At 63.4% G+C, this 57,054-nt stretch carries 52 protein-coding genes, 1 tRNA gene and 2 riboswitches (1 of these 55 only partly in view); of the genes, 32 read left to right on the top strand and 21 right to left on the bottom strand.

The features are described 5' to 3' along the window. The 8 genes from AC1DXN_RS17430 to AC1DXN_RS17395 form a co-directional block, all read right to left on the bottom strand. Positions 1-167, bottom strand: partial view of a precorrin-3B C(17)-methyltransferase gene (locus AC1DXN_RS17430; protein WP_477277006.1) — the 5' end (the start) only. 598 nt of this gene lie to the left of the window's left edge; only the first 167 of its 765 coding nucleotides appear in the window; its start codon is at positions 165-167; the stop codon falls past the left edge of the window. After that, positions 164-922, bottom strand: a complete 759-nt coding sequence (locus tag AC1DXN_RS17425) for a precorrin-2 C(20)-methyltransferase (protein WP_477277004.1) — start codon at positions 920-922, stop codon at positions 164-166. The genes AC1DXN_RS17430 and AC1DXN_RS17425 overlap by 4 nt, the downstream gene beginning before the upstream one ends. After that, positions 919-1,551 (bottom strand): precorrin-8X methylmutase, encoded by a 633-nt coding sequence (locus AC1DXN_RS17420; RefSeq protein WP_477277002.1) that lies wholly within the window; start codon positions 1,549-1,551, stop codon positions 919-921. The genes AC1DXN_RS17425 and AC1DXN_RS17420 overlap by 4 nt, the downstream gene beginning before the upstream one ends. Positions 1,552-1,553: 2 nt before the next feature. Next, entirely contained in the window at positions 1,554-3,023 is a 1,470-nt protein-coding gene (cobG, locus tag AC1DXN_RS17415) for a precorrin-3B synthase (RefSeq protein WP_477277000.1), read from the bottom strand. Next, positions 3,020-6,589: a cobaltochelatase subunit CobN gene (gene cobN / locus AC1DXN_RS17410; RefSeq protein ID WP_477276998.1), complete on the bottom strand. Its 3,570-nt coding sequence runs from the start codon at positions 6,587-6,589 to the stop codon at positions 3,020-3,022. The genes cobG and cobN overlap by 4 nt, the downstream gene beginning before the upstream one ends. A gap of 18 nt (positions 6,590-6,607) precedes the next feature. Beyond that, on the bottom strand, positions 6,608-7,645 hold the full coding sequence (cobW, locus tag AC1DXN_RS17405) for a cobalamin biosynthesis protein CobW (RefSeq protein ID WP_477276996.1): 1,038 nt from the start codon (positions 7,643-7,645) through the stop codon (positions 6,608-6,610). A 2-nt stretch (positions 7,646-7,647) separates the two neighbouring features. Next, positions 7,648-8,076, bottom strand: a complete 429-nt coding sequence (locus AC1DXN_RS17400) for a DUF1636 family protein (RefSeq protein WP_477276994.1) — start codon at positions 8,074-8,076, stop codon at positions 7,648-7,650. Positions 8,077-8,115: 39 nt separating this feature from the next. Continuing rightward, a riboswitch (cobalamin riboswitch) is annotated at positions 8,116-8,317 on the bottom strand. 29 nt (positions 8,318-8,346) lie between these two features. Next, positions 8,347-9,546, bottom strand: a complete 1,200-nt coding sequence (locus tag AC1DXN_RS17395) for a winged helix-turn-helix domain-containing protein (RefSeq protein ID WP_477276992.1) — start codon at positions 9,544-9,546, stop codon at positions 8,347-8,349. A 332-nt stretch (positions 9,547-9,878) separates the two neighbouring features. Here AC1DXN_RS17395 and AC1DXN_RS17390 point away from each other — a divergent pair, with 332 nt between their 5' ends. The 17 genes from AC1DXN_RS17390 to AC1DXN_RS17310 all read left to right on the top strand — a co-directional run bounded on the left by AC1DXN_RS17390 (position 9,879) and on the right by AC1DXN_RS17310 (position 28,730). Continuing rightward, positions 9,879-10,244: an NADH-quinone oxidoreductase subunit A gene (locus AC1DXN_RS17390; RefSeq protein ID WP_477244883.1), complete on the top strand. Its 366-nt coding sequence runs from the start codon at positions 9,879-9,881 to the stop codon at positions 10,242-10,244. Beyond that, entirely contained in the window at positions 10,235-10,816 is a 582-nt protein-coding gene (locus AC1DXN_RS17385; protein ID WP_027025969.1) for a NuoB/complex I 20 kDa subunit family protein, read from the top strand. The genes AC1DXN_RS17390 and AC1DXN_RS17385 overlap by 10 nt, the downstream gene beginning before the upstream one ends. Positions 10,817-10,821: 5 nt before the next feature. Next, the gene (locus AC1DXN_RS17380; RefSeq protein WP_477276990.1) at positions 10,822-11,427 is read left to right on the top strand and encodes an NADH-quinone oxidoreductase subunit C; all 606 of its coding nucleotides are present in this window, start codon (positions 10,822-10,824) and stop codon (positions 11,425-11,427) included. Positions 11,428-11,436: 9 nt separating this feature from the next. Then, positions 11,437-12,627, top strand: a complete 1,191-nt coding sequence (locus AC1DXN_RS17375) for an NADH-quinone oxidoreductase subunit D (RefSeq protein WP_477276988.1) — start codon at positions 11,437-11,439, stop codon at positions 12,625-12,627. A gap of 438 nt (positions 12,628-13,065) precedes the next feature. Then, positions 13,066-14,373, top strand: a complete 1,308-nt coding sequence (locus tag AC1DXN_RS17370; protein ID WP_477276984.1) for an NADH-quinone oxidoreductase subunit E — start codon at positions 13,066-13,068, stop codon at positions 14,371-14,373. Between the two features lie 10 nt (positions 14,374-14,383). After that, positions 14,384-15,688, top strand: a complete 1,305-nt coding sequence (gene nuoF, locus AC1DXN_RS17365) for an NADH-quinone oxidoreductase subunit NuoF (protein ID WP_477244889.1) — start codon at positions 14,384-14,386, stop codon at positions 15,686-15,688. A gap of 81 nt (positions 15,689-15,769) precedes the next feature. Further along, positions 15,770-16,480, top strand: a complete 711-nt coding sequence (locus AC1DXN_RS17360) for an NADH-ubiquinone dehydrogenase (RefSeq protein WP_477276982.1) — start codon at positions 15,770-15,772, stop codon at positions 16,478-16,480. 115 nt (positions 16,481-16,595) lie between these two features. Then, positions 16,596-18,677 carry an NADH-quinone oxidoreductase subunit NuoG gene (gene nuoG / locus AC1DXN_RS17355; protein ID WP_477276980.1) on the top strand — a complete coding sequence of 694 codons (2,082 nt, stop codon included), beginning with the start codon at positions 16,596-16,598 and terminating at the stop codon, positions 18,675-18,677. Positions 18,678-18,679: 2 nt separating this feature from the next. Further along, entirely contained in the window at positions 18,680-19,723 is a 1,044-nt protein-coding gene (nuoH, locus tag AC1DXN_RS17350) for an NADH-quinone oxidoreductase subunit NuoH (RefSeq protein ID WP_477276978.1), read from the top strand. Next, the gene (gene nuoI / locus AC1DXN_RS17345) at positions 19,723-20,214 is read left to right on the top strand and encodes an NADH-quinone oxidoreductase subunit NuoI (RefSeq protein ID WP_023812382.1); all 492 of its coding nucleotides are present in this window, start codon (positions 19,723-19,725) and stop codon (positions 20,212-20,214) included. The genes nuoH and nuoI overlap by 1 nt, the downstream gene beginning before the upstream one ends. 123 nt (positions 20,215-20,337) lie before the next feature. Continuing rightward, positions 20,338-20,958 (top strand): NADH-quinone oxidoreductase subunit J, encoded by a 621-nt coding sequence (locus AC1DXN_RS17340; protein WP_477276976.1) that lies wholly within the window; start codon positions 20,338-20,340, stop codon positions 20,956-20,958. 1 nt (position 20,959) lies between these two features. Further along, positions 20,960-21,268 (top strand): NADH-quinone oxidoreductase subunit NuoK, encoded by a 309-nt coding sequence (nuoK, locus tag AC1DXN_RS17335; protein ID WP_477244897.1) that lies wholly within the window; start codon positions 20,960-20,962, stop codon positions 21,266-21,268. A gap of 11 nt (positions 21,269-21,279) precedes the next feature. Then, on the top strand, positions 21,280-23,253 hold the full coding sequence (gene nuoL, locus AC1DXN_RS17330) for an NADH-quinone oxidoreductase subunit L (protein WP_477276974.1): 1,974 nt from the start codon (positions 21,280-21,282) through the stop codon (positions 23,251-23,253). Further along, positions 23,253-24,758, top strand: coding sequence for an NADH-quinone oxidoreductase subunit M (locus AC1DXN_RS17325; protein WP_477276972.1), 1,506 nt, complete (start codon positions 23,253-23,255; stop codon positions 24,756-24,758). The genes nuoL and AC1DXN_RS17325 overlap by 1 nt, the downstream gene beginning before the upstream one ends. 19 nt (positions 24,759-24,777) lie before the next feature. Then, positions 24,778-26,214 (top strand): NADH-quinone oxidoreductase subunit NuoN, encoded by a 1,437-nt coding sequence (gene nuoN, locus AC1DXN_RS17320; RefSeq protein WP_477276970.1) that lies wholly within the window; start codon positions 24,778-24,780, stop codon positions 26,212-26,214. A gap of 2 nt (positions 26,215-26,216) precedes the next feature. Continuing rightward, the gene (locus tag AC1DXN_RS17315; protein ID WP_477276968.1) at positions 26,217-27,038 is read left to right on the top strand and encodes a biotin--[acetyl-CoA-carboxylase] ligase; all 822 of its coding nucleotides are present in this window, start codon (positions 26,217-26,219) and stop codon (positions 27,036-27,038) included. A gap of 21 nt (positions 27,039-27,059) precedes the next feature. Further along, positions 27,060-28,730 (top strand): ribonuclease J, encoded by a 1,671-nt coding sequence (locus AC1DXN_RS17310; protein WP_477244907.1) that lies wholly within the window; start codon positions 27,060-27,062, stop codon positions 28,728-28,730. Positions 28,731-28,742: 12 nt separating this feature from the next. Here AC1DXN_RS17310 and AC1DXN_RS17305 read toward each other — a convergent pair whose 3' ends face one another. Continuing rightward, positions 28,743-29,606, bottom strand: a complete 864-nt coding sequence (locus tag AC1DXN_RS17305) for an MBL fold metallo-hydrolase (RefSeq protein ID WP_477276966.1) — start codon at positions 29,604-29,606, stop codon at positions 28,743-28,745. Between the two features lie 127 nt (positions 29,607-29,733). Between AC1DXN_RS17305 and mce the strand changes: the two genes are divergently transcribed. The 6 genes from mce to AC1DXN_RS17275 all read left to right on the top strand — a co-directional run bounded on the left by mce (position 29,734) and on the right by AC1DXN_RS17275 (position 36,086). Continuing rightward, positions 29,734-30,138 (top strand): methylmalonyl-CoA epimerase, encoded by a 405-nt coding sequence (mce, locus tag AC1DXN_RS17300; protein ID WP_477276964.1) that lies wholly within the window; start codon positions 29,734-29,736, stop codon positions 30,136-30,138. Next, a complete protein-coding gene (locus AC1DXN_RS17295; protein ID WP_477276962.1) occupies positions 30,135-30,419 on the top strand; it encodes a DUF1467 family protein in 285 nt (94 codons plus the stop codon). The genes mce and AC1DXN_RS17295 overlap by 4 nt, the downstream gene beginning before the upstream one ends. A gap of 607 nt (positions 30,420-31,026) precedes the next feature. Next, the gene (proS, locus tag AC1DXN_RS17290; RefSeq protein WP_477276961.1) at positions 31,027-32,355 is read left to right on the top strand and encodes a proline--tRNA ligase; all 1,329 of its coding nucleotides are present in this window, start codon (positions 31,027-31,029) and stop codon (positions 32,353-32,355) included. Next, a complete protein-coding gene (locus AC1DXN_RS17285) occupies positions 32,352-33,638 on the top strand; it encodes a lipoprotein-releasing ABC transporter permease subunit (RefSeq protein WP_477276959.1) in 1,287 nt (428 codons plus the stop codon). The genes proS and AC1DXN_RS17285 overlap by 4 nt, the downstream gene beginning before the upstream one ends. Continuing rightward, positions 33,635-34,318, top strand: a complete 684-nt coding sequence (locus AC1DXN_RS17280) for an ABC transporter ATP-binding protein (protein WP_477276957.1) — start codon at positions 33,635-33,637, stop codon at positions 34,316-34,318. The genes AC1DXN_RS17285 and AC1DXN_RS17280 overlap by 4 nt, the downstream gene beginning before the upstream one ends. A 517-nt stretch (positions 34,319-34,835) precedes the next feature. Further along, a complete protein-coding gene (locus tag AC1DXN_RS17275; RefSeq protein ID WP_477276955.1) occupies positions 34,836-36,086 on the top strand; it encodes a site-2 protease family protein in 1,251 nt (416 codons plus the stop codon). A gap of 158 nt (positions 36,087-36,244) precedes the next feature. Here the strand turns inward: AC1DXN_RS17275 and lipB are convergent, their stop codons facing one another. Next, complete coding sequence (gene lipB / locus AC1DXN_RS17270; RefSeq protein ID WP_477244923.1) at positions 36,245-36,988, bottom strand: lipoyl(octanoyl) transferase LipB; 744 nt, start codon at positions 36,986-36,988, stop codon at positions 36,245-36,247. 231 nt (positions 36,989-37,219) lie between these two features. Further along, positions 37,220-37,304: transfer RNA gene (locus AC1DXN_RS17265), tRNA-Leu, on the bottom strand. Positions 37,305-37,663: 359 nt separating this feature from the next. Between AC1DXN_RS17265 and AC1DXN_RS17260 the strand changes: the two genes are divergently transcribed. Then, a complete protein-coding gene (locus AC1DXN_RS17260; RefSeq protein ID WP_477276953.1) occupies positions 37,664-38,590 on the top strand; it encodes a TauD/TfdA dioxygenase family protein in 927 nt (308 codons plus the stop codon). A 72-nt stretch (positions 38,591-38,662) separates the two neighbouring features. Here the strand turns inward: AC1DXN_RS17260 and AC1DXN_RS17255 are convergent, their stop codons facing one another. The 7 genes from AC1DXN_RS17255 to AC1DXN_RS17225 all read right to left on the bottom strand — a co-directional run bounded on the left by AC1DXN_RS17255 (position 38,663) and on the right by AC1DXN_RS17225 (position 47,542). Further along, positions 38,663-41,347: a phosphoenolpyruvate carboxylase gene (locus AC1DXN_RS17255; protein WP_477276951.1), complete on the bottom strand. Its 2,685-nt coding sequence runs from the start codon at positions 41,345-41,347 to the stop codon at positions 38,663-38,665. Positions 41,348-41,413: 66 nt separating this feature from the next. Then, complete coding sequence (locus AC1DXN_RS17250) at positions 41,414-42,382, bottom strand: 2-hydroxyacid dehydrogenase (RefSeq protein WP_477276949.1); 969 nt, start codon at positions 42,380-42,382, stop codon at positions 41,414-41,416. Positions 42,383-42,474: 92 nt separating this feature from the next. Continuing rightward, the gene (sucD, locus tag AC1DXN_RS17245) at positions 42,475-43,374 is read right to left on the bottom strand and encodes a succinate--CoA ligase subunit alpha (RefSeq protein ID WP_477244930.1); all 900 of its coding nucleotides are present in this window, start codon (positions 43,372-43,374) and stop codon (positions 42,475-42,477) included. A 14-nt stretch (positions 43,375-43,388) separates the two neighbouring features. Then, positions 43,389-44,573, bottom strand: a complete 1,185-nt coding sequence (locus tag AC1DXN_RS17240; protein WP_477244931.1) for a malate--CoA ligase subunit beta — start codon at positions 44,571-44,573, stop codon at positions 43,389-43,391. 18 nt (positions 44,574-44,591) lie between these two features. After that, positions 44,592-45,554: an HpcH/HpaI aldolase/citrate lyase family protein gene (locus tag AC1DXN_RS17235; protein ID WP_477276947.1), complete on the bottom strand. Its 963-nt coding sequence runs from the start codon at positions 45,552-45,554 to the stop codon at positions 44,592-44,594. Positions 45,555-45,568: 14 nt separating this feature from the next. Further along, positions 45,569-46,759: an aminotransferase class V-fold PLP-dependent enzyme gene (locus tag AC1DXN_RS17230; protein ID WP_477276945.1), complete on the bottom strand. Its 1,191-nt coding sequence runs from the start codon at positions 46,757-46,759 to the stop codon at positions 45,569-45,571. A 108-nt stretch (positions 46,760-46,867) separates the two neighbouring features. Continuing rightward, a complete protein-coding gene (locus tag AC1DXN_RS17225) occupies positions 46,868-47,542 on the bottom strand; it encodes a LuxR C-terminal-related transcriptional regulator (RefSeq protein WP_477244937.1) in 675 nt (224 codons plus the stop codon). A gap of 274 nt (positions 47,543-47,816) precedes the next feature. Between AC1DXN_RS17225 and mgtE the strand changes: the two genes are divergently transcribed. Further along, positions 47,817-49,235 carry a magnesium transporter gene (mgtE, locus tag AC1DXN_RS17220; protein ID WP_477276944.1) on the top strand — a complete coding sequence of 473 codons (1,419 nt, stop codon included), beginning with the start codon at positions 47,817-47,819 and terminating at the stop codon, positions 49,233-49,235. Between the two features lie 156 nt (positions 49,236-49,391). Then, on the top strand, positions 49,392-49,778 hold the full coding sequence (locus AC1DXN_RS17215; RefSeq protein ID WP_006203215.1) for a MerR family transcriptional regulator: 387 nt from the start codon (positions 49,392-49,394) through the stop codon (positions 49,776-49,778). Positions 49,779-49,799: 21 nt separating this feature from the next. On the opposite strand, the gene AC1DXN_RS17210 is transcribed toward AC1DXN_RS17215, so the two are convergent. Together AC1DXN_RS17210 and AC1DXN_RS17205 are read right to left on the bottom strand one after the other, a co-directional pair. Then, entirely contained in the window at positions 49,800-50,276 is a 477-nt protein-coding gene (locus AC1DXN_RS17210; protein ID WP_477244952.1) for a methyltransferase family protein, read from the bottom strand. Further along, positions 50,273-51,265, bottom strand: a complete 993-nt coding sequence (locus tag AC1DXN_RS17205) for an acetyltransferase domain-containing protein (protein ID WP_477276942.1) — start codon at positions 51,263-51,265, stop codon at positions 50,273-50,275. The genes AC1DXN_RS17210 and AC1DXN_RS17205 overlap by 4 nt, the downstream gene beginning before the upstream one ends. Before the next feature lie 215 nt (positions 51,266-51,480). Here AC1DXN_RS17205 and AC1DXN_RS17200 point away from each other — a divergent pair, with 215 nt between their 5' ends. After that, the gene (locus AC1DXN_RS17200; RefSeq protein WP_477276940.1) at positions 51,481-52,680 is read left to right on the top strand and encodes an MFS transporter; all 1,200 of its coding nucleotides are present in this window, start codon (positions 51,481-51,483) and stop codon (positions 52,678-52,680) included. A 3-nt stretch (positions 52,681-52,683) separates the two neighbouring features. Here AC1DXN_RS17200 and AC1DXN_RS17195 read toward each other — a convergent pair whose 3' ends face one another. Continuing rightward, complete coding sequence (locus tag AC1DXN_RS17195; protein WP_477276938.1) at positions 52,684-53,865, bottom strand: aromatic ring-hydroxylating oxygenase subunit alpha; 1,182 nt, start codon at positions 53,863-53,865, stop codon at positions 52,684-52,686. A 136-nt stretch (positions 53,866-54,001) separates the two neighbouring features. Here AC1DXN_RS17195 and AC1DXN_RS17190 point away from each other — a divergent pair, with 136 nt between their 5' ends. From AC1DXN_RS17190 to cobO, 5 genes are all read left to right on the top strand, one after another. After that, a complete protein-coding gene (locus tag AC1DXN_RS17190; RefSeq protein ID WP_477276936.1) occupies positions 54,002-54,694 on the top strand; it encodes a gamma-glutamylcyclotransferase in 693 nt (230 codons plus the stop codon). 67 nt (positions 54,695-54,761) lie between these two features. Next, positions 54,762-54,958, top strand: a riboswitch (cobalamin riboswitch). A gap of 37 nt (positions 54,959-54,995) precedes the next feature. Further along, the gene (locus AC1DXN_RS17185; protein ID WP_477244961.1) at positions 54,996-55,175 is read left to right on the top strand and encodes a CbtB domain-containing protein; all 180 of its coding nucleotides are present in this window, start codon (positions 54,996-54,998) and stop codon (positions 55,173-55,175) included. Between the two features lie 15 nt (positions 55,176-55,190). Then, the gene (locus tag AC1DXN_RS17180; protein WP_477421613.1) at positions 55,191-55,988 is read left to right on the top strand and encodes a CbtA family protein; all 798 of its coding nucleotides are present in this window, start codon (positions 55,191-55,193) and stop codon (positions 55,986-55,988) included. Positions 55,989-56,035: 47 nt separating this feature from the next. Next, on the top strand, positions 56,036-56,476 hold the full coding sequence (cobU, locus tag AC1DXN_RS17175) for a bifunctional adenosylcobinamide kinase/adenosylcobinamide-phosphate guanylyltransferase (RefSeq protein ID WP_477421611.1): 441 nt from the start codon (positions 56,036-56,038) through the stop codon (positions 56,474-56,476). Then, a partial coding sequence (cobO, locus tag AC1DXN_RS17170) for a cob(I)yrinic acid a,c-diamide adenosyltransferase (protein ID WP_477421609.1) occupies positions 56,477-57,054 on the top strand: 578 nt, incomplete at its 3' end. It abuts the gene before it with no gap.

The following is a 57,054-nucleotide window of genomic DNA, read 5'->3' as shown; positions in this document are numbered from 1 at the left end:
CGATTGTCGGAAGCGACGCGCGTCTGGTCCGGGCGCAGCTCAAGCCGGTCGAGATAGGGCTTGTAGCCGTAGAAGAACTTGGCGTCCGCAACAGCACGGCTGGCTTCCGGCGTGACCTGGTCGGCATTGCCGGGTCCCAGGCCGATGACGGTGAGACGGCCGCTCATGCTTCGCCCCCGGCTACTGGCGGGCGGCCGGACCAGCCAGCCACCAGCACGATGGCGAAGTAGGGCGCCTTGTCGTCCGGCTTGTCGGCAAGCCGCATCGAGACGCTGCCCGGCATGGTGCCGCGCTCGACATAGACCGCGCGGCTCAGCTTGCTGGTCGCTTGCAGCGCGCGCCTGATCTTCGGCAGGTTGCGGCCGACCTTCATGATGACGGCGGCGTCGGTGTCGGCGAGGCGGCGGGTCAGCTCGAACTCGCTCATCGTGCCGGGCAGCACGGTCAGCACGTCGTCGCCCTGGACGATCGGCAGGCCGGTCGCCGACCAGCAGCCGGACATGGCGGTGACGCCGGGAATGACTTCTGTGGGGAAACGGTGCGCCAGCCGGACATGCAGATGCATGTAGGACCCATAGAACAGCGGATCGCCTTCCGAGAGCACCGCGACCATCCTGCCGGCATCGAGGTGCTCGGCGACCTTTTCTGCCGACTCCTCGTAGAAGGCCGTGATCTGCGAGCGGTAGTCGTCGTGATCCTTGTCGATTTCGGTGGTCACGGGATAGAGCAGCGGCAGTTCCGTCATGCCCGGGCGGAATTGCGTTTCGACGATGGCGCGTGCGTTGCTGTTGTTGCCGCGCTTGGCGAAATACGCCACGACATCGGCTTCGGCCAGCGCGCGGGCCGCCTTCAGCGTCAAAAGTTCGGGGTCGCCGGGACCGGTGCCGACGCCGACCAGACGTCCCTTGGGAAGCGCGTTCACAGGCCAGGCCTCGCCAATGAATTGAGCGCGGCGGCAGTCATGGCGCTGCCGCCCAGCCTGCCGCGCACGATGGCATAGGGTACGCCATAGGAGTTCTCGGCCAACGCGTCCTTCGATTCGGCCGCGCCAACGAAACCGACCGGCATGCCGATGATCGCCGCTGGTTTTGGCGCGCCGTCGCGCAGTTTTTCCAGGAGGTAGAACAGGGCCGTCGGTGCATTGCCAATGGCGACGACCGAACCGGCCATGCGCTCGCCCCAGAGGTCGATGGCCGCGGCCGAGCGGGTGTTGCCGATTTTCGCGGCGATGCCGTGCGTGCGCGGGTCACGCAGCGTGCAGATCACCTCGTTGCCGGCCGGCAGGCGGGCGCGGGTGACGCCATGCGAGACCATCTCTGCGTCGCAGAAGATCGGTGCGCCGGCAGCAAGAGCGTCACGCGCGGCGGCGACGAAATCGCTGGAGAAAACGAAGTGCTTCGCGGTCTCGACCTGGCCGCAGGCATGGATCATGCGGATAGCGACGTCGGCCTCGGCCTCGGAAAAGTGCGACAGATCGGCCTCGGCGCGAATGATGGCGAAGGAGCGCTCGTATATCGTCGTGCCGTCATGGATGTAGTCGTAGGCGGCCATGCTCATTCCTGTCGGTAGGCTTCGGTGATGGCGGCCGCGCCAAGCCTTGTCAGGCAAGCGGCGGCTGTTTCGCCGGGAAGTCGTTCGCTGCGGACTCTGGCCGCGACGCGACTGACGCCGCGCGCGGCGTCATAGCCCGGCCTGTAGCCGGCAGGAAGGGCCTTTGCCGTCGCGTTCACGACAAGTCCGGCTCCGTTTTCGCCGCCGACCACGGTCAATGTGGCCAGGCCGGGGTGTGCGCAGCCCTTGGCGCAGCCGGAAATGTGCAGGGTGAGCGAGGAATCGAAGATGTCGCGGTTTTGCGCTGCGATGGTTTCGGCGATGTCGCGGGTTGCGATCCGGCCGGAGGCGCAGGCGGGCGTGCCGGGGCAGGCGGCAATGCGCGTGCGCGGATCGGTGGGAAAGGTGACGAAGCCGAGGGCGGCTGCGGTGGCCTGGAACGGAGGGCAGTCAGATGGCGCTAGGCCGAGGAATAACAGGGCGCGGCCCGGCGCCAGCCGGATTTCGGTGGTGCCGAGGGTGAGGCTGTGCTGGGCGAGGTTGATAAGCTTGTCGGCCGGCATGCTGCCATAGGGGAGGCCGATGCCGAGGGCGATGCCAGAGGTGGCGAGGTCGAAAATACCAATAGGCCGGAGTTCCTTCGCGCCCCCCTCTGTCCTGCCGGACATCTCCCCCACAAGCGGGGAGATTGCCCTGCGATTGCCGGCCTCGCCAATCACCAACGCCGCAGAAGGAGAGCCGGCGCCAAAGCTGCCAATCTCCCCCCTCGTGGGGGAGATGTCCGGCAGGACAGAGGGGGGCGTGACAGAATGCCAGCCTGCCAGAGATATCAATTGCCTCCCCGACAAATCCCTCGCATGCGCCTCGCGGCCCTTTTCGGCAACCATCCGAAGCACCGCAACGGCAATGTCCCGCGCGGCATCTTCATTGACCGTCGCAAGTGGCTTGGCGCTTTGGCTGTCACCTGCAACCGATACGCTCCACTGGACACCGGTGCCGGTCCGTACCGCATTCAGCCGCACATCGGCGGTCACCGCATCCATGGCCAACTGTCCGCCGCCGTCAACGACGACCGAAACCTTGGGACCAAGGCGTGGCGGAAGGCTGGCCTGCTCGGTCGCAGCGCGAATGCGTTCGGCCAGCGGCCGGGGATCGGCAATCTCCTGCGGATCGATGCCCGCCAGCGGACCCGTCTCGACCGGCACACCGGTACGCACCGCGATACCCAGCGCATCAACCTCCGTCGCCAGCCGCGCAGCACCAGCCGCTGTCAGGCCGCGTATCTGCAAACTGCCACGCGCGGTGACTTCCATGATGCCGTTGCCATGCCGCAGGGCGGATTCGGCTAACCCAATCAAAAGCTTCGGCGACAATCCTCCCGCAACCGGGTTGAGCCGCACCAGCAGGCCGTCGCCGGTCTGCATGGGTGCTGACAGAGCAGGGCAGGCGCCACGGCGCGAGAAGGCGTTCATGCCGCCACCCCCAGCGCCTGAGCCTCGGCAATCAAGGCCGCCAGATCGTCATCGATGGAATTGCGCAAGGGATGCCAGAGGCCGCGCCGCCTTGCCGACAGGAAACGTTCGGCGATGACTTTGGCGGCAGCCGGGTTCTCGCGCAGCATGAAGGCGCGAACCTCGGGGTCGCCGAGATAGGCGTCATGCACGGCCTCGATCAGCGCGCCCGATATGGCGTTGGTGGTTTCGGCGAAACCGACGAGACGGTCGACCGTCTCGGCGAATTCCGAGGCGCCGCGCGGGCCGTGGCGCATCTGGCCCGATATGAAGCGCGGATTGACCGCACGAGCACGCACGACGCGCGCCACCGCCTCACTGATCGAGCGCGGCTTCGGCTTTTGCGGATCGGTGGTGTCGAGCACGATGACATCGGCATTCCGGCCCAGCGCCGCAAGAGCGGCCGAAAACCCGCCGATGAAGGCGACATCGGCGGAGCCTTCGAGGATGTCGCGGCCGGGGTCGTCACCAGTATGAACCAGCAAATCGGCCTCGGCGATGCGTCCCTCGAAGGCGCCGGGCGCCGAGACGCCTTCGCCCTCGGCGCCGCCGTAGGCATGCGACGTCGCATCGAGATAGGCGCGGCCGATCTCTTCGCGCGCGCCCCAATCGCCACTTGCCAGAAGATCCTCGACACCGGCGCCGTAAGTGCCGGGCGAGGTGCCGAAAATGCGCGGGCTGATCCTGCCGTCAGCGCGGGTTCTGGCGGCGAGCGGATTTTCCGAATCGTCCTCGTCGCGGGTGGCGACGGCGTTGGCGGCGGCATCGATCAGCGCGATCTGGGTCGGGAACATGTCTCGGAACAGGCCCGAAATACGCCAGGTGACATCGACGCGTGGGCGTCCGAGCGTTGCCGGCGACAGCACTTCGATGCCGGTGATACGGCCGGTCGCCGAATCCCATTGCGGCCGGCAGCCCATCAGCGCCAGGCCTTGCGCGATCTCCTCGCCGCCGGTGCGCAACGAGGCCGAGCCCCAGAGGTCGATGACCAGCGAGCGCGGCCAGTCGCCATGCGATTGCATGTAGCTGCGCACCACTTCTTCCGCCGCCGCCCTGCCCAGATCATAGGCTGTAGGCGTCGGCATGGTGCGCGGGTCCGACGTGAACAGATTGCGGCCGGTGGGCAGCACGTCGCGCCGACCCCGCGCCGGCGCCCCGGCAGGCCCGGCGGCGACATGGCGGCCGTCGAGGGCGGCAAGCAGCGCTGCCTTCTCGGTCGCCGCGCTTTGCTGGCGCAACGGATCGGCCTCGCCCTCGGGCGAGCGGCCATAGATATGCAGGCCGTCCTTGACGGCGAAATCCTTGAGGTCGCAGAGCCAGGCGTCGATGCGGCGCAACGCTTCGTCGGGCGCGTCGCTTTTGGCAACGCCGGCCTCGGAAGCAAGGCCGGTCTTTTGCGCGGTCTCGACAATCAGCTTGGCCAGCCGGTCGCGGCGGCGGCGGTCGAGCCCGTCGGCCTGGGCGTACTCATCGACCAGCCGCTCGAGCCTGTGCTGGTTTTCGTCCAGCCCGGCGCCAGCCAAGGGCGGCGGCAGATGACCAAGGGTGACGGCGGCAATGCGCCGCTTGGCCTGTGCGGCTTCGCCCGGGTTGGAGACGATGAAGGGATAGATGACGGGCAGCGGGCCGGTGACGATCTCGGGAAAGCAGGTTTCGCTGAGCGCTACGGTCTTGCCGGGCAGCCACTCCAGCGTGCCATGGGCGCCGACATGAATGAGGGCATGGATGCCCAGCGACTTCCTCAGCCACAGGCCGAAGGCGATCAGTTCGTGACGTGGCGGCAGTGTCGGGTCGTGGTAATCGGCGCGGCGGTCGGCCGAGCGGCCCCGATCGGGGGCGAGGGCCACGGTGATGTTGCCGAAGGTGGCGGCGCGAAATGGGAAAGCGCTCTTACCCTCCCCCTTGTGGGGAGGGTGGCCCGCAGGGCCGGGTGGGGGTGGTGCGCCGCTACCCCCACCCCGTTTCGCGCCATCCGCTTCGCGAATGTCGCGAACCGACCCTCCCCACAAGGGGGAGGGTGAAGGAGCGCCCCACGCCGCATCTACCGCTGCAATTGCCGCTGTGGGCAGCTCCGTCGAAAAGGTACGATACTCATCCAGCCCCAGCCCGTCGCCACTCCGCTCCAGCATCTGCAGCAACTCGCGCGGCGTTTGCGGAATCCCTTCAACGGCGTAGCCCTGTTGCCTCAGGTCGTGCAGCATGGCGAGCACGCTGGACGGCACGTCGAGGCCGACGGCATAGCCGGTGCGGCCGGGTGCGCTGGGATAGTCGGGGATCAGGATGGCGAGCTTGCGCGTCGCGCGTGGCGCTTGCTGCAGGCGAACAAAAGCTTCGATGCGGTTTGCTACCTGCGCCACGCGGTCGGGCTCTGGTCGGTTGGCCAAGGCGCGGAAGGCCAGTGCCGGGTCGGTCTCGCTCTCGCCCTTGAAGGAAATGGCGCCGGCGAGGATGCGGCCATCAAGCTCCGGCAGCACGACATGCATGGCGAGGTCGGCGGGGGCGAGGCCACGTTGGTTGTTTTGCCAGGTGTCGCGGCGGGTCGTCGCCACGATGACCTGGAAGACGAGCACGCCGGCGCGGTCGAACAGGGTTTCGACGCCGGGCTCGGCGCCGGAGGCGAAGGCGGTGGCGCTGATGATGGCGGCAGGCTTGAGCGTTGCGAGCGCGGTCTCGACGAAGGCGAGTGACGTCGGGTCCTTGAGGCTGGAGACGAAGATGGGGACCGGGGTGATGCCGCGCTGGCGAAGTGCTTCAACAAGCGCGTCGATGGGCGCGACATCGGCGGCCAGCAGCATCGAACGGTAGAAGAGAATGGGCACGACGTTTCCCTCCCCCTCGAGGGGAGGGTGGCCCGCAGGGCCGGGTGGGGTCGGTACGACCGGACGTAGCGTTTCTTTAGGTCGGCGTGCTGCAGAGAGGACCCCACCCCCGGCCTGCGGCCGGACCCTCCCCTCAAGGGGGAGGGGGACTGCACCGCGTTCGGGCTCATAGTAGCCTGCCTTCGGAACTGCGACCGGCTCGGCGACCGCCGTATCTTGCCCAGCCAGCCGCGCCAACCGCTGCACCAGCGCGCTCATATTCGCAGGGCCGCCCTCGCGGAAATAGCCCAGCAATGCATCGAGCTCCTCGCGCGGCAGCGTCGAGGCTTCGATCAGCCTGAGATCTTCGTCGTGGCTTTCGCCCGGCAGCAGCGCCAGTTTGATGCCGCGGGCGCGGGCGGTCGCGGCCAACTGGTCGCAGCCATAGCGCCACCAGTGGTAGCCGCCGAGGATACGGACGAGAATGACCTTGGCGTGTTGGGCGACGCTGTCGACCCACAGATCGACGGACATCGGATGGCGCAGATCGCGCAGTGCCGCGAGCCGCATCGACGGCAGGCGTTCAGCATCTAATTTCCATGCCGCCGCCAGCCCGGCGAGATCGCTGTCGGTGAAGGACAGCGCCACGATATCCGCCGGCGTCTGCCGGAGATCGACAGGCTCGGCGAGATCGTCGAGCGAGGCGGATGTGGTGGTGAGGATGTGCATCGCGGCTCGTGCCTGGGATCAGCCGGCGAGTATACGCTCGATTGCCGGGCGGTTCAGCCCCTTCAGGCCGATGACGACGAGGCGCGAGCGACGGTCATCGGCAGCAGTCCAGGCGCGGTCGTAATAATGGTTGACGCGCGGACCGACTGCCTGCAGCAAGAGCCGCATCGGCTTGCCACCGACATCGACGAAGCCTTTTACGCGCAGCACGTTTTCTTCTTCTGCGGCAGTGGCGACGCGCTTTGCCAGCTCGTCGGGACTGGCGATCGAGGCAATGTCGACAATGAACGTGTCGAAGTCGTCATGTTCGTGGTCGAAGGCGCCGTCATGATGCGACTTGCGGTTTTCGATGTCGTCCTCGACGGCGAGACCGAGGCCGAGCAGCACGGAGGGATCAACCTTGCCATGCGACGTCGGCACGATTCTTACGGCGCGGGCGGAATGTTCGTTGATGATGGCGTTGGCGCGGGCCGAGCCGGCGGCGTCCATCAGGTCGCTCTTCGACAAGATGATCAGGTCGGCGCAGGCGATCTGGTCTTCGAACACTTCCTCGACCGGATCGTCATGGTCCAGCGTCTCGTCCTTGGCGCGCTGCGCCTGAAGGGCGTCCATGTCGTTGGCGACGCGGCCCTCGGCCAGCGCCGGCCCGTCGACCACGGCGATGACGCCGTCGACAGTCACCCGGCTCTTCACTGACGGCCACTGGAAAGCCTGGACCAGCGGCTTGGGCAGCGCGAGGCCGGACGTCTCGATCAGAATGTGGTCGACCCTCGGCGTCAGCGCGAGGATCTGGTCGAGTGCGGGCACAAAATCGTCGGCGACGGTGCAGCAGATGCAGCCATTGGCGAGTTCGACGATGTTTTCCTCGGGGCAGGTGTCGATGCCGCAGCCTTTGAGGATTTCGCCGTCGATGCCGATGTCGCCGAACTCGTTGACGATGATGGCAATGCGTTTGCCGCCGGCGTTTTCCAGGAGATGGCGGACCAGCGTCGTCTTGCCGGCGCCGAGGAAGCCGGTGACGACGGTGCAGGGAACGCGGGAGAGGTTGGCGGTCATGGTTAGTCCTTCAGCATGTCGAGGGGAGGGATGCGGGCAACGAGGCCGCGCTTGAGGGATTCGGGCCGGCCGCGCCACGGAATGAGGCCGTCGGTCGAGGTGGCGAAGAGTTTGGCGCCGGTGACGAGATCGGCGCCGCTGCTCGCGGTCAGATCGCCAAAAACATAGCTCCAGCAGCCGTCGCGCAGGATCGCGGCGCTGAGGCGGCGCTTGCAGTTGCCGAGGCATTCGACGGTTCGGATGCGGATGTTTTCGTCGGAGGCGGCGCGGCGCGTGTCTTCGGCCAGCAGTTCGCCGGCGCGGGGATGGGCGTCGGAGCCGGTCTCGTCGCGACAGGAGGCGCACACGATGACGGTGACGCCGGTCAAGGCATCGCTGTCGCCGGACAAAGCGTCCGCTGTCTCAGCCGAAAAACTGCTGTCGCGTTCCAAATCAGGCTCCTTGCCCGGAAAACCCGCCAGGCGATCGGATACTTTATGTCCTAGACGGCAGGTCTCCTGGCTCGCGGGTCATCGCCTTGGTGCTGCCTTCCCGGTGTTACCCAGTGGTTTTCGGCCCAGGCTCTTCGCTTACAGTTGCGGGGACAGCCGCGGATTTGGGATTTTGTCCCGCACCGCATTCCCTCTTGGCCCCTGCCGTTGCGGGCAGGGGACCGTCTGGATCGGATTTAGGCTTGTGTATGCAGGCGTGTCAACGCACGTCTACGACGCGGCGATGTCGGCAAGCGGCTGTCCGAGGTCGCCTGCAGGCGTCACTTCGATACGTTCGAGACCGAGCCAGCTTTGCATCAGCTTCAACTCCTCGAACAGTTCTGCTGCGGTTTCAGGCGGGGCGCCGGGCTCGGCGTAAGACGCGTGGACGCGCAGCACGCTTGCCGGTCGGTCGGCCTTGAGGTCGACGCGGGCGACGATCCTGTCGCCAAGCAGGAACGGCAGCACGTAATAGCCGTACTGTCGCTTCTCGGCCGGCGTGTAGATCTCGATGCGGTAGTGAAAATCGAACAGCCGCTCACTGCGCGAGCGTTCGAAGACGACCGGATCGAAGGGCGCCAGCAAGGCACGGGCCTCGATTTTTCGCGGCAAGCGTGCGCCTTTGTGAAGGTAAGCCGGCTTGTCCCAGCCCGCGACCCGCACCGGCAGCAACTCGCCTGCTTCAACCAGTTCCTCCAGCCGTCCCTTCATGTCGGCCGGCGACAGGCGGAAATAGTCGCGCAGGTGGCTTGCTGTCGCGATGCCGTGGGCGCGGGCGGAGATGCGCAGCAATTCGCGATGCGCGTCCTCCGGGGCGGGCACCGGCAGATCGAGGATCGCCTGCGGCAGGACGCGCTCCGGCAGGTCGTAGAAGCGTTCGAAGCCGCGTCGGTGCGCCGTGGTGATGCGGCCGGCCCAGAACAGCCATTCGAAGGCATGCTTGGCGTGGCTCCAGCCCCACCAGCCGCCCGAGCCTTTCTGGCCTTCGAGGGCGGAGGCGGCGATCGGGCCGCGCGACACGACCTCTCGATAGATCTCTTCGATATAGGCCGCGTGTTCGCGGCCCCATTTTGCCAGGCCCAGATACATCTCGTCGCCGCGCTCGGCCCGCTGCATGCGCCAGCGCATCAGCGGGTATGTTTCGACCGGCAGGAAGGAGGCTTCGTGGGCCCAATATTCGAAGACCGTGCGCTTGCGCGTCACGGCGGCGTTGTCGAGCAAAGCGAGCGGGTAGGGGCCAAGGCGCGAATAGAGCGGCATATAGTGAGCGCGCACCACGGCGCTGACGGAATCGATCTGCAGCAGCCCGGTGCGGGAAAGCACGCGGGCGAAGTGCCGGCGGTCAGGCGTGCCGGTGGGGCGGGTATCATTGAAACCCTGGGCCGCAAGCGCGATGCGGCGAGCCATGGCAAGCGAGATCTTTTCCTTCATGGGAGACGAGACTCTGATGATTTTCGAGCAAATGGAGCCGGTGATTCCGGGTCATGCTAGCAGGGTTTTGGCGGGATCCATGTCAGGAGAGAAAAGTGGAGTAAAAAGTGAAGGAAATCAAACAGGAGCGGAACGGACCAGTTTCTCTCGAAGTGCCATCCAGCACCGTCTTTTGAATAAGGTTTGACTTGCTTCGCCGAAAGCGCTGCGCTAACCCTCGCCGCGTTGCAGCATAGGCACTTAAAACGGTTCAGCGGTTAAACTGTCACGCTTCCGCATTGAGGTTCGTTGCTGTAATCAGAGTGGATTGGCCGCCAACGGGAAGCTGCTGCATGACCGCACTTTTGAGTTCGTACCTGCCCATCGTCCTGTTCATCGGCGTGGCTCTGGTCGTCGGCCTGGCGCTGCTTGTGGCGCCGTTCCTGGTGGCCTACCGCAGCCCCGACCCGGAAAAGCTTTCCGCCTATGAGTGCGGCTTCAACTCGTTCGACGATGCCCGCATGAAGTTCGACATCCGCTTCTATCTGGTGTCGATCCTGTTCATCATCTTCGATCTGGAAGTGGCGTTCCTGTTTCCGTGGGCGGTGTCGTTCTCGAAGATCGGCATGCTGGGCTTCTGGTCGATGATGGTGTTTTTGGCGGTGCTGACCATCGGCTTTGCCTATGAATGGAAAAAAGGAGCGCTGGAATGGGATTGAGCGACAGTTCCGGCACGCTCGTCGCGCCGAAGCCCAAAGGCCTGATCGATCCCAACACCGGCCGGCCGGTGGGGTCTGACGATCCGTTCTTCCTCGAAATCAACAACGAGCTGGCCGACAAGGGCTTTCTCGTCACCTCGACCGAAGCGCTGATCACCTGGGCGCGCAGCGGTTCGCTGATGTTCATGACCTTCGGCCTCGCCTGCTGCGCAGTCGAGATGATCCACACCTCGATGCCGCGCTACGACTCGGAGCGGTTCGGGGTTGCGCCGCGCGCGTCGCCGCGCCAGTCCGACATCATGATCGTCGCCGGCACGCTGACCAACAAAATGGCGCCTGCGCTGCGCAAGGTCTACGACCAGATGCCGGAGCCGCGCTACGTCATCTCGATGGGCTCCTGCGCCAATGGCGGCGGCTACTATCACTATTCCTATTCGGTGGTGCGCGGCTGCGACCGCGTCGTGCCGGTCGACATCTACGTGCCCGGCTGCCCGCCAAGCGCGGAAGCGCTGCTTTACGGCATTCTTCTCCTGCAGAAGAAGATCCGCCGCACCGGCACGATCGAACGGTAAGCCCAATGAGTGCATCCCTGAGCGAACTGTCGATCTATCTGACTGAAAAGCTGACCGGCCGGATCGGCGAAGCGGTGTTTGCCTATGGCGAACTCACTGTTGCTGTCGAGCCGGGCGATCTGATCGAGGTGGTGACCTTCCTGCGCGACGATCCGCGCTGCCAGTTCATCTCGATCATCGATGTCTGCGGCGCCGACTATCCGTCGCGGGCCAAGCGCTTCGATGTCGTCTATCACCTCCTGTCGCCGAAGCAGAATGTGCGCATCCGCTTGAAAGTTCAGGCCGACGAGGAAACCTTGGTGCCGTCGCTCACCGGCGTTTTCCCCGGCGCCGACTGGTTCGAGCGCGAGACCTACGATCTCTACGGCGTTTTGTTCTCCGGCCATCCCGATTTGCGCCGCATCCTGACCGACTACGGTTTCGAGGGCCATCCGCTGCGCAAGGATTTCCCGCTGACCGGTTTTGTCGAGGTGCGCTACGACGACGAGGCCAAGCGCGTCATCTACGAGCCGGTGGAATTGAAGCAGGAATTCCGTAATTTCGATTTTCTCTCGCCATGGGAAGGGACGGACTACGTCCTGCCGGGCGATGAAAAAGCCAAGACGAATTGAGACGCCAGCATGGCTGAAACCTCCGTCCGCAATTTTAACATCAACTTTGGACCTCAACACCCTGCGGCGCATGGTGTTTTGCGCTTGGTTCTCGAGTTGGACGGCGAAGTCGTCGATCGCGTCGATCCGCATATCGGGCTGTTGCATCGCGGCACCGAAAAGCTGATCGAGCACAAGACCTATTTGCAGGCGGTGCCCTATCTCGACCGGCTCGACTATTGCGCGCCGATGAACCAGGAGCATGCCTTTGCGCTGGCCACCGAGCGTCTGCTCGGCATCGACGTGCCGAAGCGCGGCCAGCTGATCCGCGTGCTCTACTGCGAAATCGGCCGCATCATGTCGCACATCCTCAATGTGACGACGCAGGCGCTGGACATCGGTGCGCTGACGCCGCCGCTGTGGGGTTTCGTCGAACGCGAAAAGCTGATGGTGTTTTATGAGCGGGCCTCGGGTTCGCGCATGCATGCGGCCTATTTCCGGCCAGGCGGCGTGCATCAGGACCTGCCGCAAAAGCTGGTCGAGGACATCGGCAAGTGGATCGACCCGTTCCTGAAGTCGCTTGACGATCTCGACGCGCTGCTGACCAGCAACCGCATCTTCAAGCAGCGCAATGTCGATATCGGCACGGTGTCGCTGGCCGATGCCTGGGCCTGGGGTTTTTCCGGCGTCATGGTGCGCGGCTCTGGCGCTGCCTGGGATCTGCGCAAGTCGCAGCCCTATGAATGCTATTCGGAGATGGATTTCGACATCCCGATCGGCAAGAACGGCGACTGCTACGACCGCTATCTGGTGCGCATGGAAGAGATGCGCCAGTCGGCGAAGATTATGCGCCAGTGCGTCGACCTTTTGCTCGGCAAGGAACTCACCGGCCCGGTGTCGAACCTCGACGGCAAGGTGGTGCCGCCGAAGCGCCAGGCGATGAAGCGCTCGATGGAAGCGCTGATCCATCACTTCAAGCTCTACACCGAGGGCTACCGGGTGCCGGCGGGCGAGGTCTATGCAGCCGTCGAGGCGCCGAAAGGCGAATTCGGCGTTTACCTGGTCTCCGACGGCTCCAACAAGCCCTATCGCTGCAAGTTGCGCGCGCCCGGTTTCGCGCATTTGCAAGCCATGGACTTTCTGTGCCGCGGCCACATGCTGGCCGACGTCACCGCCGTTCTCGGTTCCCTCGACATCGTTTTTGGTGAGGTGGATCGGTGATGATGGGAGCTGCCCGGCCATCCAAAGCGTTTCTAGCGGCGGTTTGCCTTGCCGCTTCCGCTGAAGCGTCCCTTGCTGGATCCGACGATGGTCTGTCGTCGGCCGACCTTCTTAAGGAGGGGTTCAAGCTGGTAGCGGAAGGCGATCTGCTCGCAGTGCGCGAATTCGGTGGCGATGTGCTTCTGGATTCCGGAATTTTTGTACTCGGTCCACCGCGCGGTCAACCCTGTAGCAAGAGCGAGAGAACCTTTGTCGCAGAGGTACCGAGCTTGGCTCGGCCCCGTGATTGTGGACGAGTAACTTGGTGGAATGACCGTTACGACGAGTACGTCCGCCTGAAGCGTGGAAATGAAGAGTTCGTATGTGTGGTTGGGCGATCCGAGGATTGCTATCGCGCCTACATCTCTACCCAGTAGAAACACAAGAAGCGAAATCGCAATGTCAGTCCGCCGTCTCGCAGAAGCCAGCGTCCAGCCAGCCTCCTTCGCCTTCAACCGGGCGAACGCGGCAGCGGCCAAGCAATGGATCAAGAAATACCCCAAGGGCCGCGAGCAATCCGCGATCATCCCCTTGCTGATGCTGGCGCAGGACCAGGAAGGCTGGGTGACCAAGGCGGCGATCGAGACGATCTCCGATATGCTCGGCATGCCCTATATCCGAGGGCTCGAAGTCGCGACCTTTTACACGCAGTACCAGCTGAACCCGGTCGGCACCCGTGCCCATATCCAGGTCTGCGGCACCACGCCTTGCATGCTGCGCGGTTCGGAAGCGCTGATGGATGTGTGCCGGTCGAAAATCCATCACGACCAGTTCCACACCAACGACAAGGGTACGCTGTCGTGGGAAGAGGTCGAGTGCCTCGGCGCCTGCGTCAACGCACCGATGGTGATGATCTTCAAGGACACCTTTGAAGACCTGACGCCGGAACGTCTTGCCGAAATCATCGACCTCTACGGCGCCGGCAAGGGCGCGCAGGTCCAGCCAGGACCGCAGAACGGCCGCACCACGTCGGAGCCGATCACCGGTCTGACGACGCTGACGAGCGAAAAGGCGATCCTCAAGACGACCCGCGACAAGGAAGACAGGGCAGCAACCAAGGCCGCCCAGGATGCAGCATCGACTGCCTCGGCTCCAACCGCGCAGGCCGCCGCCGCGCCGGCTGCCAAGGTGTCACAGGCGCCGGCTTCCCCCGTTGCGCCGTCGAAGGCCGGCAAACCGAAGACGGACGCGCTCGAAACCAGCCCGGCGCTGAAATCGCCTTCACCGGTCAAGGTCGCACCCGAAGTGGAAAAGGCGGCGAGCGTTTCGGCGCCATTGCATTCGGCCGCCAATGCCAACAAGGCTGCGACGGAAGTCGAGGGCGTCTCGAAACAGCGCAGTGGCCCCAAGAACAAAGCGGAGCCGGTGACGGCCTTCAAAGCGCCGGAAGTCAAGATTCCAGCCGCCAAGGCCAAACCGTCGCTCGAGGACAAGAACCGTCCGGCCGGCATCGAGAAGCCGGCGCTGGTCGACGACCTCAAGCTGATCTCGGGCGTCGGCCCGAAGATCGAGGGTACCCTGCATACGCTTGGCATTTTCACCTATGCGCAGGTCGCTTCCTGGAAGAAGGCAGAGCGCGAGTGGGTGGACGGCTATCTCGCTTTCCACGGCCGTATCGAGCGCGACGACTGGGTCAAGCAGGCCAAGGCGCTCGCCAAGGGTGGGGTCGCCGAATACATCCGCGTCTTCGGCAAGAAGCCGGTCTGAGGGACGAACAATGCTGGCTGACAGAGACCGCATCTTCAACAACATCTACGGCCGCTTCGACAAGTCGCTGGCCGGCGCGATGGCGCGCGGCGCCTGGGACAACACCCCCGGCCTGATCGCCAAGGGGCGCGAGTGGATCGTCAACGAGATGAAGGCCTCTGGCTTGCGCGGCCGTGGCGGCGCCGGTTTCCCGACCGGGCTGAAATGGTCGTTCATGCCCAAGCAGAGCGACGGCCGGCCAAGCTATCTCGTCGTCAACGCCGATGAATCCGAACCCGGCACCTGCAAGGACCGCGACATATTGCGCCACGACCCGCATACGCTGGTCGAGGGCTGCCTGATCGCCGGCTTCGCCATGGGCGCGATCGCCGCCTACATCTATGTGCGCGGCGAATTCATCCGCGAGCGCGAGGCGCTGCAGCGCGCCATCGACGAGGCCTATGCGGCCAAGCTGATCGGCAAGAACAACACCTCCGGCTATGACTTTGATATCTATATGCATCACGGCGCCGGCGCCTATATCTGCGGCGAGGAAACGGCGCTGCTCGAAAGCCTGGAAGGCAAGAAGGGCCAGCCGCGGCTGAAGCCGCCATTCCCGGCCAATGTCGGCCTCTATGGCTGCCCGACGACGGTCAACAATGTCGAATCGATCGCCGTGGCGCCGACCATTCTGCGCCGTGGGGCGTCGTGGTTCTCGTCCTTCGGCCGGCCCAACAATGTCGGCACCAAGCTGTTCTGCATCTCCGGTCACGTCAACAATCCGTGCACGGTCGAAGAGGCGATGTCGATCCCGTTCCGCGAACTGATCGAGACTCATTGCGGCGGCATCCGTGGCGGCTGGGACAATCTGCTGGCGGTCATTCCGGGTGGCGCTTCGGTGCCGCTGGTGCCTGCCGAGCAGATTATCGATGCGCCGATGGATTTCGACGCGTTGCGCGACCTGAAGTCGGGCCTTGGCACGGCGGCCGTCATCGTCATGGACAAGTCGACGGATGTCGTGAAGGCGATTGCGCGGCTTTCCTACTTCTACAAGCACGAGAGCTGCGGCCAGTGCACGCCATGCCGCGAAGGCACCGGCTGGATGTGGCGGGTGATGGAGCGGCTGGTGCGCGGCGAGGCGCAGAAGCGCGAGATCGACATGCTGCTCGACGTCACCAAGCAGGTCGAAGGCCACACGATCTGCGCGCTGGGCGACGCGGCGGCATGGCCGATCCAGGGCCTGATGCGGCATTTCCGCGGCGAGGTGGAGCGGCGCATCGACGAGTTTTCACGCAACGCGCATCGGGCCGAACCGGTGATGGTGGCGGCGGAATAGTCGAAGAATTTGAAATGCGGGCGAAAGCCCGAAACTGACATACCGGGGCGGGGCACACGAAGAAACGACCAGGAGATATTGATGGCGCCGTATTCGATACCCTACCCGTTGATGCCCGACATGGACCAGTTCGAGAAGATGAATCAGGATCTGACGAGGATGATGCCGAAAGAGATGGCCAGCGCCGTCAACCTTTTGGCGCACCCTGTCGCGGGTGCCGCCGCAATGTCGGCGCTCGGCATTGGGCTGGCCAACCACGCCTTCGGTGTCTGGATGGGCGCGCTTTCAGGTGCCGCCGAGGCGTCGCAGCGGCTTCTCCAGCCGATCGTCGACGATTTCGAGGCAAGAAGCGAACGCTTTTCAGAAGCCACGACAAGCTCTTCCACCAAGGCGCGCGCGACGACCAAAACCTTGATCGCCGAGGCGCAGACCTTCGCCCAAGATGTGACCGATATTGCCGCGCGCACGGTCAATGAGACGCCGGCCGCGATCGATACGAGCGCCGTTGTCGGCAAAGCGGCGAACGGGTTGATGCCTGAGGATTTCAGGCAGCCCAAAGCCATGGACCGTCCGGCAAAGCCGTCGGATCTCAAGGCGATATCGGGCATCGGGCCGAAGCTCGAAAAGGTGCTGAACGGCCTCGGCGTCTGGACATTTGCCCAGGTCGCAGCCTGGGCTCCGGAAGAGATCGCCTGGGTCGAGGATTATTTGTCGCTCAACGGCCGCATCGGCCGCGACGAGTGGGCCCGTCAGGCGGCGGCACTTGTGCTGGCCGCCAAGGCCAAGAAGTAGGGGCGGGGCAAATTGAAGATAGAAACGCTGAGATCGCCGGCATGATGGTGAATGGCATCAGGTTGAGCGATCTTTTTCAGGCAGATGAGACGGCGAAAACCGCCGGGGGCAATTGATGGCAAAGCTCAAGGTCGACGGGAAAGAGATCACTGTACCCGACCACTACACGCTGCTGCAGGCGGCCGAGGACGCTGGCGCGGAAGTGCCGCGCTTCTGCTTCCACGAGCGGCTGTCGATCGCCGGCAATTGCCGCATGTGCCTGATCGAGGTGAAGGGCGGGCCGCCCAAGCCGCAGGCCTCCTGCGCCATGGGCGTGCGCGATTTGCGCCCCGGTCCGAATGGCGAGCCGCCGGAAATCTTCACCAACACGCCGATGGTCAAGAAGGCCCGTGAAGGCGTGATGGAATTCCTGCTGATCAACCATCCGCTGGATTGCCCCATCTGCGACCAGGGTGGCGAATGCGACCTGCAGGACCAGGCGATGGCCTTCGGCGTCGATTCCTCGCGCTATCACGAGAATAAGCGCGCGGTTGAGGACAAATATATCGGACCGCTGGTCAAGACGGTGATGAACCGCTGCATCCATTGCACGCGCTGCGTCCGCTTCACCACGGAAGTTGCCGGCATTTCCGAGCTCGGCCTGATCGGCCGCGGCGAGGATGCCGAGATCACCACCTATCTCGAAAGCGCGATGACCTCGGAATTGCAGGGCAATGTCATCGACCTTTGCCCGGTCGGTGCGCTGACCTCGAAGCCGTTTGCCTTCCAGGCGCGACCATGGGAGCTGACCAAGACCGAATCCATCGACGTGATGGACGCCGTCGGTTCGGCGATCCGCGTCGATAGCAGAGGCCGCGAAGTGATGCGCATCCTGCCGCGTGTCAACGAGGCGGTGAACGAGGAGTGGATTTCCGACAAGACCCGTTTCATCTGGGACGGACTGCGCACGCAGCGCCTTGACCGCCCCTATGTGCGCAAGGACGGCAAGCTCGTGCCGACAGGCTGGGCCGAGGCTTTTTCGGCGATCAAGGATGCGGTGTCGAAGGCGGCGCCTGAGAAGATCGGCGCCATTTCCGGCGACCTCGCGGCGGTCGAGGAAATCTACGCGCTGAAACTGTTGATGGCCGCGCTCGGCTCGAAAAACACCGACTGCCGCCAGGATGGCGCAGCGCTCGATCCGTCGCTTGGCCGGGCCAGCTACATCTTCAACCCGACCATCGAAGGCATCGAGCAGGCCGACGCGGTGCTGATCATCGGCGCCAATCCGCGCTTCGAGGCCTCCGTGCTCAACACCCGCATCCGCAAGCGCTGGCGCATCGGCAATCTGCCGGTCGGTGTCATCGGCGAGATCGGCGACACGCGCTACGACTACGAACAGCTGGGCGCCGGGCCGGAATCGTTGAAGGATTTGGCTGACGGCAATGGCAAGTTCTTCCAGGTGCTGAAGAAGGCGACGCATCCGCTGATCATCGTCGGCCAGGGCGCGCTGGCGCGCCCGGATGGCGCGGCGGTGCTTGGCCAGGCGGCCAGGCTCGCCGCCGCCGTCAACGCGGCCCGCGCCGACTGGAACGGCTTTGCCGTGCTGCACAATGCGGCCGGGCGCGTCGGCGGCCTCGATCTCGGCTTCGTGCCGGGCGAGGGCGGCAAGAACGTCGCCGGCATGCTAGGCGGGATGGATGTGCTGTTCCTGCTCGGCGCCGACGAGATCGACATGGCCAAGACCGGCGGCGCTTTCGTCGTCTATGTCGGCACGCATGGCGATCAGGGTGCACACCGCGCCAACGTCATCCTGCCGGGTGCTGCCTACACTGAGAAGTCGGGCACCTATGTCAACACCGAGGGACGCGTGCAGCAGACCAACCGCGCCGGCTTCGCGCCGGGCGATGCGCGCGAGGACTGGGCGATCTTGAGGGCGCTGTCGGATGTGCTGGGCAAGAAGCTGCCCTTCGATTCGCTGCCGCAGCTGCGCGCCAAGCTCTATGGCGACTACCCGCATCTCGCCCGCATCGACCAGGTCGCCGCCGGCAACGCTGACGACATCGCCAAGGTGGCGAAGCTCGGCGGGCGGCTGAACAAGGGTACCTTCACTTCGCCGGTCAAGGATTTCTACCTGACCAACCCGATCGCGCGGGCCTCGGCCGTCATGGCGGAATGCTCGGCGCTGGCGAAAAACGGCTTCAGGCAGGCAGCGGAGTAGACATGGACACCTTCTTCTCCATCTACGTGCTGCCGGCGCTGATCATCCTGTTGAAGTCGGTCGTGCTGATCGTCGTGCTGTTGATCGCGGTCGCCTATCTGCTTTATGCCGACCGCAAGATCTGGGCGGCGGTGCAGCTGCGCCGCGGTCCCAACGTCGTCGGCCCCTGGGGCACGCTGCAGGCCTTCGCCGACCTGCTGAAGTTCGTCTTCAAGGAGCCGGTGATTCCGTCCGGCGCCAACAAGGGCGTTTTTCTGCTGGCGCCATTGGTTTCCGCGGTGCTGGCGATCTCGGCCTGGGCGGTCATCCCGGTCAATGAAGGCTGGGCCATCGCCAACGTCAATGTCGGCATCCTCTATGTCTTCGCCATCTCCTCGCTTGAGGTCTATGGCGTGATCATGGGCGGCTGGGCATCCAATTCGAAATATCCGTTCCTCGGCGCGTTGCGCTCGGCCGCACAGATGGTGTCCTACGAGGTCTCGATCGGCTTCGTCATCGTCACCGTGCTGCTTTGCGTCGGGTCGCTCAACCTGTCGGACATCGTGCTGTCGCAGCAGGATGGGCTGGGCACGAAGCTTGGCCTGCCTAACACCTTCCTCGACTGGCACTGGCTGTCGCTGTTTCCGATGTTCGTCATCTTCTTCATCTCGGCGCTGGCCGAGACGAACCGCCCGCCCTTCGACCTTGTCGAGGCCGAATCGGAACTGGTCGCCGGCCACATGGTCGAATATTCGTCGACGCCGTTCCTGCTGTTCTTCCTCGGCGAATATGTCGCCGTGGTGCTGATGTGCGCGCTGGCCACCATCCTGTTCCTCGGCGGCTGGCTGCCACCCTTCGACTTCGCGCCCTTCACCTGGGTGCCGGGGCTGATCTGGTTCGTGCTCAAGGTCTGCCTGATGTTCTTCATGTTCTCGATGGTGAAGGCGTTCGTGCCGCGCTACCGCTACGACCAGCTTATGCGGCTCGGCTGGAAAGTCTTCCTGCCGATTTCGCTGGCGATGGTGGTGATCGTCGCCGCCTTCCTCAAGCTTACGGGGTTTGCGTGATGTCCGCTCTTTCCCAGGCCGCCAAATCGCTGCTGCTGCAGGATTTCGTCAGCGCTTTCTTCCTGTCGATGCGCCAGTTCTTCGCGCCGAAGGAGACGATCAACTATCCGCACGAGAAGGGGCCGACCAGCCCGCGCTTCCGTGGTGAGCACGCGCTGCGCCGCTATCCCAATGGTGAGGAACGCTGCATCGCCTGCAAATTGTGCGAGGCGATCTGCCCGGCGCAGGCCATCACGATCGAGGCCGGCCCGCGCCGCAATGATGGCACGCGGCGCACCGTGCGCTACGACATCGACATGGTGAAGTGCATCTATTGCGGCTTCTGCCAGGAAGCCTGCCCGGTCGACGCCATCGTCGAGGGGCCGAATTTCGAATTCGCGACGGAGACGCGCGAGGAGCTCTACTACGACAAGGACAAGCTTTTGGCGAATGGCGACCGGTGGGAGCGCGAACTGGCGCGCAACATCTCGCTGGACTCGCCCTATCGCTGACATTTGACGCATGGACGGGGCGAGGGGCCTCGTCTAAGGAAACACGCAACTTGCCGACCGGAGGCGGTCGCAAAAATCAAACAGGACGAGCGTCCTGTTTGGACAGGAACCCGGGGGAACCCCATGCTGAGTGGACTAGAGGCGGCCTTTTTCTACCTCTTCGCCTTTGTCGCGGTGGCGTCGGCGTTCATGGTCATTTCGTCGCGCAACCCCGTGCATTCGGTGCTGTTCCTGATCCTGACCTTCTTCAATGCCGCCGGCCTGTTCATGCTGACCGGCGCCGAGTTCCTGGCGATGATCCTGCTCGTCGTCTATGTCGGCGCGGTGATGGTGCTGTTCCTGTTCGTCGTCATGATGCTCGACGTCGATTTCGCCGAGATGAAGGAAGGCGCCCTGCAATATGCGCCGATCGGCGCGCTGGTCGGGCTGATCCTGGCGACGGAGCTGATCGTCGTGCTCGGCGGCTATACATTCGCGCCGCAGCTGGCGTCGACAGTGTCAAAACCGATCCCCGATCTTGCCGCACGGACAAACACGGCAGCACTCGGCGACATCCTCTATACCGACTATCTCTACTACTTCCAGATTTCGGGCCTCGTGCTGCTGGTCGCCATGATCGGCGCCATCGTTCTGACGCTGCGCCACAAGCCGGGCGTCAAGCGGCAGTCGATCGCGGCCCAGGTCGGCCGCACGCCGGCGACCGGCATGGAAATCCGCAAGGTCAAGACAGGCGAGGGGCTCTGAGATGGTCGTCGGCATCGCACATTATCTGACCGTATCGGCGATCCTGTTCACGCTCGGCGTGTTCGGCATCTTCCTCAACCGCAAGAACATCATCGTCATCCTGATGTCGATCGAGCTGATCCTGCTCGCCGTCAACATCAATTTCGTCGCCTTCTCGGCGGCACTCGGCGATCTTGTCGGACAGGTGTTCGCGCTGTTCGTGCTGACGGTCGCGGCGGCTGAAGCCGCGATCGGTCTTGCCATTCTCGTCGTCTTCTTCCGCAACCGCGGCTCGATCGCGGTCGAAGACGTGAACATGATGAAGGGTTGACGGGAACCACCATGTATCAGGCCATCGTCTTCCTTCCACTGCTCGGCTTCCTGATCGTCGGCCTGTTCGGCTCGTCGCTTGGCGCCAAGGCGTCGGAATACATTACCTCCGGCTTCCTGGTGATATCAGCCGTGCTGTCGTGGGTCGCCTTCTTCGACGTCGGCTTCGGTGACGGTGAAGTGTTCACCGTGCCGGTGATGCGCTGGATCCAGTCCGGCGGGCTCGAAGCGTCGTGGGCGCTCAGGATCGACACGCTGACGGTGGTCATGCTGGTGGTGGTCAACACGGTGTCGGCGCTGGTCCACATCTATTCGATCGGCTACATGCACCACGACCCGAACCGGCCGCGCTTCTTCGCCTATCTGTCGCTGTTCACCTTTGCCATGCTGATGCTGGTGACGGCCGACAATCTGGTGCAGATGTTCTTCGGCTGGGAAGGCGTCGGTCTCGCCTCCTATCTGCTGATCGGCTTCTGGTACAAGAAGCCGTCGGCCAATGCCGCCGCGATCAAGGCCTTCGTCGTAAACCGCGTCGGCGACTTCGGCTTCGCACTCGGCATTTTCGGCGTCTTTGTGCTGTTCGGCTCGGTCAATCTCGGTACCATTTTTGCCAATGCGGCGACGTTCATCCCCGCCGAAGGCGCCCCGCAAGGGGCCGCCGTGCTGACCTTCCTCGGTTATGCGCTGGACAAGCAGTCTGCGATGACCATCGTCTGCCTGCTCTTGTTCATGGGCGCCATGGGCAAGTCGGCGCAGGTGCCGCTGCACACCTGGCTGCCGGACGCCATGGAAGGCCCGACGCCGGTCTCGGCACTCATCCATGCCGCCACCATGGTCACGGCCGGCGTGTTCATGCTGGCGCGGCTATCGCCGCTGTTCGAACTGTCGCATTCGGCGCTGACGGTGGTCACCTTCATCGGCGCCTTCACCGCCTTTTTCGCGGCGACTGTCGGCCTCGTCCAGAACGACATCAAGCGCGTCATCGCCTATTCGACCTGTTCGCAGCTCGGCTACATGTTCGTGGCGCTCGGCCTTGGCGCCTATGGCGCGGCGATCTTCCATCTGTTCACGCATGCCTTCTTCAAGGCGCTGCTGTTCCTCGGCTCCGGCTCGGTCATCCACGCCGTCTCCGACGAGCAGGACATGCGCAAGATGGGCGGCCTCAAGGCGCTCATTCCGAAGACCTACTGGATGATGGTGATCGGCACGCTGGCGCTGACCGGCGTCGGTATCCCGGTGACGGTCATCGGCACTGCCGGCTTCTTCTCCAAGGATGCCATCATCGAGGCTGCCTTTGCCGGGCACAATTCGGTCGCCGGCCTCGCTTTCATCCTGCTGGTCATCGCCGCCTGCTTCACCTCGTTCTACTCCTGGCGGCTGATCTTCATGACCTTCCACGGCGAGCCGCGGGCGAGCCACGAGGTCATGCACCATGTCCATGAATCGCCGCCGGTGATGCTGGTGCCGCTGTTCATCCTGGCCGCAGGCGCGCTGTTTGCCGGCGTGATCTTCCATGGCGCCTTCATAGGCGAGGGCTATGCCGAGTTCTGGAAGGCATCGCTGTTCACGCTGCCGGACAACCACATCCTGCACGAGATCCATGAATTGCCGCTGTGGGTGGAACTGGCGCCGTTCATCGCCATGCTGATCGGCTTTGCGATGGCCTGGAAATTCTACATTCGCTCGCCGGAATTGCCCCGGAGCGTCGCCGCCAACCATCGCCTGCTCTACGCCTTCCTGCTCAACAAATGGTATTTCGACGAGCTCTACGACGTCCTGTTCGTGCGGCCGGCAAAAGCGTTTGGCCACTTCCTATGGAAGACCGGCGACGGAACGATCATTGACGGCCTCGGCCCGGATGGCGTTTCAGCGCGCGTCGTCGATGTCACCAACCGTGTCGTCAAGCTGCAGACCGGCTACCTCTATCACTATGCCTTCGCCATGCTGATTGGCGTTGCCGCACTCGTCACCTGGATGATGCTCTGATGACCGCCTGGCCAATCCTCTCGCTGGTCACCTTCCTGCCGCTGGTTGGTGTGCTGCTCATCCTGCTGATCAACGATGACAGCCCGAATGCGCGCCGCAACATCCGGGCCATCGCGCTGTGGACGACGAGCATCACCTTCGTGATCTCGCTGTTCATCTGGACCGGTTTCGACAATTCGCAGGCCGGCTTCCAGTTCGTCGAGAAGTTTGCGTGGCTGGATTCAGGCATCTCCTACCACATGGGCGTCGACGGCATCTCGATGCTGTTCGTCATCCTGACCACCTTCCTGATGCCGCTCTGCATCCTGGCGTCGTGGGAATCGATCGAGAAGCGGGTCAAGGCCTACATGATCGCCTTCCTGCTGCTCGAAACGCTGATGATCGGCGTGTTCTGCGCGCTCGACATCGTGCTGTTTTACGTCTTCTTCGAAGCCGGCCTGATCCCGATGTTCATCATCATCGGCGTCTGGGGCGGCAAGCGGCGCGTCTACGCCTCGTTCAAGTTCTTCCTCTACACGCTGGCCGGCTCGGTGCTGATGCTGCTCGCCATCATGGCGATGTTCTACCAGTCCGGCACCACCGACATCCCGACGCTGTTGACGCACCAATTCCCGGCCAGCATGCAGACCTGGCTGTGGCTGGCCTTCTTCGCCTCCTTCGCGGTGAAGATGCCGATGTGGCCGGTGCATACCTGGCTGCCGGACGCCCACGTCGAGGCGCCGACCGCAGGTTCGGTGATCCTGGCCGCCATCCTGCTGAAGATGGGTGGGTACGGCTTCCTGCGCTTCTCACTGCCGATGTTCCCGCTGGCGTCCGAGATGTTCGCGCCGCTGGTCTTCACGCTCTCCGTCGTCGCCATCATCTACACCTCGCTGGTGGCGCTGATGCAGGAGGACATGAAGAAGCTGATTGCCTATTCGTCGGTCGCCCATATGGGCTTCGTCACCATGGGTATCTTCGCCATGAACCAGGAAGGCGTGCAGGGCGCGATCTTCCAGATGCTGTCGCACGGCCTCGTCTCCGGCGCGCTGTTCCTGTGCGTCGGCGTCATCTACGACCGCATGCACACACGCGAGATCGACGCCTATGGCGGGCTGGTCAACAACATGCCGAAATACGCTACCGTGTTCATGGTCTTCACCATGGCCAATGTCGGCCTGCCCGGCACCAGCGGCTTCGTCGGCGAGTTCCTGACCATGCTCGGCGTGTTCCGGGTCAACACCTGGGTGGCGTTCTTCGCCGCCACCGGCGTCATCCTGTCGGCGGCCTACGCGCTCTGGCTCTATCGCCGGGTGATCTTCGGTGCGCTGACCAAGGAAAGCCTCAAGGGCCTGCTTGACCTGTCGACGCGCGAGAAAGTGATCATCTATCCGCTGGTCGTGCTGGTCATCTTCTTCGGCGTCTACCCGGCGCCGGTCTTCGACGCGACGGCCGAATCGGTCAAGACGCTCGTCACCAATGTCACCGCATCCGTCGGCTCCGCGCAGACCGCGGCGGCGAATTAACCCAAGGGTTTTGCGAACCATGACGCCAGACCTTCTCTCCAGCCTGTCGCTCTCGACGCCAGAGCTGATCCTCGCCATCGGCGCCCTGGCGCTGTTGATGGTGGGCGCCTATTCTCGCGCAAACACCACCACGACGGTGACCGCTCTTGCCGTCGTCATACTGGTGGTCGCCTGCGCCTGGATGGTGTTTTCCACCGGGCAGGGCAGTGCCTATGGCAACGCCTTCGTCCAGGACTCCTTCGCCCGCTTCATGAAGGTGCTGTCGCTGGTCGGCTCGGCGGTGACGCTGGTTATGTCGATACGCTTCGCCAAGGCGGAGCATTTCGACAAGTTCGAATATCCGGTGCTGATCCTGCTCTCAACGCTCGGCATGTTGCTGATGATCTCGGCCAACAGCATGATCGGGCTCTATCTCGGCCTCGAACTGCAATCGCTGGCAATCTACGTGCTGGCGGCGATCAATCGCGACAATCTGCGCTCGACCGAGGCCGGCCTGAAGTACTTCGTCCTCGGCGCGCTGTCGTCGGGCATGCTGCTCTACGGCATCAGCCTCGTCTACGGCTACACCGGCAACACCGGCTTCCAGGAGATCGCCACGGCGCTTGGCAGCGGCGAGCGCCAGCTTGGCCTCGTCTTCGGCCTGGTCTTCGTGCTGGCCGGCCTTGCCTTCAAGATCTCGGCCGTGCCGTTCCACATGTGGACGCCCGACGTTTATGAGGGCGCGCCGACGCCGGTGACGGCTTTCCTGGCGGCGGCGCCGAAGATGGCGGCGATGGCGCTCCTGGTGCGTGTCACCATGGGCGCGTTCAAGCCGATCGCGTCCGACTGGCAGCAGATCATCGTCTTCATCTCGATCGCCTCGATGGCGCTCGGCGCTTTCGCCGCGATCGGCCAGACCAACATCAAGCGACTGATGGCCTATTCCTCGATCGGCCATATGGGCTATGCGCTGGTCGGCCTTGCCGCCAACAGCCAGGCCGGCGTGCGCGGCGTCGCCATCTACATGCTGATTTATCTGGTGATGACGCTCGGCACCTTCGCCTTCATCCTCGCCATGCGGCGCAAGGAAGGCAATGTCGAACAGATCAGCGATCTTGCCGGCCTGTCCTCGACCAATCCTGTCATGGCGACGATCCTCACCATCCTGATGTTCTCGCTGGCCGGCATTCCGCCGCTCGCCGGCTTCTGGGGGAAGTGGTACGTGTTCCTCGCCGCCATCAACGCCAATCTCTACGCGCTGGCGATCATCGGCGTGCTGGCCTCGGTGGTGGGCGCCTACTACTATCTGCGCATCATCAAGATCATGTGGTTCGATGAACCGGTCGGCGGCTTCGTGCCGATGGCCACCGAATTGCGTGTCGTGCTCGGCGTCTGTGGCGCCTTCGTGCTGTTCTATGTGCTGATCGGCGGGCCGATCGGCACCTATGCCGAAGCCGCCGCCAAGACCTTCTTCTGACGGTGACGTTCAGGCTGGCTCCAACCTCTGAGACGGAAGGGTTCCGGCTCGAATCCCATGAGACGGTCGGCTCCACCAATGCGCTGGCGCTGGAGCACGCGCGCAAGGGCGACCCGGGCAAACTCTGGGTCGTTTCCAAAAAACAGGAAAGCGGACGGGGCCGGCGCGGCCGGGTGTGGGCGACGCCCGAAGGCAATCTGGCGGCGACGCTGCTGGTCATCACGACCGGAGAGCTGCGGCTTGCCGCGACGCTCGGCTTCGTTGCCGGACTGGCGCTGGCCGACGCGCTCGACGCCGTGGTGCCGAACGGCAAGGTCGCCATAGGCCTCGACGGCGCAAGCCAGGGCAAGAACCGGTTCGAGCTGAAATGGCCGAACGACGTGCTGGCCTCTGGCGCCAAGCTGGCCGGTATCCTGCTGGAATCGGCAATCCTCGACGGTGGCCGTTTCGCGGTGGCGGTCGGCATCGGTGTCAATGTGGTGGCTTATCCCGAGGATTTGCCTTATCCGGCGACATCATTGCGCGCGTTGGGCGCGACATGCGATGCGGAAACGCTGTTTCTGGCGCTGTCGGATGCCTGGAGCGACAATGCGCGGCTGTGGAACGACGGGCGCGGATTGTCCGCCGTCAGGCAGCGCTGGCTCGCACGCGCGGCGGGACTTGGCGGCGAGGTTGCTGTCAGGATTGACGGTAATGTGGTGCGCGGTACTTTCGAGACCATTGACGAGGACTGCCGTTTCGTGATCCGCGACGATGAAGGTTCGGTTTTGACGATCGCCGCCGGCGATGTGCATTTCGGCGCGGTTGCGTCCGCCAGGGTTTGACCCGGCAGGAAAGGGAAGATCATGGCGAAAGCTGACAACGCCGAACTCGTGTTCGTGCCGCTGGGTGGTGTCGGCGAGATCGGCATGAACTTCGCCCTCTATGGCTATGGGCCAGCCAGCGCGCGCGAATGGATCATCATCGATGTCGGCGTCACCTTTCCCGACGCCTCGCATCCGGGCGTCGACTTGATCCTGCCCGACACGCGCTTCATCGAGGAGAACCTCGCCAATCTGCGCGGCATCATCATCACCCATGCCCATGAAGATCATTATGGCGCGCTGCTCGACCTCTGGCCGAGGCTGAAGGCGCCGGTGTGGATGACGCCGTTCAGCGCAGGCTTGCTGGAGGCCAAGCGGCAGGGCGAGCAAGGCGCGCCGAAAATCCCGCTGACGATCTACCGGGCCGGCGAAAAATTCACCGTCGGTCCCTTCGAGATCGAAGCCATCCCGGTCGCGCACTCGATCCCCGAACCGATGTCGCTGGCCATCACCTCGCCGGCCGGCACCGTCATCCATACGGGCGACTGGAAGATCGATCCGGAGCCGACGATCGGCCCGAAGACCGACGAGGCACGCTTCCGCTGGTATGGCGACAAGGGCGTGCTGGCGCTGATCTGCGATTCGACCAATGCGCTGCGCGAAGGCGAGTCGCCTTCGGAAGTGGCGGTGGGCGAGGGGCTCAAGGGCGTCATCCAGAGCGCCAAGGGCCGTGTCGCCGTCACCACGTTTTCCTCCAATGTCGGACGCATCGTTTCGATCGCAAGGGCGGCGCGCGATGCCGGCCGCCAGTGCCTGGTGCTCGGCCGCTCGCTGAAGCGCGTCATCGATGTGGCGGGCGAGCTCGGCTACATGGACGGGCTGCCTGAGTTCATCGCCGAGGAGGATTTTGGCTTCATCCCGCGCGAAAACCTGGTCATCATCTGCACCGGCAGCCAGGGCGAGCCGCTTGCTGCACTGGCCAAGCTGTCACGCGACGAGATGAAATCGGTGTCGTTTACAGCCGGCGACACGGTGGTGTTCTCCTCGCGCACCATTCCCGGCAACGAGAAGGCGATCCTCGAGATCAAGAACCGCCTCATCGATCTCGGCATCAAGATCATCGAGGATGGCGACGCGCTGGTGCATGTTTCCGGCCATCCGCGGCGCAACGAATTGCGCAAGATGTATGAATGGGTGCGGCCGCAGATCGGCGTTCCCGTGCATGGCGAGGCGGCGCATCTGGTGGCGCAGGGATCGCTGATGTCGACGTCCGGCATCGGCCAGGTGGCGCAGGTGCGCGACGGCGATATGCTCAGGCTTGCTCCCGGTGCTGCCACCATCATCGACCAGGTGCCGTTTGGCCGCATCTACAAGGACGGCAGGCTGATCGGCTCGGACCAGGCGATGGGCATTCGCGACCGGCGCAAGCTGTCTTTTGCCGGTCATGTCGCGGTCAATGTCGTGCTCGACGACAAGTATGAGCTTGCCGGCGATCCCGATCTGGTCGCCATCGGTGTGGCCGAGGCCGATGCCAGCGGCGAGAACCTCGAAGATTTGATGATCGACGCGGCGGTTGGCGCGGTTGACTCGATTCCCCGCCAGCGCCGGAAGGACCTCGACCTCGTGCAGGAGGCGGTGCGCCGCGCCGTGCGCGGTGCCGCCAACGAAGCCTGGGGCAAGAAGCCTCTGGTGACGGTTTTCGTCACCAGATAGAGGCGGGAATATCTAGAAATTCAGCTGATAGCTGGCGGGAAGCCAGCGAAAGCTCCCGTCCACCCGTTCGATGCGCCCGAGACCTGGAAACGGCATGTGATAGCCGGCAACGAGCAGCCGGTGGTCGGCGGCCATTGTCAGCAGACGCTTGCGGGTTTCGACGGCCTGCCCCTTCTCGTCATCGAGATCGGCCTGCCATTCGGGGTGCTGGATCGACACGACGGAGTGCAGGAAGGCGTCCGACCAGACGAGCAATTGCTGGCCGTCGCTTTCGACGTGGAAGGCCAGCAGCCCTGGAGAATGACCGGCGGCATCGATGGCGGTGATGCCCGGCACGATTTCATCTCCCGGCGCCACGAATGTCGCCCGGTCGGCAAGAGGGGTGCAGACGCGCCGGAACAGGTCGCGGTTGCTCAATCTGGCTTCGCGCACCGCATCCGCCTCGGTCCAGAAGACGAATTCGGCGGCGCCAAATACATAGCGCGCCCGGCTGAAAACGGCTTTGCCATTGTTCACAAGGCCGCCGATGTGGTCCGGGTGGCCATGGGTGATGATCACCACGTCAATGTCGTTCGGGCCGAGCCCAAGGTCTTGCAGACATTCCAGGAGCGAGCTGTCCGCGTCTCCGCATCCTGTATCAAACAGGATTTTTTCGGAACCGGTGTCGATTAGTGTCGGGATGAAACAGTGCTCGTATCGATCGCGATCGATAAAGTTCGAGACTGCAAGTTCCTGCACCGCGCCTGGCGACTGTCCAGATGCAAAAGCCGACGCAAGGTTGTCGCGAACATCGACGGCATCGAGCACTGTGGCGACCTTGAATGAGCCAAGATCGAAGCTGAAGACGCGTGGGCGTGCGGTATCGGGCATCGCCATTTGTACTTCGCTGTTGTCGATTGGAACAGGCCGGCGGTTCATCGGAGTGCGACCTTGCGCGCCTCGGGAGAGGCTATTGATATCGGCCGATTTGACGTAAGACGCCAGCATCGAAGCTGGAGGTTTCATGCTGGGACGCCTGAACCACGTCGCGCTTGCCGTACCGGATCTGGCCGCGGCGATCGCTGCCTATCGCGATACGCTGGGCGCCAAGGTGACCGCGCCGCAGGCATTGCCCGAGCATGGCGTCACCGTGGTGTTCGTCGATGTCGGCAACACCAAGATCGAATTGCTGGAGCCGCTGGGCGAGGGCTCGCCGATCGCGGCCTTCCTGGAGAAGAACCCGTCGGGCGGCATGCATCATGTTTGCTACGAGGTCGAAGACATTCTTGCCGCGCGCGATCATCTCAAAGCAAGCGGCGGCCGCGTCCTTGGCGACGGCAATCCCAGGATTGGCGCGCACGGCAAGCCGGTGCTGTTCCTGCATCCCAAGGACTTTTTCGGCACATTGGTCGAGCTGGAGCAGGCATGAGCTGGATTTCGTTTGCGGCGCTGTTCTTCATCACATGGTGGCTGGTGCTGTTTATCGTGCTGCCGTTCAGCGTGCACACGCAGGACGACGATCACGACGTGACGCTGGGTACCGTTCCCAGCGCACCGCGCGGGTCACATATGTTGCGCGCCGTGATCCGCACGACGATCGCCACGATGATCCTGATGGGCATTTTCTACGGCTTGACGCGGGGGCTTGGTCTCAGCCTCGACCAGATCCCGCACATCATACCGGAGTTCAACCAGACACCTGCGCAATAGGGCCTGGTTCGTCCCGATGGAATCGGGGCCTACACAGGCTGACGCAAGGTCATGTGGTTTGGTAATCTTTGGCGCTAAGCAGGTGATTGCACAAAAAAAATGCAAGGCACAAGGCCTTGCAATTTAAACGCGTCCGATCTGTTTCCGGTTTCCGGCGGCAGCGAGTAACCGCGCCTAGATCGCATCCTCCCAAGACTTTGACCGCGTAGGAGAGCAGATTTTTCTCTACCCTCTCGGTTATCGGGGCACACTAGCCTAAGGCGGATGAAATTGTCACGCAGAATTTTGCCCGGAAACAGGCATTCTCGTGCTGCAGTGCACAATAGTACGGCAGGCTTTGCTTGTGAATCGATCAACAGGCCGGATGCGGCATTGTTGCCGGCCGAATCGCCGCCCGTCCCTGGATGTGCAAAGGACGCTCCAGCACTGTGAAGCCAAGCATCGTGCCGGTCCAAACCGAAGGTCAGCAAAGTAAAATCGATTTTTCCGATTTCGGGCCGATGCGGCAGGTCGGGTTTCCAATCCGTCACGAAATAGCTATGAAGCCGGGGCAAGCAGCCAGTGCGCGCCGATTCCGGTGCGGCTATCCTCACTCACGGACCAGTCCATGCGTTTGTCGCGCTATTTCCTGCCTATCCTCAAAGAAAATCCGCGCGAGGCCGAAATTGTCTCGCATCGGCTGATGCTGCGCGCCGGCATGATCCGCCAGCAAGGGCAAGGCAGCTTTTCCTGGCTGCCATTGGGCAAGCGGGTGCTGGACAAGGTCTGCCGGATCATTCGCGAGGAACAGGACCGCGCCGGTGCGCTGGAGATCCTGATGCCGACCATCCAGTCGGCCGAGCTGTGGCGCGAAAGCGGCCGCTATGACGACTACGGCAAGGAGATGCTGCGCATCAAGGACCGGCAGGACCGCGACATGCTCTACGGCCCGACCAATGAAGAGATGGTCACCGAGATTTTCCGTTCCTATGTCCGGTCCTACAAGGATCTGCCGCTCAACCTCTACCACATCCAATGGAAATTCCGCGACGAGGTGCGGCCGCGTTTTGGCGTCATGCGTTCGCGCGAGTTCCTGATGAAGGACGCCTATTCCTTCGACCTCGATTATGAAGGCGCCAAGGCGGCGTATAATCGCATGTTCGTGTCCTATCTCAGGACCTTCACGCGCATGGGACTGCAGGCGATCCCGATGCGCGCCGATACCGGACCGATCGGCGGCGACCTCAGCCACGAATTCATCATCCTGGCCGATACCGGCGAGAGCCAGGTTTTCTGCCATCGCGATTATCTTTCGCTTGCCGTGCCCGGAGCGAGCACCGACTTCGCCAACGACGCCGAGATCGCCGACATCGTCAAGATTTGGACGACACCTTACGCAGCCACCGATGAGATGCATGACGAAGCGGCGTGGGAAAAGGTGGCGACAAGCGACAAGGTTTCGGCGCGTGGCATCGAGGTCGGCCATATCTTTCACTTCGGCGACAAATATTCCAAGCCGATGGGCGCCAAGGTGACCGGGCCTGACGGCAAGGACAGTTTTGTCTCGATGGGCTCCTACGGCATCGGACCGTCGCGGCTGGTCGCGGCGATCATCGAAGCCAGCCATGACGACAACGGCATCATCTGGCCGGAATCGGTAGCGCCGTTCGATGTCGGCCTGATCAACATGAAGGCCGGCGATGCCGACTGCGACCGCGTTTGCGGCGAACTCTATGCGGCACTCTCCGCCGCCGGCAAGGATGTGCTCTACGACGACACCGACCAGCGGCCGGGCGGCAAGTTCGCCACCGCCGACCTGATCGGCCTGCCGTGGCAGGTCATCGTCGGACCGCGCGGTGTCGCCGCCGGCGAGATCGAGATCAAGAACCGCCGGACCGGTGAGCGCGAAACGTTGCCGATCGCGGACGTCAGGAAACGCTTCGGGATTGCCGCATGAGCGAAGCGGCAGCAGCCAAGCGCACGGTCGCCGGCCCATTCTCCATGTTCGAGCGCATGGTCGCGTGGCGCTATTTGCGCTCGCGGCGCAAGGAGACGGTGATCTCGGTCATCGCATCGATCTCCTTCCTCGGAATCATGCTGGGCGTCGCCACGCTGATCGTCGTCATGGCTGTGATGAACGGGTTTCGCGCTGAGCTTTTGACGCGCATCCTCGGCGTCAACGGCCATCTGATCGTGCAGCCGCTCGATTCGCCGCTGGAGGACTATGCGCAGGTTGCCAGCCGCATCAACGGCGTGGCAGGCGTCAAATACGCCATTCCGCTGATCGACGGGCAGGTGCTGGCGCAAGGCAATGTCGGCGGCGGCACCGGCGCGCTGGTGCGCGGCATACGCGGTGATGATCTCGGCAAGATCGCCATCGTCGCCAACAACATCAGGCAGGGCTCGATCGCCGGCTTCGACACCGGCGAGGGCGTTGCCATCGGCAAGCGCATGGCCGAGAATCTCGGCCTGGTGCTCGGCGACACCATCACGTTGATCTCGCCGGATGGCGACGTAACACCAATCGGCACGACACCGCGGATGAAGGGCTACCCGATCACGGCGATCTTCGAGGTTGGCATGTCGGAATATGACACGTCGATCGTCTACATGCCGTTTTCCGAAGCGCAGCTCTATTTCAATATGGACGGCCGGGCGCAGACGATCGAGATCTATGTCGACAATCCAGACAATGTCGACGCGCTGAAACCGAAGGTCGAAGAGGCGGCGCAGCGACCGATCGACATGGTCGACTGGCGCCAGCGCAACGAGACATTCTTCTCCGCCCTGCAGGTGGAGCGCAACGTCATGTTCATGATCCTGACGCTGATCGTGCTGGTGGCGGCGCTCAACATCATCTCCGGCCTGATCATGCTGGTGAAGGACAAGGGCCACGACATCGCCATCCTGCGCACCATGGGCGCGTCGCGCGGCGCCATCCTGCGTATCTTCCTGATGACGGGGGCGGCGATCGGCGTCACCGGAACGCTGGCCGGCGTCCTGCTTGGCGTTCTCATCTGCTTCAACATCGAATCCATCCGCCAGTTCTTCTCCTGGATGACCGGCAAGGTGCTGTTCAATCCGGAGCTCTATTTCCTCAGCCAGTTGCCGGCGAAAATGGATCCGCGCGAAACGACTTACGTCGTGCTGATGGCGCTCGGGCTTTCCTTCCTGGCAACGGTGTTTCCGGCATGGCGGGCCGCCCGCCTCGATCCGGTCGAAGCCTTGAGGTACGAATGATGGCCGAGGCCATTATCGAATTGAAGAGCGTCGAGCGGCACTATGTGCAAGGGCCGCGCAAGCTCACCATCTTGAACGGCGCCGATTTTTCGCTGAAGCGCGGCGAGATGGTGGCGCTGGTGGCGCCGTCGGGCACCGGCAAGTCGACGCTGCTGCACACTGCCGGTCTGCTGGAGCGGCCCGATGCCGGTGACGTGATTTTGGCCGGGCGCGCCTGCGGCCGGCTTTCCGACGAGGAACGCACGGCGATCCGCCGCAACGATGTCGGCTTCGTCTATCAGTTCCATCATCTGCTGCCGGAGTTCTCGGCGCTGGAAAACATCATGATGCCGCAGCTGATCAAAGGGCTGACGCGCAAGGAAGCCGCCGAGCGGGCGGCGCAGCTGCTTGACTATATGCAGATCGGCAAGCGCGCGTCGCACCGTCCGTCCGAACTGTCCGGTGGCGAACAGCAGCGCGTCGCCATTGCGCGCGCCGTCGCCAATGCGCCGCTGGTACTGCTGGCCGACGAGCCGACCGGCAACCTCGACCCGGTCACCGCCTCCTATGTCTTCGAAGCGCTGGAGGCGTTGGTCAGGCAGTCGGGCCTGGCGGCACTGATCGCCACCCACAATCACGAGCTCGCATCGCGCATGGATCGGCGCGTGACGTTGCACGATGGCAAGGTCGTCCCCCTTTAGGTGTATTGATATTCAGGTGAGGCCGGCCTGCAAACGGCGGATACCTGCGCTTCCGGTGCTCACGTACTAAAGTACGCTCCGCTCCGGTTCTCGGCATTCACCCGTTTTCGGCTCGGCCTGACCTGAACCTCAACACACCTAAGCGCGCATCGCCATGAGATGGTTCCCAGCGTCGATCGCTGGGCATTGGACCCGTCAACCTTTCCTTAACCCTGAGAAATTGATCGCCGTCGATTCCGGAGATGTCCGGGATTGCGGTCGTTGACATTCGAACAAAATTAGAACAAAATATGAACATAGCAACAACAGGAGAGAGTTATGGCCGATCTGGTTCAGGACGTCGTTTCGCTGGTGTGCATGAGTGCGTTTCTCGTTTCCATGGCGATGTGGATCGGCGCCATGTGAGGATCTGCGGTTTCGCCGCAGTGTTTTGAGGCGGGCAGGAGGGCGTTGTGTCGTTAAGCTTTTCTTGCCGCCATGACGCTAGGGTGCCTCTGCAAGACAGGGAGCAACGCCGGTGTCGCCGATCGTGACGGCCATCCTCGTGGCCAGCAATCTCGGGCTGATCTTTCTGCTGATGACCGCGCCGCTCGGTCTGCGCACGATCAGGCTCAGCCGGCTGGTGTCGGCGGACCGGCAGCGTCTCTGGCAGGCGCTGTGGCCGCTTGGCAGCGATGCCGGCTGGTCGGGCGAGATCCTTTCCGCCGAGGCGCTCGACGACCAGGGCGTGGCGCGCATCATGCTGTCCTGGGAAGGCCGAGACGGCCAGCCGATCGAGCGCATGTCGCGGTTCGAAGATGTTGTCGAAGGCTGCCGTTTTTCGATGCGCGTCATCGAGGATACCGCGCTCGATGCTTCGTTCTGGAAGGATTTTTGCGAGACAACCGAACTCGTCTCGGAAGGCAGTAGCACGCGGGTGAGTCTCAGCCAGACCGATCGCTATCGTGGCATCGCCTTCCTGGTTTTCCGCTACTTCGCCATGCGCCGCGAACTCGGCAAGCTTGAGATCTGGGCCAGGACCGGACAATACCGTAAAGGTGGTTGGTTCGAGCACCCGCTCAGCCAGGTCGGCTTTGCCGTTCTTTCGGCATTCCTGCTGTGGCCGTTCTTCGGGCTCAACCTTGGCGGCCTGGCGCTGGCGTCGATCCTGACCTCGGTAGTGGCCCTGCATGAGCTTGGCCACATGGCAGCCTTCCGGCTGGCGGGGCATCACCAGGCGCGGATGATCTTCATCCCGCTGCTCGGCGGCATCGCCATTGGCGGGCGGCCCTATGACAGCCGTTTCGAAGTGGCCTTCGTGGCGCTGATGGGCGCCGGCTTCTCCGCTTTCCTGGTGCCGTTGCTGATCGCCGCGAGCGTGTTTGCCGGCAGCGAGGGGCATCGGCTCGCCGCTGGATTGCTGGCGACGCTTGCCGGCTGCGCTGCCCTGTTCAACATCGCCAATCTGGTGCCGGTGTGGAAGTTCGATGGCGGCCAGGTGCTGCGCCAAATCTGCCCCGGACCGATCGCGCTGGCGCTGGCCTCGTTTTCCCTGCTCTCAGCCTTGCTGGCGCTTGGTTGGCTGGCAGGTTTTTCCCAAGGCTTTCTGCTGGTGGCGGGCGCTGTCTTTTCGATCCTCAGCCTGCTGACCATGGGTAGCGCGGTAAAACCGCGCCACGAGCTGAAGCCGATCCGCACCTTCGACCGTTTCGCCATGGCCGGTGCACTGCTGGCAGTGTTCGCCATTCACGGCTACGGCCTGCTGTGGGCCTCAGCGCGCCTCCTCTAGGCTGTGCCGATATTCAGGTGAGGCCGGCCTGCAAATGGCAGCTTCCTGCGCATCCGGTGCTCATGTACCCAAAAGTACGCTCCGCTCCGATTCTCGGTATCAGCCATTTTCGACTCGGCCTGACCTGAATCTCGACACATCCTAACCCGGATAAGAATTTACCCAGCCTTGCGGGTTGCCTCGACCGGCGGAGTTGCAGCCGGACCGAACACATCCTCAAAGGCGGACTTCAGCGCCAAGTCGAGGTCGGCCATGGTCACGGGCAGGCCGAGGTCGACAAGGCTGGTGACGCCGTGATCCGAAACACCGCATGGCACGATGCCGCTGAAATGGCCGAGATCCGGCTCGACATTGATGGCAATGCCGTGGAAGCTCACCCAGCGCCTGAGCCTGATGCCGATGGCGGCGATCTTGTCCTCGGCCGGCGATCCGTCGGGCAGGGAAGGGCGATTTGGCCGCACAACCCAGACGCCGACACGATCCTCACGGCGCTCGCCGCGCACATTGAAGGCGGCGAGCGTGCCGATGATCCATTGTTCGAGTGCCGCTACGAAAGCGCGGACGTCCTCGCGCCGCCGCTTGAGGTCGAGCATTACATAGGCGACCCGCTGGCCCGGCCCATGATAGGTGTATTCACCGCCGCGCCCGGCAGCAAACACCGGGAAACGGTCGGGCTCGATCAGGTCCTCGACGTGGGCGCTTGTGCCGGCCGTGTAAAGCGGCGGATGCTCGACCAGCCAGACCATCTCGCCGGCAGCGCCGGTTCTGATCGCATCGGCGCGCGCCTCCATCACCGCGAGCGCTTCGGGGTAGGTGGTCAAGCCGGGCTCGATCCGCCATTCGACCGGCGCGGAACCGGGCAAGGGCAGGAACGACGTGGCGATCTGGCTGCGTTCTGGCATGGCGTATCTCTTGCTGTCCCTCATATGGCGGCAATCGATCAAAACGTCCAGTTCCGGGCGTGGTCCAGGCCTTTGCAGACTTCTCAAACAGGGTGAGAAGCCGTTTCAGGATAGATGAGCTGCGCTGATACGATAATGCATCGCTCGCCGGGATGATGCCTGTTGCGGGCTCTGGATAGCGGCGGTCTCGATCGCCTTGTCGCTAAAAAACGACAGAGCGAGAGCGGCTTTTGGTGCGGTCGAGAAGACTCGAACTTCCACGGGTTGCCCCACAGCGACCTCAACGCTGCGCGTCTACCAATTCCGCCACGACCGCACGTGGTAGGAGCCGGAACGAACCGGCTCGCGGCGTGTAGCAAATCGTTTCCAGCGAAACAAGGGCGCGGCGCGCAATAATCGCCGGCGATTTGGCATAAGGCTTCCCATAGGCCTCCCTGGCAAAGCCGGCACGATTTGGCGCCTGCCATTGCCGGCGCGCTCCATGCCGCCGATAGCTCCAAGAAGGCGCTTGAGCAGATGGCATTTTTCTCCCAGCTGCAGATCTTTGAAATACTCTTTCTATGGAATTTGTAGAATTATGTTTGGATAGGATCTCGGTACTGGTCGCTAAGTTCTGACGGGGCCTTCGCTTCCTCGGCAAAGTTGCGCCAGCGATTTTAGAGAATGGAGGTTCCCATGACCAAACTCGTAGAGCAGATCATTCCGGAAGCCGATGTTGTGCCGCTGACGGGGCGTGTCGGCGCGGAGATCAGGAACATAAGGCTGTCCGGCGACCTGCCGCAGCAGACAGTGGCGGCTATCAACCAGATCCTGCTGCGGCACAAGGTGGTGTTCTTCCGCGATCAGGCGCATCTCGACGATGTTGGGCAGGAGCGCTTCGCCCATCGTCTCGGCGACCTCGTGCCGCATCCGACCCAAGGTCCCATCAAGGGAACGGCGTCCATTCTCGAACTCGATTCAAGCCGTGGCGGCGGTCGTGCCGATCAGTGGCATACCGACGTCACCTTCGTCGACGCCTATCCGAAATTCTCCGTTCTGCGCGGCGTCGTCATACCGCCGGCCGGCGGCGACACCATCTGGTCGAACACTGCCGCGGCCTACCAGGACCTGCCCGCGCCGCTGAAGCTGCTGGCGGACAATCTCTGGGCGGTTCACAGCAACGCCTACGATTACGCCGCGGTCCGGCCGCGAGCGAGCGCTGCGGAAAAGAAGCATTTCGAGGAGGTCTTCACCTCGACAGTCTACGAGACCGAGCATCCCGTCGTCCGCGTCCATCCCGAAACCGGTGAGCGCACGCTGCTGCTCGGCAATTTCGTGCAGCGGCTGGTCGGTCTTTCCAGAGGCGATTCGGCGCGGCTCTACGAGGTGTTCCAGTCCTATGTCACCTCACCGGAGAACACCGTCCGCTGGCGCTGGAAAGCCGGCGATGTGGCGATCTGGGACAACCGGGCGACCCAGCATTACGCGGTCAACGACTATGGCGATCAGCACCGGGTCGTTCGTCGCGCCACAGTCGACGGCGACGTTCCGGTCAGCGTCGACGGTCGCCGCAGCGTCACCCGCACCAAGGTTGCAAAACCCGCGACCGACAAGGCCGCCTGAGGCGAGGTCGAAGCTCCGGCGATGTGGCTGACTAGCTATAGGCGATGATGGGGTAGCTCGGCAAAAACCGGCCTATCCCGTCCACCCAAGGCCAGCCGAGATGCAATTGATCGATACGAGCAGGGCGTCGGTCGACCGTTTTTGATCCACTGTCCCGGTATTGGCGCGAACTTCACGCAGCAGATCGACCTGCAGCCGGTGAATGTCGTCCATCTGCCGCCGCAGATTGTCGAAACGCCGCTTGAACATCGGAAAGCGCGCGGAAAGATCGCCTCCCGTGAGGTCGCCGATCAGGCGTCGCGTCAGCTCGTATTCGGCGGCGATGCGGGCGTAGATTCTTGCCGCGGCATCGCTGTCGGACACCAGGCCAGCGTAAAGCCGCGCGATCTCCATGTCGGACTGGTAAAGCGTCTTCTCGGCCTCGTCGACGATCAGGCGGAAGAAGCGCGAGTGCTCAAACATGCGGGCCAGAAGTTCGCGCCCGGCCTCGCCGCGCACCGTGACGAAAGAGCTGAGCGCGCTGCCGATACCATACCAGCCGGTCAACAGGTGACGGTTCTGGCTCCAGGCGAACACCCAGGGAATGGCGCGCAGGTCGGCAATGCCGCTGGCGCCGAAACGGCGATCCGGCCTTGAGCCCATTTTCAGCAGCGCCAGTTCCGCGACCGGGCTCGCCTGGTTGAAATAGTCAAGGAAGCCGGGCTCAGCCATCAACCTGGCATAGGATGCCTGCGACATGCCTGCCAGCGCTTCCAGCGCTTCGTCGAACTCCGGCGTTTCCTTCGGCTCGACATCACGGGCGGTTCCGACACTGTGGGCCAGTACGCCGGCGGCGAGAACCTCGAGCTGGTGGAGGCCGGTGCCGCGATTGGCGAATTTCGACGATACGACCTCGCCTTGCTCCGTCACCCGCATGGACCCGGTGACAGTACCTTGCGGCTGTGCCGCGATCGCCCGGCCGGTCGGCGCGCCGCCGCGGCTGACCGAGCCGCCGCGACCGTGAAAGAAACTGATCCTGACCTTATGCTTGCGCCCCACGGCAGCGAGGCGCTTTTGCGCTTTTGCCAGTTCCCAATTGGACGCCAGGAAACCGCCGTCCTTGTTGGAATCCGAATAGCCAAGCATGATTTCCTGGCGCGCGCGGAAATCTCGCACCGTCCGCCGCGCCAGCGAAATGCCGAGCAGTTCATTCAGGATGGCAGGGGCGGCCTGAAGATCGGCAATCGTCTCGAACAAGGGCACGATCCGCAGCCTGATTGTGCCGCCGCCACCGGGCGCGGTTGAAAGTCCGCAATATTGTGCCAGCAGATAGACCGCGAGCAGGTCGTCGACCGAGCGGGTCATGCTGAGAACGAACGAGCCGACGGCGTCGGCATCCGAAGTGGAGATGTGCTTGGCGATGACCGAGAATGTCGAAAGCAGTTCACCCGCTTCAGGCGAGAGCCGGCCTGCGTCGATCTCCAGCCGCTCACCCTGGCTGAGGCCTAAGCGAATACGCGCCGACCATTGCGGCGTGCCGGCCGCGACCTGATCGGCGGGATCTGTCAGCGCAAACAGTTCGGCCAGCACCCGGTTGACGACTGTGGAGTTCTGCCTGACGTCGAGCGAGACGGTGCGGAAGCCGAAGCTTGCGACTTGCCACAGCAGAGGCTGGACAAAGCGCCTGGCTACAGCGCGCCCTCCGATCGCGTCGAGAACACAAGACAGCCCGTTCAGATCGGCACAAAATGCCTCCGCCGAGAGGTACGCCGCCGCACCGCCGCCTCGCGTGGCCTCCAGCCGGGCATACAGGGCCGAGGCGAACTGGCGAAGCGGTTCGTCAGGGTTGCGGGCGGCGATCACCTGCGCCTCTCCGCTTCTATCAAGCGCCGTCTGCAGCACCGGCGTGAAGCTGGCCGGCAGGTCGATGACGTTCGAACTGGCGCTGAGCACCGTCACCAGCCGCTGCACCTGCGTCAGATACCAGCCTATGGCGGTGTTGCGGTATTCGGCCATGGCATGGTTGGTGACCGCAGCCGTTACATTTGGATTGCCATCGCGGTCGCCACCGATCCACGAGGCATAGCGCATGAAGGGAGGAATTCTGATCAGCTTTCCCGGATAATGACGCTCGAAGGCGCCTTCAAGCTTGCCATAGAGCTGCGGCGTTGCCTCGAAGATGACCTCGCGAAAGAAATGCAGGCCCCAGGCGATTTCGCGTTCGACCGTCGGGCGTTCCAGTCGCAGTTCGCCCGTCATCCATAGAAGTTCGATCTCGCTTTTCAGATCGGCGACCAACAGGTCGCGTTCGCGCGGCGCCCAGCGCGGCTGGTCGAGTTCGGTCAGCTTGCGATAGATACGGCGGTGGATCTCCAGCACCGTGACGCGTTTGGCCTCCGTGGGATGCGCGGTCATGGTCGGGCCGACGCAAAGCTCATCGAGCGCCGCCTGGACTTCGTCCGCTGACTGACCGTTCGCTGCCATCTGCGCGATCACGCTGGCGAAGGACCCGGGCACTTCGTCGACACCCGCGCCTTGTTCGAGTTCGCGACGCGCGCGCATGGCAAGCAACTCGTCGGCAATCGCCAGCAACTGGAACCATACGCCGCTCGCCTGAAGCGCCGGGATGCGCTGCTCCGCGGCAAGCGAGACAAGCGACCTACGTCCGCTCAGAACGGCGGCGATCTCGGGCTCACGCGCGCTTGCGACGTGAAGCAGCAGGCGCAACAAAAGGCTGCGCTCGTCCTCACGAAAGTTGATGCGTCTGCTCTGTTCCAAAGCCGCTTCCTCGTCCGCATCGATTGCAATTGCAGCCGCGCCCTGGAGCGAGACCGGCGCCGGCTGTCAGGCGACCCGGTCGGGGACCGGACGACCCTCGAAGAAGGCGGTCAGGTTCTCCACCACCTTCATGCCCATCGCCACCCGCGTTTCCGCGGTCGCACTGCCGAGATGCGGCAAAAGCACGACGTTCTCCAACTGCTTCAGCGCCTCCGGAACGGCCGGCTCGTCGGCAAAGACGTCGAGACCTGCGCCGGCGATCTCGCGCCTTTGCAGCGCACCGATCAGGGCATCCTGATCGACGACGTCGCCGCGCGCCGTGTTGATGAGGAACGCGCCGCCTTTCATCAATCGCAGGCTGCGAGCATCGATGAGATGGCGGTTTTCCGCGCCGCCCGGACAGTGCAGCGATACGAAGTCGGATGCTGTCAGCAGCCCTTCCAGAGTCTGCATCTGCACTGCGCCCATGGCGCGCGTCTCGTCATCGTCGACCGGCGACCGGTTGAAGAACACGATCTTCATGCCAAAGCCGAAATGCGCGCGCTTGGCTGTCGCTTTGCCGATGCGCCCCATGCCGACAATGCCCAAGGTCTTGCCCGACACCTTGGCGCCGGCCATGTGGGTCGGCGACCAGCCACGCCACTGTCCGGCCCGCAGTTGCCGCTCGCCCTCACCGGTCCGGCGCGCGACAGCCAAGATCAGGCTGAGGGCGAGGTCGGCGGTGCAATCGGTCAGCACACCCGGCGTGTTGGTCACCACGATGTCGCGGTCGCGCGCCGCCGCGACATCGATATGGCTGAAGCCAACGCCGAAATTGGCGATGATCCGGGTGCGGGCGTCGCTCTCGGGAAACACCTGGGAAGGCAAGCGGTCGCTGACCGTTGCCAGGATCGCGTCAAAATCCGCGAAGGCCGATGTCATTGCGGCAGGGCTCAGCGGCGTATCGTCGGCGTTGAGCGTCGTGTCGAAGCGCTCGGCAAGGATCGCTTCGACGGGGGCCGGCCATCTGCGGGTGACAATCAAACGCGGTTTCATCTGATATCCTGCCAATCGGATGACGGCGATGCTTGCGCCGACCCGAAACTGATTTCACATCTTGCCGTATGCGGCGTTCGCCGGTCGGCTGCTCACGCCGCCTTCTTCGCTTGTGCCAGCGTGTCGGCAACGACTTCGCCGAAGGACGACGGAGTCGGCACGATGACGACGCCGGCCTCTTTCAGGATTTCGACCTTCTCCTGCGCCGACTCGCCGAAGGCCGAGATGATCGCGCCGGCATGGCCCATGCGGCGGCCTTTCGGCGCGGACAATCCGGCGATGTAGGCGATCAGGGGCTTGCGCATATTGTCGCGCGCCCACAGTGCCGCCTCGGCTTCCTGCGGTCCGCCGATCTCGCCGATCATGACCACGGCGTCGGTGTCGTCGTCCTGCTCGAACAGCTTCAGTATGTCCTTGAAGGACGAACCGTTGATCGGATCGCCACCGATGCCGACACTGGTGGAAACGCCGATGCCGAGTGCCTTCATCTGCGACGCCGCCTCGTAGCCGAGCGTGCCCGAACGCCCGACAATGCCGACGCGGCCTGGCAGGTAGATGCTGCCGGGCATGATGCCCATGAGGGCCTGTCCGGGCGTGATCATGCCGGCGCAGTTCGGCCCGATCAGCCGCATGCGATCCTCGAAGCGGTAGCGGCGCATGTAGCGCTTGACCTGCATCATGTCCTGCGAAGGGATGCCGTCGGTGATGCAGATGCAGAGCTTGATGCCGGCATCCGCTGCTTCCATGATCGAGTCGGCGGCAAAGGGCGGCGGCACGAAGACGATGCTGGCTTCTGCACGGGTTTCGCGCACCGCGCCCTTGACGGTGTTGAAGACCGGCAGGCCGAGATGCGTCTGCCCGCCCTTGCCGGGCGTCACGCCGCCGACAAGCTTGGTGCCATAGCGCTTCATGTCCTCGGCATGGAAGCTGCCGATCTTGCCGGTGAAGCCCTGGACGATGACGCGAGTGCTGCGGTTGAGCAGGATTGCCATTTTTTCGACCTCCCTCAGGCTGCTTTTTTCTTGGTGGCCGCGCGCCAGGCGGCGACGGCTTTTTCGGCGGCTTCGGCCAGCGTGTCGGCGACGATCACCGCCTCGCCGGAATCGGCCAGGATGCGACGTCCTTCCTCGACCTTGGTGCCGGCGAGTCGCACCACCAATGGCACGTTGACGCCGACTTCGCGGATCGCCTTCACGACACCCTCGGCGACCCAGTCGCAGCGATTGATGCCGGCGAAGATGTTGACCAGGATGGTCTCGACATTCTTGTCGCCAAGCACAGCGCGGAACGATTTCGCAACCCGCTCGGGCGAGGCGCCGCCGCCGATGTCGAGGAAGTTGGCGGGCTCGCCGCCGGCGATCTTGATCATGTCCATCGTCGCCATGGCGAGGCCGGCGCCATTGATGATGCAGCCGATATTGCCGTCGAGGCCGACATAGGAGAGGCCACGGTCGCTGGCGAAGGTTTCGCGCGCGTCTTCCTGGCTCTTGTCGCGCAACTCGGAGATTTCGGGCCGGCGAAACAGCGCGTTCTCGTCGAACGACATCTTGGCGTCGAGCGCGACGAGGTTGCCGTCGCGGGTCACCACCAGCGGATTGATCTCCAGCATCGAGGCATCGTAGTCGCGGAACACCTGGTAGCAGCCGAGGATGGTTTCGGTCGCCTTGCCGATCAGGTTCTGGTCGAGGCCGAGCCCGAACGCGATCTCGCGCGCCTGAAACCGCTGCATGCCGACACCGGGATCGACCGTGGTGCGGATGATGGAATCCGGAGCCCTTTCGACGATGTCCTCGATCTCGATGCCGCCGGCAGCCGAGGCCACGATCATCACGCGCTCCTCCTTCCGGTCGAGCACGAAGCCGACATAGAGTTCCTGGGCGATGTCGACGGCTTCCTCGAGGTAGAGCCGTGAAATGAGCTTGCCGCGCGGACCGGTCTGCTGCGTCACCAGCTTGCGACCGAGCATGGCCTCGGCGGCTTCCGCGATCTCCTCGTCATTGGCGCACAGCTTGATGCCGCCGGCCTTGCCGCGCGCGCCGGAGTGAACCTGCGCCTTGACTACCCATTTGCCGCCGCCGATTTCGCGGGCGCGGTAGGTCGCCTGCTCCGGGCTGTAGGCGAGGCCGCCACGCGGGATGTGGACCCCGTGGCGGGCGAGCAGTTCCTTGGCCTGATATTCGTGAATGTCCATTCTATCCTCCCCGGATCATCAATGCGCGGCAGCGCGCGGTTGACCGGCGCGTTCGATTGCCTCGTTCACCACCAACACGTTGCGCGCCATGCGTTCCGACGCCGCGTCGATCATCTTGCCGTCAAGCGCCGCGGCTCCCTTGCCCTGCGCCTCAGCCTCTTTGAGCACTTCGAGGATGCGCCTGGCGCGCGTCACTTCCTTTTCCGGCGGCGAGAAGACCTCGTTGGCAAGCGCGATCTGCGAGGGATGGATGGCCCACTTGCCTTCGATGCCAAGAGCTGCCGCGCGCCTGGCGCCGGCGATGTAGCCTTCCGGATCGGAGAAATCGCCGAACGGTCCGTCGATGGCGCGCAGGCCGTAGGCCCGGCAGGCGACGGTCATCCGTGACAGGGCGAAATGCCACTGGTCGCCGGGGTAATCGGGATTGAGGCCGCCAATGTTGACGGTGCGCGCCTTGTTGCTGGCGGCATAGTCGGCGACGCCGAAATGCATCGCTTCCAGCCGCCCCGGAAACGCTGCGATCGCCTCGACATTGGCCATGCCGAGCGCGGTCTCGATCAGCGCTTCCAGCCCGACACGGGTCTTGAAACCCTTGGCCATCTCGATCTGGTTGACCATCGCCTCGACCATATAGAGATCGGCCGGGACGCCGACTTTCGGCACCAGGATCGTGTCGAGCCGGTCGCCGGCCTGTTCCATCACGTCGACCACGTCGCGATACATGTAATGCGTGTCGAGCCCGTTGATACGCACCGAGACGGTCTTGCCCTTGGCGTGCCAGTCGATGTCGTTGAGCGCCTGGATGATGTTCTTGCGCGCCCGCTCCTTGTCGGGCGGGGCGACCGCGTCCTCGATGTCGAGAAAGATGAAGTCGGCGGCGCTGTTCGCCGCCTTGTCGATCATCTCCGGGCTTGAGCCTGGCACGGCCAGTTCGCTGCGCTGCAGCCGGAGTTTCCTGAGGTGGTTGATTGTGTGGCTCATGGTGCGCTCCGGGATCAGGCGGCTTCGGCGATGGCGGACCGCGGCGAACGACGGAAATGCGCGATCGCTGCGCCGACGCCGGAACCCGGCGCCAGCTTGACGCCGCAGTCGAGCAGTGCCAGTTCGGCGGCGGAAAGCGAGGCCAGCACCATCACCTCGTTCAGCCAGCCGAGATGGCCGATGCGGAAAACCTTGCCGAACACCTTGTTGAGGCCGCCACCGAGCGAGGTCTGATAGGTCTGGTAGGCGCGCTTGACGACATCGCCGCTGTCGATGCCCTCCGGCACCAGGATGGCGCTGACCGTGTCTGAATGCCATTTCGGCGCTTTTGCGCAGAGTTTCAGCCCCCAGGCATCGACCGCCTTGCGCACGCCTTCGGCGAGGCGATGGTGACGGGCGAAGATGTTGTCCAGCCCTTCCTCGGCGATGAGGTCGAGCGAGGCGCGCAGGCCGCGCAGCAGCTGCGTCGCCGGCGTGTAGGGGAAGTAGCCGGCGTCGTTGGCGCGGATCATGTCCTCGAAGGAGAAGAAGCAGCGCCGGTGGGTCGCCGTCCTCGAGGCGACGAGCGCCTTCTTGCTGACGGAGAGGAAACCGAGGCCGGCGGGCAGCATGAAACCCTTTTGCGAGCCGCTGACCGCACAGTCGACACCCCATTCCTCCTGCCGGAAATCGATCGAGCCGATCGACGAGACGCCGTCGACGAAAAGCAGGGCAGGGTGGCTTGCGTCATCGAGTATGGCGCGGCAGCCGGCGACGTCGCTGGTGACGCCGGTCGCGGTCTCGTTCTGCGTGCAGAACACCGCCTTGATGCGATGCGCCTTGTCCGCCTTCAGCCTCTCGGCATAGAGTTCGAGTGGAACACCTGTTCCCCACTCGCAGTCGATCGCATCGACTTCGAAGCCGAGACGCTCGGCCATGTCGATCCACAGATGCGAGAACTGGCCAAAGCGCGACATCAGCACCCTGTCGCCGGGGCTGAGCACGTTGGTCATCGCTGCTTCCCAGGCGCCGGTGCCAGAGGAGGGGTAGATGAAGACGCGGCCGGTCTCGTTCTTGAAGACCTTCTTGATGTCCTCGAACAGCGGCAGGGTGAAATCGGGGAATGACCCGGCGCGCATGTCCTCCATCGGCAGGTTCATCGCCTGCCGGACCCGCTCCGGAATGTTGGTGGGTCCTGGAATGAAAAGATGGGTGAACCCGGCCATATGCGATCTCCTCCGATGCCTAGGGATTGTGGAGGAAGTGTCGTTTGGACGGCGTGTCGCAACAACACCTTGCCGGGTAAGTATTCGCGGCGCGCGGGTAGGTTCGTCCTACCCGGTCGGCCTACCCGAAAGGGGACGCCGCTTCTCGCTTGAATAGAGCGCGACCGCCATCGCCCGGTTGCGAACGGCAAGCTTGTCGTAGAGATTTTTCAGGTGGTACTTCACCGTATTCTCGGAGATGCCGGTGCGGGTCGCGATCTGAAGGTTGGTCCAACCGTCGGAAAGCACCGCCAGCAGTTCCCGTTCCCGAACCGTGAGCTGCGCCAACGGCGTGTCGTTGACCTTGTTGATGTCGATGTAAGGGATGCAGATGCGGCCATGCGCGACCGCCAGGATCGTCTCGAAAATGATCGGCGGGTCGTCGAACTGAAAACAGTAGCCATGCGCGCCGAGTCGCACGCACTGCTTCAGGATGCCGATATCGTGGTCGTTGGAAAAGACCGTGATGCGCACATTGAGCTTGCGGCTCTGGATCTCGGCAAGGACATCGGCGCCGTCCATGTCGGCGAGTTTCCAGCCGATGACGGCGACGTCGAATTCGCCTGCCATTGCCAGTTCGAGGAAATGCCTGCCGCTTTGCACGCAGGCCAAAAGCTCGAAGCGCCCGTCGCATTCCAGCATTTCGCGCATCGCCGACACAACGAGCGGATTGCGCTCGGCGACGACGACGCGAACGCGTTGTCCTGCGATTGTCTCGTTCGTTCTCTGTGACTTTACGGTCAAGGGCTTCCGGTTATCTTGGCCACATTACGGGCACAGGCGGATGCGGTGGTTTTCCAGCGCTTACACAACGGCAATTCTGCCCTATCCGCGAATGGGTGCTCTTTCCCCAGCGACATGCGCTGTCGCGCTGCCTGAAGCCCGGGCAGCACCATGTCTTGATGAAGGGACCCTCGTCCCGTCTGCGAGGCAGGGCGCATTTCGTTTGATATTCCCGTGCGTTGCGCGCTAGACCTGACAGGCACCTTTTCCGGGATTCCGATGGCGGGAGGCGCTGGTGGAACGCCAGGGCGAACAGACGACCGGCGCCAGAGCCGCTGAAGACAGCCACGCCGATATCTATGGCGAGGACGGCGTCATTCTGTCGTCATTCCTGGCGCAGATCGGTGCGGCGATCGCCGATCGCGACACGCTGACGCTGAAGCGTGAAGTCGACGACCTGCACCAGTCGGAACTGGGCGACCTGCTCGAAGCGCTTCACCCCGAACAGCGCCGCGTGCTGGTCGAACTCCTGGGCGCCGACTTCGACTTTTCCTCGCTGACCGAGGTCGACGAGGCGATCCGCATGGAGATCGTCGACAATCTGCCCAATGCGCAGATTGCGCAGGCGGTGCAGGAGCTCGATTCCGACGACGCGGTCTACATTCTCGAAGATCTCGAAAAGGAAGACCAGGACGAGATCCTGTCGCAACTGCCGTTCACCGAGCGGATCAGGCTGCGCCGCTCGCTGGACTATCCCGAAGAGACTGCCGGCCGCCGCATGCAGACAGAGTTCGTCGCCGTGCCACCGTTCTGGACCATCGGCCAGACCATCGACTACATGCGCGAGGACAAGAACCTTCCGGACCGCTTCAGCCAGATCTTTGTCATCGACCCGAGCTTCAAGCTGCTTGGCGCCATCGATCTCGACCAGATCCTGCGCACCAAGCGCTCGGTGAAGGTCGAAGAGGTGATGCATGAGACAAGGCACGCCATTCCGGCCACGATGGACCAGGAAGACGCAGCGCGCGATTTCGAACAATACGATCTTCTCTCCGCCGCTGTCGTCGACGAGAACGAGCGGCTGGTCGGTGTGCTGACCATCGACGACATGGTCGACGTCATCCAGCAGGAGGCCGAAGAGGACCTTTTGCGCATGGGCGGCGTCGGCGACGAAGAGCTGTCGGACAGCATAGTCTCGACCTCGCGTTCGCGTGTGCCCTGGCTGCTTATCAATCTTCTGACGGCGTTCCTGGCGGCGTCGGTGATCAGCCTGTTCGACCATACGATCGAGCACATCGTGGCGCTTGCCGTGCTGATGCCGATCGTGGCGGGGATGGGCGGCAATGCCGGCTCGCAGACCATGACTGTCACCGTGCGGGCGCTGGCGACCAAGGATCTCGACATCTACAATGCCGGCCGCATCATCCGCCGCGAGATGGGGGTGGGCTTCATCAACGGCATCATCTTCGCCATCCTGATCGGCATCGCGGCGGCGGCGTGGTTCTGGGATCCGAACCTCGGCGGCATCATTGCGGCGGCGATGATCATCAACATGTTCGTGGCCGCCCTTGCCGGCATCCTGATCCCGCTGCTGCTCGACCGCTTCAAGATCGACCCGGCGGTGGCTTCGGCGGTTTTCGTTACCACGGTCACCGACGTCGTCGGCTTCTTTGCCTTTCTGGGGCTTGCCACATGGTGGTTCGCCGTGCCCTGAGGGCCACGGTGATATGCCCTCAATTGACTTTTACGTAAATGCCGTGCGAGGCTTGCGCGGGGCGCCTTGTCGATTCCGGCATGGCATGGGTTTGGTTCGGGACAAAAGGGCGACGCCGCTTGGCGATCGCCCGGGATTCCGGCATCTGGAGTGACAATGCGGGAATACTACTCGATCACCGAACTGACGCGCGAATTCGACGTGTCGACGCGGACGCTGCGCTTTTACGAGGATGAAGGGCTGGTGCAACCGGTGCGGCGCGGCCGCACGAGGCTGTTTCGCCCCTCGGACCGGCATCTCATCCGCCAGATCATGCGGGGAAAACGGCTCGGCTTCTCGATCAACGAAATCCGCGAAATCATCCAGATGTACAAGGAGCCGCCCGGCGAGGTCGGTCAACTCAAGCTGATGATCAAGCGCATCGAGGAAAAGCGCGAAGATCTCAGGCAGAAGCGACGCGACCTCGAGGAGACGCTTGCCGAACTCGACCAGGCCGAGGAATCCTGCGTCGAGCGATTGGTGGAGCTCGGCGTCAACACGTAGCCGACCTGTGTGAGCCGGCGCCTAAATCCAGCGCCGCACCCTTTTGGCGTAGTCGCGATATTTCTTGCCGAATTTGGCGGCCAGCACCTTTTCCTCGCCCTCGATCGCGAGTTTTTGCGTTGCGAAGGCCGCGATCAGGGCCAGCGGCAGAAACCATGCGATGCCCGAGACGAAGGCGACGCCGATCAACAGCAGCGTGTTGGCCAGATACATCGGGTTGCGCGTGATGCCGAAAGGGCCTGACGTTACCAGATGGTCCGGCACGGCGTTCGGGTTGAACGTCGTCTTGGCCCGTATCATGCTGCGGATCGCGGTGAACCAGAGTGCGGCGACGCCGAACAGCGCCACCCAGCCGGCGGCGAAAAGCAGGTCGCCCGCAATGTCGCCGATCCATGGCAGCGGGTAGAGCAGGCCGAGCGCGATGCTGATGGCGATGGCCGCGACATAGATCAGCGGCGGCCATGGAATGAGCCCGGGTTTCGGCTGACTGTCGGTCATTGCTGCCCTCCCTCCATCATCGAGCTCTCGGTCTTGGCGGTGCAAGTGCCGGCGAGATCGCCAAGATGCGCCTTGAACTCCGGGGTCTGGTCGCCATTGTAGAGCCGATCGAATGTTGCCTCGCCTTGCAGCGTATCCAGCATGCACACACAATAGCTGGTGCAGAACTCCGTGTCGCGCTGCTGCTGGCAGGATACCTGGCACTCTTTCAGGAAGACCACTTCCCTTGTCTCCACCGGCGCCGGCATGATCTGCGAGAACAGCCAGACACAGCCAAACAGCAGCGGCTGATGGATCAGGTAGAAAGCCAGGCTGTGACGGCCGATGAAGATCAGCGGGTTGGCCCATCGTCCGGGCGTGAGCGTCGCCAACCGCGCCAGCACGCCGGCGTTGGAAGCGAGCTTTGTAGCGGCGATGCCGACAAGAACCGCGCCGAACCATGGCAAGACGGGTACGTAGTCGTTGGAGCGCGGGTTGATCGCCGACAGACCAACCCACCACAAAGCAGGGTGGTCGAAGGCTTCGGATCTGAAGTAGATCGGCGCGGCGATCACCACCGCCGCGACGAGCAACGTCAGCAATGACGGCAGACGCAGGAACAAAAGGCCGAGCAGGCTGGCCACCGCGATCTCGTGCAAGATGCCGAAGAAGATGAAGCTGTCCGGCGTGACGAACCAGGTGACTGCCGATATGGCGATCGCCGCCACGGTGACCATGGCGAGACGCTTCCAAAAACCGTTCCAGCGGATCTGCCGACCATGGGCGAGAAACAGGCTGACACCGACCAGGAACAGGAAGGTCGAGGCGATGCAGCGCGCGTAGATCTTCCACCAGCCGAAGGCGGTCAGGCCGGGATCGGTGTAGTGGAAGTTCTCCAGATCCCAGGTGAAATGATAGCTGGCCATGGCGATGAGCGCGATGCCGCGCACGATGTCGATGGCGACAATGCGTTTCGGTTGATCCGGGGCTGGCGGCGTATGGATGCTCATGGTCTCGTAATTCTGATTCAGCTGACCTCAGACGACTAGCACGGTTGCACCGGACAAAAGAAGGCAGGGAAGACACCGCATCAGGGCTTGCTTTAGGCCAGCATCGGAAAGCCTTTGGCCGGCTTCGCTTTTTGCCGTGAACGGGTCGGTTTCCTGTTACCGACACCAGGAACGCCACGCCAGATTGGCCGCGCGAGTCTGCTTTGGGGAAAGCAATGTCCACCCATGTGCGCCATCCGATCTGGCTTCCGGCCTTGCGGCCGGCGGATGCACGCACTTTTGCCTCGCTCTACGCGGTCGAGTCCTTCGCGCGCGCCACAGTATCGAGCGTCATCCCGATCCAGGCCTATGAGATCCTGCACAACGAGCAGATCGTCTCGATCCTCTACACCGTCGTGGCCCTGCTCGGCCTGTCGGTGACGCTGTTCATGCCGATGCTGATCCGCCGCTTTGCCCGGCGCTGGGTCTACACGGCCGGCGCCTGCCTGCTGGCCATCGGCTCGCTGTTCTTCGTCACCCACACGCTGGCCGGGCAATTGGTGGGCATGCTGTGCCGGGTCATGGGCGCCAGCGCGCTGTCGATCACGCTCAACCTCTACATCATGGACCACATCCGCAAGACCGACTTCATGCAGGCGGAATCGCTGCGCATGGCGTGGTCGATGTTTGCCTGGACCGGTGGGCCGACGCTCGGCATCTTTCTCTATACGCGCTTCGGCATCTATGCCGCGCATGGCGCGGTTGCCGTTTTTGCCATGATCCTGCTGGCGCTGTTCTGGACCTACAGGCTGGGCGACAATCCATCGATCCGCCCGGGCAAGACACGGCCGGCCAATCCGCTGGCCAATATCGGCCGCTTCGTCGCGCAGCCAAGGCTGAGGCTGGCATGGCTGATCGCCTTCGGCCGCTCCTGCTTCTGGACGACGTTCTTCGTCTATGGGCCGCTGTTCATGGTGATCACCGGGGAAGGCAAACTCGCCGGCGGCCTGCTGGTTTCGGCCGGCAACGCACTTCTGTTCATGGCCATCTTCTGGGGCAAGGCGGGAAAGCGGTTCGGCGGCCGGCGCACCATGACATTCGCTTATTTCGCGATGTCGGCGATGCTGTTGGCTGCGGGTGCGGTCGGCGAAACCGTGCCGTTGCTCACCGGCGCCTTCCTGCTTTGCGGCGCGTTCTTCACCATCGCGCTCGATGCGTTGGGCTCGACCGCCTTCATGCGCTCGGTGCGCTCCTATGAGAGGGCGCAGATGGCGGCGGTCTATCGCACCTATCTCGACTTTTCCGAGCTGACGCCACCGCTGGTCTATTCGGTGGTGCTGGCCTTCTTCGGGCTGGGCTCGGTGTTCGCGACGCTTGGCCTGCTGGCGGCGTTCTGCGGTTTTGTCACCTGGCGCTATCTGCCGAAATCGCTTTGATTTTCAGGACTTGGGCGAAAGCGTTGCATGTTGGTCGCGCACCCAGTTGTGGAAACGGTGCAGATCGTACTCCTCCGGCATCAGCACGCCGGCCTGGTGGCGCAGCGAGCGCAGGCCCTTCTGGTTAACCTCGCAGATCGCAGCGTCTTCCTCCAGCACCTGCCGGCCAAAGGCGACGATGTTGTCGATATCGGCCTGGGGCGCCGCCAGTGCCTCGGGCGAAAAAAGCCATTCGGCGGTGAGTTCGGTCTGTTCGGGGCCAAGCGGCACCAGCCGCACGGTCCTGACATAGTCGACATGGCCGACGATGAACATCGACGGCAGTGACGTGGCGTAGGTCTGGCCGGCGGCGCGCTCGGCCGGCGTCAGCCCGGAAAACACCGGTCCATGCGCCCTTCCGTCGCGCGACCATGTCTCGGCACCGGCGCGCAAGCCGCCGGAAAATTCCGGCGCGTCATTGTCGGCATGGCGATCCCAGTCCGGGTCGTCATGGCGACCCATCAGGCCACGGCCATAGATCGGCACCAGCCGCGACAGGTCCTTGTGGACGCCGGGGCAGTGCAGGCACTCGTTGAAGTTCTCCCAAAAGATCTTCCAGTTGCAGTTCATCACCTTCTTGAGCACGTGACCGCTGACCAGCGTCTCCAGCGGCCAGTTGGCGAGGCTGCCGGATGCAGGATCGAAAGATGTTTCGGCCGAGCCGTGGGCATCTTCGGCGAGATTGACGAAGACGAAGCCGCGCCACACCGACAGCGCCACGCGGTAGAGCGGGTGATCGACCTTGTCGAAACCTTCGGGCAGCGATTTCGAGGGAACGCGCACGAGGTCGCCGCGCAGCGAATACGACCAGGCGTGATAGGGGCAGGTGATGAGCCGCGCCTTCAGCCGGCCCTCGCTCTCCTGGCAAAGCTGCGAGCCGCGATGCCGGCAAGTGTTGTGGAAGGCGCGCAGCACGCCGGTGTCGTCGCGCAGCACGACGATCTCCTGCGTGCCGACGCGAAAGGTCCTGAAAGCCAGCGGCTGGGCGAGGTCGGCCTCGCGGCAAACCAGCAGCCAGTTTTTGTACCAGATGGCGTCGAGGTCGCGCTGATAGGCGTTTGCGTCCCAATAGGCCGATGACGGCAACGTCGGCTCGGCCCGGGTCAGGCCGTTATAGGGATCGCGTTCGCCCGGACTGGGTTGCATGGCAGGCTTCCTGTGATGCGCCAGCCGACACCCCGGCAAATCGTTTGTCAATTCTGGCGACGGCATTTGGCACGCCACGGCATTGCCGGTTTCTACCACGATGCCTAATCATGTCGTTGAACAAGAGGAGCGAGACTTGGCTGCACGACCGATGTCGCTAACGCCGGAACTGGTCGCGCGCTGCTGGCGCGCGATCGAGGATACCGGTCCCGATCCTGATGCTGCGCATCTGGATGATGGCGACTATGATTCGTTGCTGGACGCATTGCAGGCTGAACTCCCCGACTCGGAACCGCTGTGGCTGTTCGGCTACGGCTCGCTGATCTGGAAACCCGAAATCGACCATGTCGAGGAACGTGTCGCCACGGCGCGCGGCTGGCACCGGTCCTTTTGCATGAACATGACGCGCTGGCGCGGCACCAAGGACAACCCCGGCCTGATGATGGCGCTCGACCGTGGCGGACAATGCAAGGGCGTCGCTTTTCGGCTGACCGACGACAACAGGCGGCAGCAGCTGGGCAAGCTTTTGCGGCGCGAAGTGACGCTGAAGCCGACAAGCTACCATCCCCGCATGCTCAGCCTGTCCAGCGACAGCGGCCCGATAAAGGCTTTGGCCTTCGTCATCAACCGCAACGGTACGACCTATGCCGGCCCGCTCGCCGAAGAGAGGGTTGTCGAAAGACTGGCCACGTCATGCGGGCACTGGGGCTCAGGCGCCGACTATCTCTACAACACGGTGAAAAACCTGGAGGAGCGCGGCATTCACGACCGCCATCTATGGCGGCTGCAGCGCCTCGTTGCCGAGCGGATCGCCGCGTCCGCAGCTTAAGGCCAAGGTGGCGCATTCGCGCTGGTAACCGGCGGAATTTGGTTTGCCGGGCGCTGCGATTTTGCCTATAGTCGCTGCTGTCGTCGGTTCCGTTTGGAGCCAAGAGGGAATGCGGTGCGGGCTGAGTTGTTGCCCAATGCCGTGGCTGCCCCCGCAACTGTGTGCGGTAGTCCTCTCCATATGCCACTGAAGATTTTTCTTCGGGAAGGTGGGGAAGGGCGCTGATCCGCGAGCCAGGAGACCTGCCGGCGACAGGGATAGTGACTTCTATGCCCTCGGGTGGAGGGCGAAAGGACAAGACATGAATACCGCTTCCGTCTCTCTCGGCGCTTCCGTTTCCTCGCAGTCGCGCTTCATGCAGCTGGTGCTCACTGCATTTCTCGGCATGTTCGTTGTCGGGGTTGTCGGCTTCTCGCATATCGATGTAGTCCACAACGCTGCGCACGATTATCGCCACTCGATGGCGTTCCCCTGCCACTGACGAGGAATTGACATCATGAACCTGTTTCGCAACGTCGTGTTCATCGCGGCGATCGCAGGGCTCGTGGCTGGCGTCGTTCTCGCCTGCATGCAGGCCTTTGCCACCGACCCTCTGATCTACCAGGCCGAAGTTTTTGAGAAGGCTGGCGGCCACCAGCACGATCATGCTGCGGCACCCGCCGCCAGCACCACCAATGCCATGAGCAGTGCCGCAACGGCGGAAAACGCCATGAGCTCAGCGCCAGCGCCTGTCGAAGCGGCGGCTCCGGCTGAAGACGAAGGCTGGTCGCCGGCCGACGGCTTCGAGCGCTTTGCCTTCAGTGTCGTCGCCAATATCGTCACCGGCATCGGCTTCGCGTTGATTCTGGTCGCGGTTTCCGAGTTCGCTGGCGGTATCGGCAGCTGGCGCCAGGGCGTGTTCTGGGGCCTGGCCGGCTTTGCGGTGTTCACGCTGGCGCCGGGCCTTGGCCTGCCGCCCGAACTGCCGGCAATGCCGGCGGCCGACCTCATGCAGCGCCAGATCTGGTGGTGGGCAACAGTGGCGGCGACAGCGGCTGGCCTGGGCCTTCTCGCCTTCCGCAAGTCGCTGCCGTTGGCGATCCTTGCCGTGGCTTTGATCGTGGCGCCACATATCGTCGGCGCGCCGCAGCCGGACAGCTTCGTGACAGCAATCCCGGAAGGCCTGCACCATCAGTTCGTGGTGGCGGTTACGGTGACCAATCTGGTGTTCTGGCTGGTGCTTGGTGCAGCCGTCGGCGTGGTGCGCGGACGCTTCACAGGAACGGCGACTAGCCTGCGCGACAGCTTTGCCTGATCGCAAAGCACTGACCTTCATCATCGCGCGCGCACGCCGAAAGACTGGTGAGGGCAGGCGCTGCGCCGTGGACCTATATTGCCACCGCGCAAGCCTRTGACAACGAAATGCGCGAGCGCATCGCGCTGCATCGCTCGCGGCGCGGCGAGGGATGGGCGACTATCGATGCGCCGCTCGATCTTGCCGGTGCGCTCGAGACCTTGCCTGACGATCAGCCCGTGCTCGTCGATTGCCTGACGCTGTGGCTGACCAATCATATGCTTTCAGACCATGATCTCGACGCAGAATGCCGGCGGCTGGCCGACGTGCTGGCGCGGCCGCGCGGGCCGTGGTTCGTGGTCTCCAACGAAGTCGGGCAAGGCATCGTACCGGACAATGCGCTGGCACGCCGGTTTCGCGACGCCGCCGGCCGACTCAACCAGCAGGTCGCGGCAACTGCCGATACGGTGCTATTGATGGTGGCCGGGCTGCCGCTCAAGGTGAAATAAATGACCGATATCGATGCAAAAGACGAGGAACGCCACCGCGCCAAGATGGCCAAGCGCAAGGCGGTGCAGGATGCCGAGGTGGCGGAAAAGACGGTCGAGAAGGGGCTGCTGATCGTCAACACCGGACCCGGCAAGGGCAAGACCACTGCCGCCTTCGGCCTGGCGCTGCGGATGCTCGGCTACGGCAAGCGCATTGGCGTCGTCCAGTTCATCAAGGGCAAATGGCACACCGGCGAAAAGGATGCCTTCGCCGCGTTCGGCGACCGCGTCGTCTGGCACACGATGGGCGAGGGCTTCACTTGGGAAACGCAGGATTTGAAGCGCGACATCGCGGCGGCCGAAGCCGCCTGGGCCAAGGCGCTGGAACTGATCGCCGATCCCTCGATCAGCCTTGTCGTGCTCGATGAGCTCAACATTGCGCTGCGCTACGACTATCTCGACCTCGAAAAAGTGGTCGCGGCGCTGAAGACGCGGCGTGAAGGCCTGCATGTCGTCGTCACCGGCCGCAACGCCAAGCCGGCGCTGGTCGAGGCAGCCGATCTCGTCACCGAAATGGGCGTGACCAAGCATCACTTTTC

The sequence above is a fragment of the Mesorhizobium sp. P2_H9 genome, assembly GCF_056403215.1.
The sequence above is the reverse complement of the archived record's forward strand: the minus strand, read 5'-3'. Positions and strand labels throughout refer to the sequence as shown.

Coding starts and splice junctions, on each gene's coding strand:
- AC1DXN_RS17420 (WP_477277002.1), bottom strand. CDS start 1,551: ATGGCCGCCTACGACTACATCCATGACGGCACGACGATATACGAGCGC.
- cobG (WP_477277000.1), bottom strand. CDS start 3,023: ATGAACGCCTTCTCGCGCCGTGGCGCCTGCCCTGCTCTGTCAGCACCC.
- cobN (WP_477276998.1), bottom strand. CDS start 6,589: ATGCACATCCTCACCACCACATCCGCCTCGCTCGACGATCTCGCCGAG.
- cobW (WP_477276996.1), bottom strand. CDS start 7,645: ATGACCGCCAACCTCTCCCGCGTTCCCTGCACCGTCGTCACCGGCTTC.
- AC1DXN_RS17395 (WP_477276992.1), bottom strand. CDS start 9,546: ATGAAGGAAAAGATCTCGCTTGCCATGGCTCGCCGCATCGCGCTTGCG.
- AC1DXN_RS17390 (WP_477244883.1), top strand. CDS start 9,879: ATGACCGCACTTTTGAGTTCGTACCTGCCCATCGTCCTGTTCATCGGC.
- AC1DXN_RS17385 (WP_027025969.1), top strand. CDS start 10,235: ATGGGATTGAGCGACAGTTCCGGCACGCTCGTCGCGCCGAAGCCCAAA.
- AC1DXN_RS17380 (WP_477276990.1), top strand. CDS start 10,822: ATGAGTGCATCCCTGAGCGAACTGTCGATCTATCTGACTGAAAAGCTG.
- AC1DXN_RS17375 (WP_477276988.1), top strand. CDS start 11,437: ATGGCTGAAACCTCCGTCCGCAATTTTAACATCAACTTTGGACCTCAA.
- AC1DXN_RS17370 (WP_477276984.1), top strand. CDS start 13,066: ATGTCAGTCCGCCGTCTCGCAGAAGCCAGCGTCCAGCCAGCCTCCTTC.
- nuoF (WP_477244889.1), top strand. CDS start 14,384: ATGCTGGCTGACAGAGACCGCATCTTCAACAACATCTACGGCCGCTTC.
- AC1DXN_RS17360 (WP_477276982.1), top strand. CDS start 15,770: ATGGCGCCGTATTCGATACCCTACCCGTTGATGCCCGACATGGACCAG.
- nuoG (WP_477276980.1), top strand. CDS start 16,596: ATGGCAAAGCTCAAGGTCGACGGGAAAGAGATCACTGTACCCGACCAC.
- nuoH (WP_477276978.1), top strand. CDS start 18,680: ATGGACACCTTCTTCTCCATCTACGTGCTGCCGGCGCTGATCATCCTG.
- nuoI (WP_023812382.1), top strand. CDS start 19,723: ATGTCCGCTCTTTCCCAGGCCGCCAAATCGCTGCTGCTGCAGGATTTC.
- AC1DXN_RS17340 (WP_477276976.1), top strand. CDS start 20,338: ATGCTGAGTGGACTAGAGGCGGCCTTTTTCTACCTCTTCGCCTTTGTC.
- nuoK (WP_477244897.1), top strand. CDS start 20,960: ATGGTCGTCGGCATCGCACATTATCTGACCGTATCGGCGATCCTGTTC.
- nuoL (WP_477276974.1), top strand. CDS start 21,280: ATGTATCAGGCCATCGTCTTCCTTCCACTGCTCGGCTTCCTGATCGTC.
- AC1DXN_RS17325 (WP_477276972.1), top strand. CDS start 23,253: ATGACCGCCTGGCCAATCCTCTCGCTGGTCACCTTCCTGCCGCTGGTT.
- nuoN (WP_477276970.1), top strand. CDS start 24,778: ATGACGCCAGACCTTCTCTCCAGCCTGTCGCTCTCGACGCCAGAGCTG.
- AC1DXN_RS17310 (WP_477244907.1), top strand. CDS start 27,060: ATGGCGAAAGCTGACAACGCCGAACTCGTGTTCGTGCCGCTGGGTGGT.
- AC1DXN_RS17305 (WP_477276966.1), bottom strand. CDS start 29,606: ATGGCGATGCCCGATACCGCACGCCCACGCGTCTTCAGCTTCGATCTT.
- mce (WP_477276964.1), top strand. CDS start 29,734: ATGCTGGGACGCCTGAACCACGTCGCGCTTGCCGTACCGGATCTGGCC.
- AC1DXN_RS17295 (WP_477276962.1), top strand. CDS start 30,135: ATGAGCTGGATTTCGTTTGCGGCGCTGTTCTTCATCACATGGTGGCTG.
- proS (WP_477276961.1), top strand. CDS start 31,027: ATGCGTTTGTCGCGCTATTTCCTGCCTATCCTCAAAGAAAATCCGCGC.
- AC1DXN_RS17285 (WP_477276959.1), top strand. CDS start 32,352: ATGAGCGAAGCGGCAGCAGCCAAGCGCACGGTCGCCGGCCCATTCTCC.
- AC1DXN_RS17280 (WP_477276957.1), top strand. CDS start 33,635: ATGATGGCCGAGGCCATTATCGAATTGAAGAGCGTCGAGCGGCACTAT.
- lipB (WP_477244923.1), bottom strand. CDS start 36,988: ATGCCAGAACGCAGCCAGATCGCCACGTCGTTCCTGCCCTTGCCCGGT.
- AC1DXN_RS17260 (WP_477276953.1), top strand. CDS start 37,664: ATGACCAAACTCGTAGAGCAGATCATTCCGGAAGCCGATGTTGTGCCG.
- AC1DXN_RS17250 (WP_477276949.1), bottom strand. CDS start 42,382: ATGAAACCGCGTTTGATTGTCACCCGCAGATGGCCGGCCCCCGTCGAA.
- sucD (WP_477244930.1), bottom strand. CDS start 43,374: ATGGCAATCCTGCTCAACCGCAGCACTCGCGTCATCGTCCAGGGCTTC.
- AC1DXN_RS17240 (WP_477244931.1), bottom strand. CDS start 44,573: ATGGACATTCACGAATATCAGGCCAAGGAACTGCTCGCCCGCCACGGG.
- AC1DXN_RS17235 (WP_477276947.1), bottom strand. CDS start 45,554: ATGAGCCACACAATCAACCACCTCAGGAAACTCCGGCTGCAGCGCAGC.
- AC1DXN_RS17230 (WP_477276945.1), bottom strand. CDS start 46,759: ATGGCCGGGTTCACCCATCTTTTCATTCCAGGACCCACCAACATTCCG.
- AC1DXN_RS17215 (WP_006203215.1), top strand. CDS start 49,392: ATGCGGGAATACTACTCGATCACCGAACTGACGCGCGAATTCGACGTG.
- AC1DXN_RS17210 (WP_477244952.1), bottom strand. CDS start 50,276: ATGACCGACAGTCAGCCGAAACCCGGGCTCATTCCATGGCCGCCGCTG.
- AC1DXN_RS17205 (WP_477276942.1), bottom strand. CDS start 51,265: ATGAGCATCCATACGCCGCCAGCCCCGGATCAACCGAAACGCATTGTC.
- AC1DXN_RS17200 (WP_477276940.1), top strand. CDS start 51,481: ATGTCCACCCATGTGCGCCATCCGATCTGGCTTCCGGCCTTGCGGCCG.
- AC1DXN_RS17195 (WP_477276938.1), bottom strand. CDS start 53,865: ATGCAACCCAGTCCGGGCGAACGCGATCCCTATAACGGCCTGACCCGG.
- AC1DXN_RS17185 (WP_477244961.1), top strand. CDS start 54,996: ATGAATACCGCTTCCGTCTCTCTCGGCGCTTCCGTTTCCTCGCAGTCG.
- AC1DXN_RS17180 (WP_477421613.1), top strand. CDS start 55,191: ATGAACCTGTTTCGCAACGTCGTGTTCATCGCGGCGATCGCAGGGCTC.